This window comes from Limnobacter sp. (assembly GCF_036405155.1).
Lineage (GTDB): Bacteria > Pseudomonadota > Gammaproteobacteria > Burkholderiales > Burkholderiaceae_B > Limnobacter.
The window spans coordinates 172879-229561 of record NZ_DASWYD010000004.1; the positions used below are offsets into that span (position 1 = coordinate 172879).

Annotated in this window: 54 protein-coding genes (2 of these 54 running past the window's edge); 23 read left to right on the top strand and 31 right to left on the bottom strand. The window is 57.1% G+C overall.

All coding sequences use genetic code 11. The features are described 5' to 3' along the window. Nucleotides 1–859 carry the 5' end (the start) of a peptidase M19 gene (locus VGE55_RS04670; protein ID WP_331130541.1) on the bottom strand. The gene continues 1376 nt to the left of window position 1, outside the view, so 859 of the gene's 2235 nt are visible here — the first part of the coding sequence; it begins with the start codon at nt 857–859; its stop codon lies off the left edge, out of view. Nucleotides 860–1039: 180 nt separating this feature from the next. Between VGE55_RS04670 and VGE55_RS04675 the strand changes: the two genes are divergently transcribed. Beyond that, entirely contained in the window at nt 1040–1879 is an 840-nt protein-coding gene (locus VGE55_RS04675) for an HDOD domain-containing protein (RefSeq protein WP_331130542.1), read from the top strand. Between the two features lie 10 nt (nt 1880–1889). Here the strand turns inward: VGE55_RS04675 and VGE55_RS04680 are convergent, their stop codons facing one another. From VGE55_RS04680 to VGE55_RS04710, 7 genes are all read right to left on the bottom strand, one after another. Then, complete coding sequence (locus VGE55_RS04680; protein ID WP_331130543.1) at nt 1890–2873, bottom strand: quinone oxidoreductase; 984 nt, start codon at nt 2871–2873, stop codon at nt 1890–1892. Continuing rightward, a complete protein-coding gene (locus tag VGE55_RS04685; protein WP_331130544.1) occupies nt 2870–3802 on the bottom strand; it encodes a DMT family transporter in 933 nt (310 codons plus the stop codon). Before VGE55_RS04685 ends, VGE55_RS04680 begins: the two co-directional genes overlap by 4 nt. Nucleotides 3803–3816: 14 nt before the next feature. After that, on the bottom strand, nt 3817–4680 hold the full coding sequence (locus VGE55_RS04690) for an NAD(P)-dependent oxidoreductase (protein WP_331130545.1): 864 nt from the start codon (nt 4678–4680) through the stop codon (nt 3817–3819). 115 nt (nt 4681–4795) lie between these two features. Next, nucleotides 4796–5704 carry a dienelactone hydrolase family protein gene (locus VGE55_RS04695; RefSeq protein ID WP_331130546.1) on the bottom strand — a complete coding sequence of 303 codons (909 nt, stop codon included), beginning with the start codon at nt 5702–5704 and terminating at the stop codon, nt 4796–4798. Between the two features lie 107 nt (nt 5705–5811). Then, nucleotides 5812–6792 carry a lipase family protein gene (locus tag VGE55_RS04700; RefSeq protein WP_331130547.1) on the bottom strand — a complete coding sequence of 327 codons (981 nt, stop codon included), beginning with the start codon at nt 6790–6792 and terminating at the stop codon, nt 5812–5814. Between the two features lie 230 nt (nt 6793–7022). Then, a complete protein-coding gene (locus VGE55_RS04705) occupies nt 7023–7505 on the bottom strand; it encodes a DUF6795 domain-containing protein (RefSeq protein ID WP_331130548.1) in 483 nt (160 codons plus the stop codon). Between the two features lie 120 nt (nt 7506–7625). Beyond that, complete coding sequence (locus VGE55_RS04710) at nt 7626–7958, bottom strand: EthD family reductase (protein WP_331130549.1); 333 nt, start codon at nt 7956–7958, stop codon at nt 7626–7628. A 73-nt stretch (nt 7959–8031) separates the two neighbouring features. Between VGE55_RS04710 and VGE55_RS04715 the strand changes: the two genes are divergently transcribed. The 6 genes from VGE55_RS04715 to VGE55_RS04740 all read left to right on the top strand — a co-directional run bounded on the left by VGE55_RS04715 (nt 8032) and on the right by VGE55_RS04740 (nt 13464). Further along, nucleotides 8032–8760 (top strand): glycerophosphodiester phosphodiesterase, encoded by a 729-nt coding sequence (locus VGE55_RS04715; RefSeq protein WP_331130550.1) that lies wholly within the window; start codon nt 8032–8034, stop codon nt 8758–8760. A gap of 54 nt (nt 8761–8814) precedes the next feature. After that, entirely contained in the window at nt 8815–11454 is a 2640-nt protein-coding gene (gene alaS, locus VGE55_RS04720; protein ID WP_331130551.1) for an alanine--tRNA ligase, read from the top strand. A gap of 25 nt (nt 11455–11479) precedes the next feature. Beyond that, nucleotides 11480–11995: an NUDIX domain-containing protein gene (locus tag VGE55_RS04725; RefSeq protein WP_331130552.1), complete on the top strand. Its 516-nt coding sequence runs from the start codon at nt 11480–11482 to the stop codon at nt 11993–11995. Nucleotides 11996–12023: 28 nt separating this feature from the next. Further along, entirely contained in the window at nt 12024–12251 is a 228-nt protein-coding gene (locus VGE55_RS04730; RefSeq protein ID WP_256764723.1) for a sulfurtransferase TusA family protein, read from the top strand. A gap of 15 nt (nt 12252–12266) precedes the next feature. Next, nucleotides 12267–12920: a hypothetical protein gene (locus tag VGE55_RS04735; protein ID WP_331130553.1), complete on the top strand. Its 654-nt coding sequence runs from the start codon at nt 12267–12269 to the stop codon at nt 12918–12920. Between the two features lie 64 nt (nt 12921–12984). After that, the gene (locus tag VGE55_RS04740; protein ID WP_331130554.1) at nt 12985–13464 is read left to right on the top strand and encodes a BLUF domain-containing protein; all 480 of its coding nucleotides are present in this window, start codon (nt 12985–12987) and stop codon (nt 13462–13464) included. A 28-nt stretch (nt 13465–13492) separates the two neighbouring features. Here VGE55_RS04740 and VGE55_RS04745 read toward each other — a convergent pair whose 3' ends face one another. Further along, nucleotides 13493–16345, bottom strand: coding sequence for a valine--tRNA ligase (locus VGE55_RS04745; RefSeq protein ID WP_331130555.1), 2853 nt, complete (start codon nt 16343–16345; stop codon nt 13493–13495). 226 nt (nt 16346–16571) lie between these two features. Between VGE55_RS04745 and VGE55_RS04750 the strand changes: the two genes are divergently transcribed. Beyond that, complete coding sequence (locus tag VGE55_RS04750) at nt 16572–18197, top strand: methyl-accepting chemotaxis protein (RefSeq protein WP_331130556.1); 1626 nt, start codon at nt 16572–16574, stop codon at nt 18195–18197. On the opposite strand, the gene VGE55_RS04755 is transcribed toward VGE55_RS04750, so the two are convergent. Genes VGE55_RS04755 through VGE55_RS04765 form a run of 3 tightly spaced genes read right to left on the bottom strand, consistent with a single transcriptional unit; the run spans nt 18198 to nt 20496 of the window. Beyond that, a complete protein-coding gene (locus VGE55_RS04755) occupies nt 18198–18425 on the bottom strand; it encodes a hypothetical protein (RefSeq protein WP_331130557.1) in 228 nt (75 codons plus the stop codon). 3 nt (nt 18426–18428) lie between these two features. Next, a complete protein-coding gene (locus VGE55_RS04760) occupies nt 18429–18851 on the bottom strand; it encodes a DNA polymerase III subunit chi (RefSeq protein WP_331130558.1) in 423 nt (140 codons plus the stop codon). A 16-nt stretch (nt 18852–18867) separates the two neighbouring features. Then, on the bottom strand, nt 18868–20496 hold the full coding sequence (locus VGE55_RS04765; RefSeq protein ID WP_331130559.1) for a leucyl aminopeptidase: 1629 nt from the start codon (nt 20494–20496) through the stop codon (nt 18868–18870). A gap of 151 nt (nt 20497–20647) precedes the next feature. Between VGE55_RS04765 and lptF the strand changes: the two genes are divergently transcribed. From lptF to VGE55_RS04780, 3 genes are read left to right on the top strand one after another with little or no spacing between them, the layout of a single operon-like run. Beyond that, nucleotides 20648–21808, top strand: coding sequence for an LPS export ABC transporter permease LptF (gene lptF, locus VGE55_RS04770; protein WP_331130560.1), 1161 nt, complete (start codon nt 20648–20650; stop codon nt 21806–21808). Next, nucleotides 21805–23052 carry an LPS export ABC transporter permease LptG gene (gene lptG / locus VGE55_RS04775; RefSeq protein WP_331130561.1) on the top strand — a complete coding sequence of 416 codons (1248 nt, stop codon included), beginning with the start codon at nt 21805–21807 and terminating at the stop codon, nt 23050–23052. The genes lptF and lptG overlap by 4 nt, the downstream gene beginning before the upstream one ends. 6 nt (nt 23053–23058) lie before the next feature. After that, entirely contained in the window at nt 23059–23448 is a 390-nt protein-coding gene (locus VGE55_RS04780) for a CbiX/SirB N-terminal domain-containing protein (RefSeq protein WP_331130562.1), read from the top strand. Here VGE55_RS04780 and VGE55_RS04785 read toward each other — a convergent pair. The 8 genes from VGE55_RS04785 to VGE55_RS04820 are packed head-to-tail and all read right to left on the bottom strand — an operon-like array spanning nt 23417 to nt 34109. Beyond that, nucleotides 23417–27145 carry a hypothetical protein gene (locus VGE55_RS04785; protein ID WP_331130563.1) on the bottom strand — a complete coding sequence of 1243 codons (3729 nt, stop codon included), beginning with the start codon at nt 27143–27145 and terminating at the stop codon, nt 23417–23419. The genes VGE55_RS04780 and VGE55_RS04785 overlap by 32 nt on opposite strands. Before the next feature lie 47 nt (nt 27146–27192). Continuing rightward, entirely contained in the window at nt 27193–27951 is a 759-nt protein-coding gene (cobA, locus tag VGE55_RS04790; RefSeq protein WP_331130564.1) for a uroporphyrinogen-III C-methyltransferase, read from the bottom strand. Between the two features lie 56 nt (nt 27952–28007). After that, a complete protein-coding gene (locus VGE55_RS04795; RefSeq protein ID WP_331130565.1) occupies nt 28008–29366 on the bottom strand; it encodes a sulfate adenylyltransferase subunit 1 in 1359 nt (452 codons plus the stop codon). A 57-nt stretch (nt 29367–29423) separates the two neighbouring features. Further along, the gene (gene cysD / locus VGE55_RS04800) at nt 29424–30335 is read right to left on the bottom strand and encodes a sulfate adenylyltransferase subunit CysD (protein WP_331130566.1); all 912 of its coding nucleotides are present in this window, start codon (nt 30333–30335) and stop codon (nt 29424–29426) included. Between the two features lie 26 nt (nt 30336–30361). Beyond that, nucleotides 30362–31123: a phosphoadenylyl-sulfate reductase gene (locus VGE55_RS04805; protein ID WP_331130567.1), complete on the bottom strand. Its 762-nt coding sequence runs from the start codon at nt 31121–31123 to the stop codon at nt 30362–30364. Then, on the bottom strand, nt 31120–31632 hold the full coding sequence (locus tag VGE55_RS04810) for a DUF934 domain-containing protein (RefSeq protein WP_331130568.1): 513 nt from the start codon (nt 31630–31632) through the stop codon (nt 31120–31122). Before VGE55_RS04810 ends, VGE55_RS04805 begins: the two co-directional genes overlap by 4 nt. After that, nucleotides 31632–33311 carry a nitrite/sulfite reductase gene (locus VGE55_RS04815; protein WP_331130569.1) on the bottom strand — a complete coding sequence of 560 codons (1680 nt, stop codon included), beginning with the start codon at nt 33309–33311 and terminating at the stop codon, nt 31632–31634. Before VGE55_RS04815 ends, VGE55_RS04810 begins: the two co-directional genes overlap by 1 nt. After that, complete coding sequence (locus VGE55_RS04820) at nt 33312–34109, bottom strand: sulfite exporter TauE/SafE family protein (RefSeq protein ID WP_331130570.1); 798 nt, start codon at nt 34107–34109, stop codon at nt 33312–33314. It lies immediately after the preceding gene. A gap of 143 nt (nt 34110–34252) precedes the next feature. On the opposite strand from VGE55_RS04820, the gene VGE55_RS04825 reads away from it, so the two are divergent. Next, nucleotides 34253–35209, top strand: a complete 957-nt coding sequence (locus tag VGE55_RS04825) for a CysB family HTH-type transcriptional regulator (RefSeq protein WP_331130571.1) — start codon at nt 34253–34255, stop codon at nt 35207–35209. A 291-nt stretch (nt 35210–35500) separates the two neighbouring features. Here the strand turns inward: VGE55_RS04825 and VGE55_RS04830 are convergent, their stop codons facing one another. The 4 genes from VGE55_RS04830 to VGE55_RS04845 all read right to left on the bottom strand — a co-directional run bounded on the left by VGE55_RS04830 (nt 35501) and on the right by VGE55_RS04845 (nt 39213). Further along, nucleotides 35501–36394 carry an NAD(P)-dependent oxidoreductase gene (locus tag VGE55_RS04830; protein WP_331130572.1) on the bottom strand — a complete coding sequence of 298 codons (894 nt, stop codon included), beginning with the start codon at nt 36392–36394 and terminating at the stop codon, nt 35501–35503. Nucleotides 36395–36448: 54 nt separating this feature from the next. Continuing rightward, nucleotides 36449–36724: a hypothetical protein gene (locus tag VGE55_RS04835; RefSeq protein ID WP_331130573.1), complete on the bottom strand. Its 276-nt coding sequence runs from the start codon at nt 36722–36724 to the stop codon at nt 36449–36451. Nucleotides 36725–36878: 154 nt separating this feature from the next. Further along, nucleotides 36879–37772 (bottom strand): alpha/beta hydrolase, encoded by an 894-nt coding sequence (locus VGE55_RS04840; RefSeq protein WP_331130574.1) that lies wholly within the window; start codon nt 37770–37772, stop codon nt 36879–36881. A 169-nt stretch (nt 37773–37941) separates the two neighbouring features. Further along, nucleotides 37942–39213: a multidrug effflux MFS transporter gene (locus VGE55_RS04845; RefSeq protein ID WP_331130575.1), complete on the bottom strand. Its 1272-nt coding sequence runs from the start codon at nt 39211–39213 to the stop codon at nt 37942–37944. Nucleotides 39214–39240: 27 nt separating this feature from the next. Here VGE55_RS04845 and VGE55_RS04850 point away from each other — a divergent pair, with 27 nt between their 5' ends. From VGE55_RS04850 to VGE55_RS04860, 3 genes are read left to right on the top strand one after another with little or no spacing between them, the layout of a single operon-like run. Further along, nucleotides 39241–40635: a cytochrome ubiquinol oxidase subunit I gene (locus VGE55_RS04850; RefSeq protein WP_331130576.1), complete on the top strand. Its 1395-nt coding sequence runs from the start codon at nt 39241–39243 to the stop codon at nt 40633–40635. A gap of 21 nt (nt 40636–40656) precedes the next feature. Further along, entirely contained in the window at nt 40657–41655 is a 999-nt protein-coding gene (locus VGE55_RS04855; RefSeq protein WP_331130577.1) for a cytochrome d ubiquinol oxidase subunit II, read from the top strand. A gap of 30 nt (nt 41656–41685) precedes the next feature. Further along, a complete protein-coding gene (locus tag VGE55_RS04860; protein WP_331130578.1) occupies nt 41686–42024 on the top strand; it encodes a TIGR01244 family sulfur transferase in 339 nt (112 codons plus the stop codon). 26 nt (nt 42025–42050) lie between these two features. Here the strand turns inward: VGE55_RS04860 and VGE55_RS04865 are convergent, their stop codons facing one another. After that, complete coding sequence (locus tag VGE55_RS04865; RefSeq protein WP_331130579.1) at nt 42051–42569, bottom strand: SRPBCC family protein; 519 nt, start codon at nt 42567–42569, stop codon at nt 42051–42053. Between the two features lie 11 nt (nt 42570–42580). Here VGE55_RS04865 and VGE55_RS04870 point away from each other — a divergent pair, with 11 nt between their 5' ends. Beyond that, a complete protein-coding gene (locus VGE55_RS04870; protein ID WP_331130580.1) occupies nt 42581–42934 on the top strand; it encodes a RidA family protein in 354 nt (117 codons plus the stop codon). 3 nt (nt 42935–42937) lie between these two features. Then, on the top strand, nt 42938–43777 hold the full coding sequence (gene murI, locus VGE55_RS04875; protein WP_331130581.1) for a glutamate racemase: 840 nt from the start codon (nt 42938–42940) through the stop codon (nt 43775–43777). Here the strand turns inward: murI and rsmA are convergent. Genes rsmA through VGE55_RS04895 form a run of 4 tightly spaced genes read right to left on the bottom strand, consistent with a single transcriptional unit; the run spans nt 43774 to nt 49218 of the window. After that, on the bottom strand, nt 43774–44547 hold the full coding sequence (rsmA, locus tag VGE55_RS04880; RefSeq protein ID WP_331130582.1) for a 16S rRNA (adenine(1518)-N(6)/adenine(1519)-N(6))-dimethyltransferase RsmA: 774 nt from the start codon (nt 44545–44547) through the stop codon (nt 43774–43776). The two genes, murI and rsmA, sit on opposite strands and share 4 nt — an antisense overlap. After that, nucleotides 44544–45560, bottom strand: coding sequence for a 4-hydroxythreonine-4-phosphate dehydrogenase PdxA (pdxA, locus tag VGE55_RS04885; protein WP_331130583.1), 1017 nt, complete (start codon nt 45558–45560; stop codon nt 44544–44546). Before pdxA ends, rsmA begins: the two co-directional genes overlap by 4 nt. Further along, on the bottom strand, nt 45557–47011 hold the full coding sequence (locus tag VGE55_RS04890) for a peptidylprolyl isomerase (protein WP_331130584.1): 1455 nt from the start codon (nt 47009–47011) through the stop codon (nt 45557–45559). The genes pdxA and VGE55_RS04890 overlap by 4 nt, the downstream gene beginning before the upstream one ends. 2 nt (nt 47012–47013) lie before the next feature. Continuing rightward, entirely contained in the window at nt 47014–49218 is a 2205-nt protein-coding gene (locus tag VGE55_RS04895; protein ID WP_331130585.1) for an LPS-assembly protein LptD, read from the bottom strand. A gap of 191 nt (nt 49219–49409) precedes the next feature. Between VGE55_RS04895 and VGE55_RS04900 the strand changes: the two genes are divergently transcribed. The 6 genes from VGE55_RS04900 to VGE55_RS04925 are packed head-to-tail and all read left to right on the top strand — an operon-like array spanning nt 49410 to nt 55383. Continuing rightward, entirely contained in the window at nt 49410–50441 is a 1032-nt protein-coding gene (locus VGE55_RS04900; protein WP_331130586.1) for an aminoglycoside phosphotransferase family protein, read from the top strand. Between the two features lie 2 nt (nt 50442–50443). Then, complete coding sequence (murU, locus tag VGE55_RS04905; RefSeq protein ID WP_331130587.1) at nt 50444–51154, top strand: N-acetylmuramate alpha-1-phosphate uridylyltransferase MurU; 711 nt, start codon at nt 50444–50446, stop codon at nt 51152–51154. Further along, nucleotides 51151–52545, top strand: a complete 1395-nt coding sequence (locus VGE55_RS04910) for an aminopeptidase P N-terminal domain-containing protein (RefSeq protein WP_331130588.1) — start codon at nt 51151–51153, stop codon at nt 52543–52545. The genes murU and VGE55_RS04910 overlap by 4 nt, the downstream gene beginning before the upstream one ends. Then, the gene (locus tag VGE55_RS04915; protein ID WP_331130589.1) at nt 52542–53741 is read left to right on the top strand and encodes an FAD-dependent monooxygenase; all 1200 of its coding nucleotides are present in this window, start codon (nt 52542–52544) and stop codon (nt 53739–53741) included. The genes VGE55_RS04910 and VGE55_RS04915 overlap by 4 nt, the downstream gene beginning before the upstream one ends. Before the next feature lie 2 nt (nt 53742–53743). After that, on the top strand, nt 53744–54373 hold the full coding sequence (locus tag VGE55_RS04920; RefSeq protein WP_331130590.1) for a CoA pyrophosphatase: 630 nt from the start codon (nt 53744–53746) through the stop codon (nt 54371–54373). Between the two features lie 26 nt (nt 54374–54399). Continuing rightward, complete coding sequence (locus VGE55_RS04925) at nt 54400–55383, top strand: hypothetical protein (RefSeq protein WP_331130591.1); 984 nt, start codon at nt 54400–54402, stop codon at nt 55381–55383. On the opposite strand, the gene rsgA is transcribed toward VGE55_RS04925, so the two are convergent. Continuing rightward, entirely contained in the window at nt 55374–56342 is a 969-nt protein-coding gene (gene rsgA / locus VGE55_RS04930) for a ribosome small subunit-dependent GTPase A (RefSeq protein WP_331130592.1), read from the bottom strand. The two genes, VGE55_RS04925 and rsgA, sit on opposite strands and share 10 nt — an antisense overlap. A gap of 17 nt (nt 56343–56359) precedes the next feature. After that, nucleotides 56360–56683 carry the 3' portion of a 4a-hydroxytetrahydrobiopterin dehydratase gene (locus VGE55_RS04935; RefSeq protein ID WP_331130593.1) on the bottom strand. It continues 60 nt past the right edge of the window, so only the last 324 of its 384 coding nucleotides appear in the window; its start codon lies off the right edge, out of view; it ends in the stop codon at nt 56360–56362.

Below are 56683 nucleotides of genomic sequence, written 5' to 3' on the forward strand. Positions count from 1 at the left end.
GCCAGCCCACGGTGTCATGCGTGGCTTGGGGTTGGCCCTTGAACAGGTTTTCCACCAGGTCCAGCCGTCCGTCGGGGCCATGGTCGGTTTGGCAACTGTCCAGTGCTTGGGTTACGCCAAAGCGGTGAAACGGCCGCCCGTGGTGTGCGCCACCCAAAAATGTGGTCGCCGTGATGTGGTTGTGCACATCCGCAAAACCGCGCAGGGCCTGGTTTTCGCCAGCGCCGGTGAAGCTGTCGCCGGTTGTGTTGGTGGAAATTTCCGGGAATTCGGCGCAGCCCTGGGTGGGTACAAAGCGGAACAGGGTGTTGCTGCCCGTGGCGGCTTTTTCCACAGAGCCCAGGGTGCTGCTGCTGTCCAGCAGGGCCAGTTTCATCTGGTTGCCGGTGTTGGTGAGTGAAAACCCGTCCCGACCGCGCTCATCGTCCAGCACCGACCATTCAATGCTGTCGGAATAAGCCGTGGTACTCGCCACCGGTGTTCCGGCGGTGTTGCCCGCGCCCTGCATGAGTTGCTTGTTGGTGTTGAACACCATGTATTTGCCCAAGGCTGTGGGTTTTAAATAAAACGGTGCCGCTTTGGACAGCAGGGTTTGGTCCACCGCGTACGTTCCCCCCGTGGTCACTGACACGTACTTGCCACTGGCGACCGACTGCAGCGCATGGCACTGGTTGGCAATGTTGAAGGCGGTGGGTTTGATCACCACTTCGCTGGGCGAGGTTGGGGTGCCCGTTGAGCCGCCTGCGGCCAGGGAGCCTGAATCGCTGTTGCAGGCCGCCAGCATGGCCGTGAAGACCAGCAGGCTGAGGGTGCTCAGGCATTGGCCTGCGCGATAAGGTCGGTGCGTTCCAGTGCTCATGTCTCGTCCCACGGCGGTGATGGCTTTGAATGTGTAAATACTGTTACTGGACAACACAGCGGACAGATTCGCTGGTTTGTCAGCAAAACCCCGGCTTTGTCAGAACTTTGACAGAAGCACACCAACTTCCGCTTCATAAAGGCAGATTTGTGTCGATACAACTGTTTTGGAGGTGACGCCATGACTTATTTGTGTGAACAGTCCCGCTTGCCAATTCTGCTGGGTCAGTCCAGCCATTTGTTGGCCAAGGTGATGGATGACCAGATCGGGATGGCCGAACTTGCCCAATCCATTCAATTGGACCCTGTGTTGAGCGCCAAATTGCTGCGGGTCGCCAATTCTCCGTTTTACGGGGTCAGTGGCCAAATCAGCAGTATTGAGGAGTCCCTGGTGGTGATTGGCCTGTCCAGTGTGCGGGGGTACATTCAGACTGAAATGTTGCGAGGCATCACCCAATACCCGCCGTGGAACGAGGTGAATCTGGACCGATTCTGGAGCCAGGCCCTGTGGATGGGCTGCGCTGCCTACACCCTGGCCAACCGCTGTGAACTCAGCTCGGTGTTGGCCATGTCCACTGGGTTGTTCCACAACATTGGCATGCTCGTGTTGCTGGGTCAGGAGGGCGATGCCTACCAGGTGCTGTTCAACTGGGAAGAAGACGAGGACAAGCTTGCGCGCGTGGAGCGTGAACTGTTTGGCGTGGACCACGGGCAGATGGGCGGAGAAATGCTGGCGGTGTGGAAGTTGCCCCCTGTCATGGTACATGCTGTTGCCCAGCAATATGTGGACGAGCCATTTCAGCCGACTGCGTGGATGACCGAAATCTTGAAATGTGCCCATGTGCTGCACCGCCACCGCGAGGACCCACCCGAGGTGACGTTGCAGGCGCTGGCACCCGAACACTGCACCTTGTTTGAACTCAAAAGCACCAACTTCCCGCGTTTTGAGCGGGATGTGCAGTTGCGGTACAACAACCTGATGCTGATGGTGGGCTACGGCAATGGTGACACGGGTGCCTAATCGCCGGTTTTCAGGGCATGAGCACCGTACAGCCGGTGGTTTGTCGGCTGGTCAGCAGTTCATGGGCGCGGCCCACATCGGCCAAGGGCATGCGTTGGTTGATGTGAACCTTCACCATGCCCTGCATCACCACATCAAACAATTCGTTGGCGCTTTCCTGCAGTTCGGCTGAATCGGCTGTAAAGCTGGCCAATGTGGGGCGGGTTAAAACCAATGAACCCCGTTGGGCCAACCAACCCAGCGGCACTGGGTCCACTGCACCGCTGGCATTGCCGAAACTCACCATCATGCCCCGCGGTTTCAGGCAGTCCAGCGAGGTCACAAACGTGTCTTTGCCCACGCTGTCGTACACCACCGGCACCCCTTTGCCACCCGTCAGTGCTTTCACGCGCTCCACGGTGTTTTCTTCCGAGGTCACAATCACGTCATCACAGCCGTTGGCCATGGCCAGTTCAGCTTTGGCACGGGTGGACACGGTCCCAATCACCCGGGCACCCAACGCCTTGGCCCACTGGCAAGCCAATAAGCCGACACCACCTGCAGCCGCATGGAAGAGGATGGTGTCGCCCGCCTTCACCGGGTAGACACGGCGCAGCAGGTACTGTGCAGTCAACCCTTTCAACATGATAGCGGCTGCCGTGTCAAAGCCAATACCATCTGGCAGTTTCACCAAGGGCTGTGCGGGCATGTTGCGCCGTGTGCTGTAGGCACCCACTGGGCCAGAGGCATAGGCCACGCGGTCCCCTACTTGGAAACCTGTTACACCAGGCCCCACGGCTGTGATCACACCCGCTGCCTCCGTGCCCAAGCCACTCGGCAAGGGCAGGGGGTACAGGCCGGTGCGCCAATACACTTCAATAAAATTCAGGCCAATCGCTTTGTGCTCCACCTGCACTTCGCCCGCTTGCGGCGGGCCCAGTTCCAGGGTGTCCATCTGCAATACTTCAGGGCCGCCGATGCGGTGGATTCGAATGGTTTGAACGGTGGTATTCATGCTGACTCCTTGTGCTTCCTGAGTGTTAACAGGGCCACGCCTGCCAGCACCAGTGCGGTGCCCGCGGCGTGCCAAATCGTGAAGGGTTCGTTGAGAATGAAGGTGCCCAAAAAAATGGTGGCAATGGGCCCCACCATGCCCAGTTGAGAGACGCGTGGTGCGCCGATCAAACTGATGGCTGTCATGACGGCAAACACGGGCACAAAGGTGCAGAACACCGCATTCACCACAGACCAGCCCCACACCGCGGCGGGTTGATGCCAAATGACCGACATGGGTTGTTGAATGTTGATTTGCACCAGAATGGCCGCTGCAGACACCAACGTGGCCAGTGCTGTGACGCGGATGGTGCCCAGTCGCTTGAGCAAACGCTCGCCCAAAATCAGGTAGGAAGCGTAGCTGATGGAGGACAAAAACACCAGGATAGAACCCAGCGCGGTGTTTGCTCCAGTCAACACGGTTTCATGGCCGTACACCACCATCAAACCCACATAGGCCAGGCCCATGCAACCCAGTTGCCAGCGTTGCGGCCATTGCTGGCGTATGGCACACCCCATGAGCAACACCAGCGATGGGTAGGTGAACAAAATCAGCCGCTCAAGGCCAGCCGTGATGTACTGCAAGCCCATGAAGTCGAACAGGCTGGCCAGGTAATAGCCCAACAAACCGGTGACGCCAATCAGGCCATAGTCCCGCAGTGTCAGGCGCTCGCTGCTGTGGCCTTTCACGCTGGTGTACACCAGCGCGCCTAAAAACAGGGGCAGCGACAATAACATGCGCATGGCCAGCAAGGTGGAGGCGTCCACCCCGTGCGCATACGCCAGCTTGACCACAATGGCCTTGGCTGAAAAACAGATGGCGCCTGCCAACGCCAGGCCAATGCCCCACGCGGTTGGCGAGCGCTCCAGCAGCGCTCGGGTGGTACTCAAGGTGGTGGTTGTGGTCAGAGTCGTTTGATCAGGCTGGAGGTGTCCCAGCGCCCGCCACCCATGGCCTGCACTTCGGCATAAAACTGGTCAACCAGGGCGGTAACCGGCAGTTGCGAGCCATTGCGCCGGGCTTCTTCCAGCACCAGCGAGAAGTCTTTGCGCATCCAGTCCACAGCAAAGCCGAAATTGAATTCGTCTTTCACCATGGTGCGGCCCCGGTTTTCCATTTGCCAGCTTTGGGCTGCCCCTTTGCTGATCACATCCAGCGCCTTGTTCACATCCAGGCCAGCATTCATGCCAAATTTCAAGGCTTCAGACAGCGCCTGCACCAGCCCGCCAATGCAGATCTGGTTCATCATTTTGGTGAGTTGCCCGCTGCCAGACTCGCCCATCAAGGTCACGGCCTTGGCAAAGTGTGCGATCACCGGTTTGGCCTTTTCAAAGTCCACCTCATTGCCGCCGCACATGACGGTCAGTTGGCCGTTTTGCGCGCCAGCCTGCCCGCCCGACACGGGGGCATCCAGAAAACCAAACCCGGAGCTTTCGGCCTGCTCATGCAGTTCACGGGCAATTTTGGCGCTGGCGGTGGTGTGGTCTACAAACACGGCACCGGGCTGCATGGCGTGGAAGGCGCCATCAATGCCGGTGCACACTTGGCGCAGGTTATCGTCATTGCCTACGCAGGCAAACACCAGGTCTTGCCCTTCGGCGGCTTTGATGGGTGTGTGGGCCAGCTTGCCACCATGTTCGGCAACCCATTGCTGCGCCTTGGCCAGGGTGCGGTTGTACACCGTCACTGTGTGGCCCGCTTTGGCCAAATGCCCCGCCATGGGGTAGCCCATGACACCCAAACCCAAAAATGCAACTTTCAATCCCATGTTCTTTCAGCCTTGTAAGGGGGTTGAACCAAATGCCGACAATCGATTGGTTACTGTAGCCCAAGGCCGGCAAAAGTTCGCCCCCTGAAATCCCTAATCCCGAGTGCCCTCGCGCTCAAGCTTTGAGGTGTTGACTGAAAAACGCCAAGGTTCGGTTCCACGAAAGCTCTGCGGCGTCTTTGTCGTATCGGGCGGTGGAGTCGTTGTGAAAACCATGGTTGGTGTTGGGGTACACATGGGCAGTGTAGGGCACTTGCCCAGCCTTCAACGTGGCTTCGTAGGCGGGCCAGGTGTCATTCACCCGCTTGTCCAGTTCGCCAAAATGCAGCAGCAGCGGGCCCTTCACCTGCTTGGGCAAATCGCCTTTGGCCGGTGTGCCGTAATACGGTACGGTTGCGGACAGCAGTTCCGGATGGGTTGCCGCCAGGAAGTTGCAGATGTAACCGCCAAAACAAAACCCCACCACGCCCAGCTTGCCGCTGCTGTTGGCGTGGGCTTTGAGAAACCGTGCTGCGGCCACAAAGTCCTGCTCGATTTTTTCAGGCACCAGGCTGGATTGCAGTTCCCGGCCTTTGTCGTCGTTGCCAGGGTAGCCACCCACGGGAAACAGCGCATCGGGCGCAAAGGCGAGATAACCAGCTTTGGCCAAGCGGCGGGCCACGTCTTCAATGTAGGGGTTGAGCCCCCGGTTTTCGTGCACCACCAACACGGCGGGCGCTTTGCCGTTGCCCAGCGTGGCAGGGGCCACCAGGTAACCCCGGCCTTTGCCGTGGCCTTGCGGCGAGTCAAATTCCACATACCTGGCTTTGATGGCGGGGTCGTTGAAATTGACCTGCTCGGCCTGTGCGTAGTCCGGCAACAAGGCCGCAGTGAGTGTGTTCAAGGCAAAGCCGGCGGCAGCCAGTGTGGCCAGCCGAGTCATGAAGGTTCGCCGGTCGATTTGCCCATGGGCGTACTCGTCGTACCAATCAAACGCTTCTTGCGGAATGGTTGGGATGTTGTTCAGTGTGGGGGTTTGCTGCATGACAGCCTCCGATGCTTCCAGCTGTGGGTAAGAGGCCACAGTCTAGGGTGAAGCTGTGGTGGCTGTAAAGACAGAAGGCGCAGCGCACCCGCCACGCCATTCTTTTTTTAACGATACCGCCGCGTGATAGCCAGTGTCGCCTTGGCTTGAAGCTCCGTGGTCAATTGAGACAAGGCCCACCGCAAAACCATGACTGTGATTTGGTCGCCCACGCCATTGACGGTACGCCCCAGAAATCGCATGATGGCTCTCACAATCGCCTTGGTCTCCTCCTTCATGATGTAAGACTGTGTAGAGCAGATCATCAGTAACTCCGCCAGGCGGTCGGTGGCCTCTGCACAGCCTTCGAAAAACCGCTGTGTGGTCAACAAGGCGGCTTGAGAAATTTTGCTGCACAAGGCATGGATGGCTTGGCCGATCAAGACCAACAATTGACCACTGAACAGCAGGCCAGTACCCAAAATTTTGATGGAATCGTCCAGCGTTTCATCCAATGCGCCAAGGCGTACCATGGGTTGTTTCAGGTCTGCCCACGACTTGCCCGGATGGTTCATGGGCACGGCATAACCCGGTTTGCTGGGGTCGGTTGAGTGCGCGTCAACGTTGATCAAGCTGCCACCAGCGTGCGTGACGTAGGTGTCGTCCTGCACGCCCGCATGGCAAAAGGGAAACACCGGAACCATGGCAACCGGGTCAAAGCGGTTGGCCACCCGGTAAATTCGTCCCCGTAATTTGGTCTCAAGGTCGGCTGCAAACGGGTAATGGCCCACACGGGGCGCGCCCAAGGTGTACAACGCCACCGTGTAACCCTTTTCATGCAGCAAGGCCGCATTGAGGTTGGCCAAGGCGCCCCCCAAGCTGTGCCCCACGCAATGAATGATGGCGGGCGGTGGCCCGACCTGGCGCAACAACACGTCGAGTTGCGTGAGGTAGGATTTGAACGTGTCGTGAAAGCCCTTGTGGACTACTTTGTGGTTGGGGCCGATGGCGATGCCCACATCGGCGTCGGTCAACCAGTCCGGCACAATATCGGTTCCGCGTGTTACCAATACGTATTCGTTGGCTGCTCCAGCGGTTTGTTTTGCCAAAAAACCAAAGCCAGAGGAGGAGGACAGAAATTGGAGCGATTTCGCAACAAAGCGCACCCCCGATCGGCCTGTGAACGCATTGAGCGTGGTTGGGTCGAAGGGGGCTTCTAGACCACGAAAATGTTTGGTGTTACGGCTTTTGTATAAACTTTTTAATACATCGCTTGATTGCTGCCTAACCTCATAAACGGAGGCTGCCAAAAAGTAAGCCTCAAATGGCGTCAAGACCTTCATTGATCGACCCTCCTGCATTCAACCAAGTAAGAACCTTCAAACAGCTCGGATTTCTGCAAATCACATTCCAGCCGCTCCGGGGGTTCTGTTGCGACAAAATGGCTTAGGGATGATGAAACGTACACTCTGTATGGCTTTGAATCATGTACAGATTTGATGTCTACGACCATGCTTGGCTGATAAAACAACCGCGTCATCAACCCCGTGCTGATTTCCCCCGTGATTTTCGGGAAAACAAACCGCCCATCGGCATTGGTCTTCAAAGTGACCACACGCGGTGGGGCTTTGGACTCTTCGTAGTTCCAGTACAGGGTTTGGGTCAGTTCAAGCCCGGCAACGGGTTTGCCAGCATTCAAGATTTGGCCTTGAATTTCAGGCCACAAAAGGACTTTCTCGGTTGCCATGGCGCAGGAAAATAAAAAAGGGTTGAGGGCCAACAACAAGCCGACGCAGCGGCGGCGCAACAAGAGCATGGGCATTTATGGCCTGTGAGTGTTTGTTCAGCCACCGAATGTCGTCCAAACCCGTCTGCATGGCAATTGTCCACTCTGCGGAGTGATGGCAGAGGGGACAAATACCCCCTCTGGTTCCCCAATTGCTTAGGGTTTTCCCACCACCACTTCGCTGATCTGCAACACCGGTTGCAAGTCGGTGTAGTTGGGAATGTCCGCCAATATGGTTTGTGCGTGGGGGCCAAATGCCGCCTGGAAGCTTGCGACGGAATCGCAGAACAAATGGCACATGGCCACGTAGGTGGGCGCTTCGCCGGGTGTGCCGCCGGCCAGCCCACGGTCCACCGTGTAGTACTTCAGGGCGTCGCCCATTTTGCTTTTCACCAGGGGCATGTGGCTGTTTTTGTAATATTCATGGTCAAACCGCGCACCAGCCTTGTTGGGGTACATCACGCTGACCTTAATGCCTGTTGTCGTCATCCTCGTTCTCCTTCGGGTTAAATTGCTGCCGCAGAATTTGTACACTGCTGTTTTGGCCATCTCAGGATATCGCATGAAATTGTGGGCACACCGCGGCAGTGGAAAAGGTGCACTCGAAAACACCTTGAAAGGGTTTCAAACCGCCCTGAACAGCGGTTTTAACGCGGTGGAGTTTGACGTCATGCTCACCGCCGATGGCCAGGCTTTTGTGCACCATGACTGGGTCATGGGCCGTTGCGCGCAGTCCATCGACCCGGCTTTGGCCGGTACCGACTCGGTGACCCGCTTTGACAGACTGCGCGCCAGTGACCTGCGGCACTACAGCGTGGCGGGTGAGCCGATTCCCCGCCTGCAAGAGGTGCTGGACTGGTGTTTACAACACAACATCTCGGCCAATGTGGAGTTGAAAGCCACTGACCCTGCCAACGCACGGACATTGGGCCAAGTGGTGCGGCAGCATGTGGAGGCTTGCACTGCTGACCAACAGGCTCGCATCCGTCAGCATTGGCTGTTTTCCAGTTTTTACCACGCCAGCTTATTGCCTTTGCAGGGCTTGCCATTGGCAATACTCTATGAAGCCTTTCCGGAGGACTGGGTGCTGCACGCCGATGCGCTGGGTGCCAAGGCAGTGCACCTGCATTGGTCGGCGGTGGACGCCACCGTGGTGCGCCGCATTCACACCTCGGGGCGACAAGTGCGGGTTTACACCGTCAACGACGAAGAAACCTTAAGAGCCCTGGCTGCGCTGGGTGTGGATGGTGCCTTCACCGACGTAATGGCGTTTGGCCAGCACTCTTTTTGACCAGCGCCCCGTATAATCACAGCCTATTCAATCATCTACCCAGGTTTGTACCCGATGAAAGTCGCCGACATTCGCGAAAAGTTTCTGAACTACTTTGCCTCGCAAGGGCACACCGTTGTGCCCTCCAGTTCGCTGGTGCCCGGCAACGACCCAACCCTGCTGTTCACCAACAGCGGCATGGTGCAGTTCAAGGATGTGTTCACCGGCAAGGACAAACGCCCCTACACCCGCGCAACATCCAGCCAGCGTTCGGTGCGCGCCGGTGGCAAGCACAACGACCTGGAAAACGTGGGCTACACCGCCCGGCACCACACTTTCTTTGAAATGCTGGGCAACTTCAGCTTTGGCGATTACTTCAAGGAAAACGCCATTCAGTACGCCTGGAATTTGCTGACCACCGTTTACAAGCTGCCTGCCGATCGCCTGTATGTCACCGTCTACCACGAGGATGACGAGGCCTACAATATTTGGAATAAGCAGGTGGGCGTGCCCGCCGAGCGCATCATTCGCATTGGCGACAACAAGGGTGCCCGCTATGCGTCGGACAACTTCTGGCAGATGGCCGACACCGGTCCCTGCGGTCCTTGTACTGAAATTTTTTATGACCATGGCCCAGACGTTTGGGGTGGCCCACCCGGAAGCCCCGAAGAAGATGGCGACCGTTATATTGAAATCTGGAACCTGGTGTTCATGCAGTTTGAGCGCACCGCCGATGGCGTGCTGCACCCCCTGCCCAAGCCTTGCGTGGACACCGGCATGGGCCTGGAGCGCATTGCGGCTGTGCTGCAGCATGTGCACAGCAACTACGAAATCGACCTGTTCCAGGCCTTGATTGCCGGTGCGGCCCGCGAAGTGAATGCGCAGGGCAATGCTGTTGAACTGAGCAACAACAGCTTGAAGGTGATTGCCGACCACATCCGCGCCTGTTCTTTTCTGGTGGTGGATGGTGTGATTCCTGGCAACGAAGGCCGGGGCTATGTGCTGCGCCGCATTGTTCGCCGCGCCATACGCCATGGCTACAAGCTGGGTTGCCGCAAGCCATTCTTCAACGCGCTGGTGCCCGACCTGGTGGCGCAAATGGGCGAGGCCTATCCCGAGCTGGCCAAGGCTGCTGCCCAAGTGCAAAACATTTTGAAAGCCGAAGAAGAGCGCTTCTTTGAAACCATCGAAAACGGCATGAGCATTCTGGATGCTGCGCTGGGCGCTCTGCCCCAAGGCGGCGTGCTGGACGGTGAAACCGCTTTCAAGTTGCACGACACCTATGGCTTCCCGCTGGACCTGACGGCCGACGTGTGCCGCGAGCGCGAGATGAGCGTGGACGAGGCCGCCTTTGATGCCGCCATGGACAAGCAAAAGCAGCAGGCCCGCGCCGCTGGCAAGTTCAAGATGGACGCCGACCTAGCCTATAGTGGCGCGCCCACCGAGTTCAAGGGTTACGAGCAACTGGAAGTGGCCAATGCCCGCATCACCGCCATCTACGTGAACGGCAGTGCGGTGAACAGCATTTCTGCAGGCCAACAGGGCGTGATTGTGCTGGACCAAACGCCTTTCTATGCCGAAAGCGGTGGCCAAGTGGGCGACCAAGGCGAAATTTCCAGCGGCGCAGCCTGCCTCAACCTGTTCCGTGTTGAGGACACCCAAAAAATTCAGGCCAACGTGTTTGGCCACCACGGTGAACTCATCACTGGCGAGCTCAAGGTGGGCGATGCCGTGGGTGCACAAGTGGACCAGTACAAGCGCGGCCGCACCATTCGCAACCACAGTGCCACCCACCTCATGCACAAAGCCCTGCGCGAAGTGCTGGGCGAGCATGTCAGCCAAAAAGGTTCGCTGGTGGATGCCGATAAAACTCGTTTCGACTTTGCGCACCACAGCCCCATGACCGCCGAGCAAATTGCCGCGGTTGAACGCAAAGTGAACGATGAAATTTTGGCGAACGTGGAAGCCAGTGCCCGTGTGATGGACATTGAAAGCGCCAAAGCGGCTGGTGCAATGATGCTGTTTGGTGAAAAGTATGGCGACACGGTGCGTGTTCTCGACATTGGCTCATCCCGTGAGCTTTGCGGCGGAACGCACGTGCAGCGCACGGGTGATATTGGGCTATTTAAGATTGTGAGTGAAAGCGGTGTGGCTGCCGGCATTCGCCGGGTGGAGGCCACCACTGGCTTGGGTGCCATGGAATTTGCGCAAGCCACACAGGCCCAGGTAGAGGCCATCGCCCAAACTCTGCGTGTGCCTGCTTCGGAAGCCACTGCCAAAATTGGGCAGATGCTGGACCAGGTGAAAAGCCTGGAAAAGGAACTGGACCGATTGAAAAGCAAGTTGGCAGCCAGCCAGGGCGACGACCTCGCCAGCCAGGCGGTGGACGTAGCGGGTATCCAGGTGCTGGCTGCAGCACTGGATGGTGCGGACGTGAAGCAACTGCGTGAGACCGCCGACAAACTGCGCGACAAGCTGGGCAATGCCGCTTTGGTTCTGGCCACCGTGGCCGACGGTAAAGTCAGCCTGATTGCCTCCGTCAGCAAAGACGCTACCACAAAAGTAAAAGCAGGCGACCTGGTGAACTTTGTGGCCCAGCAGGTGGGTGGCAAGGGCGGTGGTCGCCCCGACATGGCCCAGGCCGGTGGCACGCAGCCCGAGAACCTACCCGCTGCTTTGGCGGGCGTGGTGGATTGGGTGAAGTCCAAGATTTAAAACGGGTTCACAGGCAGCACGCACCATGAGCACACTTCAATATCGGTATTGCCCCCAGTGCGCGCAGCCGCTGGCCCAGCGCGACCACGGCGGCGCCCAGCGCATGGTGTGCACGGCCGAGCCCTGCGGCTTCGTGCAGTGGGGCAACCCGGTGCCGGTGGTGGCTGCCTTGGTGGAGTACCAAGGGAAAATCCTGCTGGCGCGCAATGCCGCCTGGCCTGCAGAATTCTATGCCCTCATCACAGGCTTTTTGGAACGCAACGAGTCGCCCGAAGAGGGCGTGGCCCGTGAGTTGAAAGAAGAAACAAACCTGGATGCTGTAGAAACAAGCCTGATCGGCGTTTACCCCTTTCAGCGTAAAAATGAAGTCATCATGGCTTACCACGTGAAAGCCGAGGGCGAGGTAAGCCTGTCGGAAGAGCTGGTGGCTTACAAGCTGATTGAACCCGCCAAACTGCGCCCCTGGCGCATGGGCACAGGCTTGGCCATGGCGCACTGGATGCAGGCCCGTGGCCTGGATGTACAGTGGCTTGAATTTTGAACATCGAACTGAATCGCAGGAGTACCCCATGAATGCAGACCGTGAAATTGATGCCAGTGGACTGAATTGCCCACTGCCTATTCTGCGGACCAAAAAAGCACTGGCCGATATGCAAAGTGGCCAGGTGTTGAAGGTGCTGGCGACCGATCCGGGTGCTGTACGGGACTTCGCCATGTTTGCCAAACAAACCGGCAATGAACTGCTGGACCAGCAAGAGCAAGCGGGCACTTTTGTGTTTTTCATGAAGCGGCGCTAAGTCCCAAGGCCTGCTTTGAGCGTTCTGCTGGCCAAACCTGCGTTGCCCAAACATTGGTTGCTGGATGCCAACATTCTGTTTTCAGACTGGTGCCGCGCTTTGATGCTGGAGTTGGCCGACCAGCATGGGGCCACCTTGCATTGGACCCCCATCATTGAAAACGAGTGCTTTCGTAATCTGGTGCGCTTGCAACGCCTCTCCGAGGCCGATGCCGAGGCCCACCGTGCCGCGTTGCCCGGTGCGATGTCAGCCCGGGTACTCACCGACGATTACTCAGCCTGCCTGCCGGACGTCAAAAGCGTGGATGAAAAGGACCGACATGTGGCGGCCGCCGCGCTTCACCTCAAACATCGCCTTGGCGAGCCGGTGGCCCTGGTCACCTGGAACATTCGCGACTTCCCCAGAAAAAACCTGTTGAAACTAGGCGTGGTGCGTTATTCCCCGGACGACCTGCTGCTCGAGCTGTTCATGCCTTCCGCGGGCTTGCTTGAGCGTCTGCAAGGCAGTTTGAAGCGGCTGGATAGCTTGCTGGGTCAACTGCCAGTTCGTGACCCAAACCCCCATCGTGAACAAGCGCGCCCACCCCCCTCAACGGTTGATGAATGGTTAAACTTCCTCAATAGAAACCGTTTACACCGCACGGCCCGCGCACTTCAGCGGTTTGTTTAGGGGGGTTCACCAAAATGGGTGGGCTCTTTTGAGGGTCGCAAGAAGTAGAATATCTGTAAACCTTTTGATCATTGGCCAAAAATTTATGCACAGGTTGGTATACACGTCAACGCAGGCGGTACCCCTGAAATCCAAGGATTTCGAGAACCTGTGCGCGCAGGCTTCGTCAAAAAACTGTGCTTTGGGCTTGACCGGCATTTTGCTATTTAACGGACAGGAGTTCCTCCAATGTCTGGAGGGTGAGCAAACACAAATCTCGACCCTGTTTACATCCATTCGTGCGGACAGCCGTCACCGGGACATTCAAGTTCATGCCTTCGGCCCTGCATCCGAAAGGCTATTTGAAGGCTGGGCCATGCAGGGCGTTCATTTGGGTCCAGATCGCATTTCACCGGTGGTGAAAACCCCATTCGATTACCTGGATTCTCGGCTTCACCGTTCTTGGCAGTCGCTCGGAAAAGGGGTAATCAACCTGATCATGGAATATGGTAGGGTCAAATCTGAAATGGAAAAAGCCCCACAGACCGGGGCCTTTCCGTTTTAGCAGGTGGGCTGTGGCGCGTTGGTAGCGCTTAGTTCAAGGTGGCCAACTGCATCTCCAGTTTGCCTTTGAGTTCTGAAAACTCGCGCAGCCGCGCATTCTCCTGATCAACCACAGCCTGGGGTGCTTTGGCGACAAAGGCTTCATTGCCCAGCTTGCCCTGGCATTTTGCAATTTCAATCGACAGCTTCTCGATTTCCTTGCTCAGACGTTTCCGTTCAGCCTCCACGTCGATTTCCACATGCAGCATGAGTTTCACGCCACCGACAATCTGAACCGGTGCGGGCGAGCCTTCAGGCAGTGTGGGCACCACATTCACGGCGCTGATTTTGGCCAGGGCCATGAGGGCGCCTGCAATTTTTTTCAGGAAGGCTTCCTGTGTCGCATCGCCTTCAAAGCTGGCAAACAAGGGTACTTTTTCAGCCGGGCTTAGGCCCATTTCGCCGCGCAGTGCGCGAACGGCATCCACAGCGGCCTTCAAGGCAGCCATGTGGGCTTCGGCCTGTCCATCGATGCGGTTGGGCTGGCTCACGGGGTAAGCCTGGTTCATGAGGCTAGCCTTCTGACCCTCCTCGCGGCGGCCGGCCACCACGCTGACTGTTTGCCACAGTTCTTCCGTGATGAACGGAATAATCGGGTGTGCCAGGCGAAGGATGGTTTCCAGCACACGCACCAAGGTGCGGCGGGTGGCGCGCTGCTGGGCTGGGGTGCCGTTGGCAATTTGTACCTTCGCAATTTCCAGGTACCAGTCGCAATACTCGTCCCACACAAATTGGTAAATGTGCTGAGCAATCAGGTCGAAGCGGAAGGTCTCAAAGGCTGTCGCCACATCGGCTTCTACCCGTTGCAATTGGCTGGTAATCCAGCGGTCCACCTGGGAAAAATCCAAGTAACCGCCCGGCGTGCAGGCATCTGCATCGTGATCACTCAGTCCGCAGTCCTGGCCTTTGGTGTTCATCAGTACAAAGCGGGTGGCATTCCACAGTTTGTTGCAAAAATTGCGGTAACCGTCGCAGCGCTTTTGGTCGAAGTTGATGTTGCGGCCCAGGGTGGCCAGGCTGGCAAAGGTGAAGCGCAAGGCATCGGCCCCGTAGGCAGGAATGCCGTCCGGAAACTCTTTGCGGGTGCGTTTTTCAATCTTGGGGGCATCCTGTGGCTTGCTCAAGCCCGTGGTGCGTTTTTCCAGCAGGGTTTCAATGCTGCAGCCATCGATCAGGTCCACCGGGTCCAGTGTGTTGCCCACCGACTTGCTCATTTTTTTGCCTTCGGCATCCCGCACCAAGCCATGCACATACACCGTCTTGAACGGCACCTGGCCGGTGAAGTGGGTGGTCATCATGATCATCCGGGCAACCCAGAAGAAAATAATGTCAAAGCCGGTGACCAACACGGAGGATGGCATGAAGTGCTTCAACTCCGGTGTTTGCTCAGGCCAGCCCAGGGTTGAGAAGGGCACCAATGCAGAGCTAAACCAGGTGTCCAATACATCTTCATCTCGCTTCAAGGCGCCGGTGTAGCCTGCTTTGGCAGCCTCTGCCTTGGCTTCGTCTGCCGTGCGGCCCACAAAAATTTGACCATTGTCGCCATACCAGGCGGGAATTTGGTGGCCCCACCACAATTGGCGGGAAATACACCAGTCCTGAATGTTGTTCAGCCACTGGTTGTAGGTGTTCACCCATTGCTCGGGCACAAACTTCACTTTGCCGCTGGCCACGGCGTCGATGGCTTTTTGCGTGATGCTTTTGCCGGTGGGATCGTTCTCGCCCACCTTGCTCATGGCCACAAACCACTGATCGGTCAGCATGGGCTCAATCACCGCCTTGGTGCGGTCGCCTTTGGGCACCATGAGCGTGTGTTTTTTGATATTGCCCAGCAAGCCCTGCGCCTGCAGGTCGTCCACAATCTTGGCGCGGGCGACAAACCGGTCCAGGCCTTGGTAGGCTACAGGCCCGTTGTTGTTCACTTTCGCATCCAGCGTCAGGATGTTGATCATGGGCAGGCCATGGCGTTGGCCCACAGCATAGTCATTGAAATCGTGCGCGGGGGTCACTTTTACCACGCCCGTGCCAAATTCCTTGTCCACATAGGCGTCGGCAATGATCGGCAGCTCGCGGTTGCACAGGGGCAAGCGCACCTTCTTGCCGATCAGGTGTTGGTAACGCTCATCCTCGGGGTGCACCATCACGGCCGTGTCGCCCAGCATGGTCTCGGGGCGGGTGGTGGCAACGGTCAGGTGGGTCAGGCCTTTCAGGGTGTCTGCTTCCACCAAGGGGTAGTGGATTTCCCACAGGCTGCCTTCGGTTTCCACACTTTCCACTTCCAGGTCCGACACGGCAGTGTGCAGCACAGGGTCCCAATTGACCAATCGTTTGCCGCGGTAAATCAGGCCTTGTTGATACAAGCGGACAAACACCTCAGTCACTGCTTTGGAGCAGCTCTCGTCCATGGTGAAGTATTCACGGCTCCAATCCACACTGGCACCCATGCGCCGCATTTGTTGCGCAATGGTCCCTCCGGATTTTTCTTTCCATTCCCACACTTTTTCAACGAATTTCTCGCGGCCCAAGTCGTGTCGGGTGATGTTGTGGGCGGCCAGTTGGCGTTCCACCACAATCTGCGTCGCAATACCGGCATGGTCCGTGCCGGGCTGCCACAGTGTGTTGTAGCCCTTCATGCGGTGGTAGCGGGTCAGGCCGTCCATGATGGTCTGGTTGAAGGCATGGCCCATGTGCAGCGTGCCGGTCACATTGGGCGGCGGCAATTGGATGCAGAAGTCTGGCTTGCCATCCTCGGTGGTGGACTTGGCCAATCCACGGGCTTCCCACTCGGGGCCCCAGCAGGCTTCGATCGTGGCGGGGTCAAAACTTTTGGCGAGTTCAGTCATGGTGCGTACTGCGTTTTGCAGACAAATCAATTGGATGGGGCCTGATTATACCGGGCTGGCGGGGCCAGTCGCGCCCGACAATGCCAGCGGCGCTTTCAGCCCCTGGCTGAATGTTTAAGTCAGCGATCTGGGCTATGAAACATTGTCTTTTCCTCAAATTGGAGCCCCCTCCAAAGGGCCACAATCCGATCATTGTCATTCCATGTCCAATGTTTGCGGGGTTACCATGCTCAAAACCATCAGCGCCAAATTCAGCGCCAGTCTCGTCACCGTCATCATGCTGGGCACCCTCATGGGCGTGCTGGGCATTTATAACAGCCGCTCCATCATGGAGGCCAACGCGCAGAATGAATTCACCCATGTCGTCATCGAAGCCATTGGTGACGTTCGTGAAAATCTGTTCAACATTGAAACCGGCGAGCGTGGCTTTCTGCTGCGGGGCGATGAGAGCTACTTGCAGCCCTATCAGGAAGGCAAGGCCTTGGTGCAATCGTCCCTGGAAAAAAGCGAAAAACTGACCACTCACAATGCGTATGTGCTAGGCAAGCTGAAAGAGTTTTCGGCTGAGTATGCTCGCTGGATGAACGAGGTGATTGAACCCATGATTTCGGTCAAACGCCAATTGGTTGCCGGCACCATCACCCAGGCCCAGTTTGATGCAGAGCTGAAGTCCCGCCCCAGCAAACCCAAGATGGACGCCATGCGCGCCGTGTTGGCCGACATTGAAAAAGAGGAAGTGCGACTGCTGGGTGTGAGAAAGGAGGCCGCACAGGCCACCTATGAGCAGTCCATCTGGATTGCCGCCGGCATCACCATATTCGCCTTGCTGGTTGGTTTGGGCTTGAACTTCGTGATTGCCCGTTTCTTCAAACACAAGGTGGGTGTGGCCTCGGGTGTACTGCAAGCTTTGGCCGAGGGCAAGCTGAACTCACGCTTCCAGATTCAGGGTGACGATGAAATTGACCGCCTGTTGGTGGACTTGAACAAGGCGCAAACCAATCTGCAAAACCTTATCAGTGAAATTCGCAGTTCAGCGGTGGACATTACCGGAAGTTCGAACGAAGTGTTGGGTGCATCGGATGAAATGGCTCGCGCTGCCACGGAACAAGCCGATGCAACCGCATCCATGGCTGCAGCTGTGGAAGAGCTGACTGTCAGCATCGGGCAAATCACTGAGAATTCTGGCGAAGCGTCACAGACCGCCTTGCAGGCCAAGCGCTCCGCCGATGGTGGCATGCAGACCTTGGGTCAGGTGGTGAACAACATCCGTCAAATCGCCAGTTCGGTGCAAACCAGTGCACAGGCTGTACGCTCCATGGAGCAGCAGTCCAGCGAAATTTCGGAAATTGTGTCCACCATCACCGAAATTGCTGAAAAAACCAACTTGCTGGCGCTGAATGCCGCGATTGAAGCAGCACGGGCTGGTGAAAGTGGCCGCGGGTTTGCTGTGGTGGCTGATGAAGTCCGCAAACTGGCTGAGCAAACCAAAGGCTCGACCGATCGAATCTCTGGCATGGTTAACCAGATTCAAAACATCACCCGTGAGGCGTCCAATTCCATGGAATCCTCGGTTGAACTGGTGGAACAGGGCATTGCTCAAGCAGACACTGTGTCCAGTGCCATTGCACAAATCAAGTCGGATGCAGACCGCGTGAGTGATGCGATTGCCGCCATCTCTGTGTCCATGAAAGAGCAGAGCAATGTGAGCGTGGAAATCAGTCGGAACGTGGAGCGCGTGGCGCAGATGACAGAAGAAAATACGGCGGCCATTTCGTTGAACAAAGACCGTTCAGACCGAATTTCTCAATTGGCTGGCGAACTGCAGCGCTCAGTGGGTCAGTTCACGGTTTGATTATTTGCCCAGGGCGTTCAGCACGATTTTTTCAAACTCCGCCATCAGCTGGGGTTTGATTCGCAGCAGCGCCCGTTCAAAGAGTTCTGGCAATTGGGCCCGCAATATTTCAATTTGCGGGTCAGACAGAGCACCGAGACGTACCCCGGTGCTCTGTTCTATTTCCTGCAATCCGCTTTCAATCACCTCGGTGAGCAGTGGCGGCCCACCGTCAAACTGTTCTGCCATGGATCAGGCTCCTGCGCGATCAAAGGTGTTGAGCGGATATCCCCGGTCTTTGTAGAACTTGTAGCGCTGGCGAGCAAGCGCCTTGTGTTCTTCGTCCAGTCCCACAATTTCAACCAGCCGTTCAAAGCGCGAAAAGAACGGGGGCCACTGTTCGTCCAGGTTGATCAACAAGTCGTGGTGCACCACATCGTCGGCTTTGTCGGTGAGTACAATCGGTGTGTCAGTAACACCCGGATGCCCGGTCATCACATGTGGCAAAAAATCCTCTTCCGAGAATGTCCACATCAGCTTGTCCAAATGCTCCAGCACCTCGGGCCGTGTGCTGAAGCACACCACCTTCAAGCCACTGCCATAGGCTTTGCGCACCAATCGGCAGGTGTACAGCAGGCGCTCCGCCACGTTCAGATGAAAATCAATCCGGGTCACCGCGGTATTCCTTCAGTCAAGCTTTTGCCCGGGCCATGACAAATTCGGCCAGCATGGGCACTGGGCGTCCGCTGGCACCTTTGGCTTTGCCGGAATGCCAGGCGGTGCCTGCAATGTCGAGGTGGGCCCAGTTGTAGGCTTTGGTGTATTTTTGCAGGAAGCAGGCCGCTGTCACGCTGCCGGCGGGTGGTCCACCAATGTTGGCCATGTCCGCAAAATTGCTTTTGAGCTGTTCGTGGTATTCCTCGTCCAGCGGCATGCGCCAAGCGGTGTCCAGTGCGCGTTTGCCGGCTTCCAGCAACTCATTGGCCAGGTCGTCCTGTGGGCTGTACAGGCCGCTGTTGATGTGGCCCAAGGCCACAATGCATGCACCGGTCAGGGTGGCCACATCCACCACTGCGGCCGGGTTGAAGCGCTCCACATAGGTCAGCGCGTCGCACAGAATGAGACGGCCCTCTGCATCGGTGTTCAAAATCTCAATGGTTTGGCCACTCATAGACACCACAATGTCACCGGGCTTGCTGGCGTTGCCAGCCGGCATGTTTTCAGCCGTGGGCACCACCACAATCAGGTTGATGGGCAGTTTCAGTTCAGCCACCGCTTTCATGGTGCCCAGCACACTGGCTGCACCACACATGTCGTACTTCATTTCGTCCATGTTGGCACCGGGCTTGAGCGAAATACCCCCGGTGTCAAAGGTAATGCCCTTGCCCACCAGCACCACCGGTGCCTCTTTGGCATTTTTTGCGCCGTTGTATTTCAGCACGATCAACTTGGGTGGTTCGCTGGAAGCCTTGCCGACCGACAGCAGGCTGAACATGCCCAGGCTTTCCATTTTTTTGTGGTCCAGCACATCCACATCCAGCTTGTACTGCTTGGCCATGGCTTTGGCGGTTTCAGCCAGGTAATTGGGCGTGCAAATGTTGCCCGGCAGGTTGCCCAAGTCTTTGGTCAATTGCATGCCAATGCCCACGGCCACCCCGGTGCGCACCCCTTTGTCCACGGCTTTTTCAGTGGATTTGGTCGCTGCCAATTCAAAAGTGGGCAGTACGGCAGGTTCCTCCTCCTGCTTGCGGCAGGCGCTGAAGGTATAAAAGTGCTCGACGATGGTACGAGCACACAGGCTGGCGGCATCCTCATCGTCGCAATCGGCTGGCAATTCCTGGTTGAGGGCAAAAAACACCTTCGACGGTTTCAAACTTTTCACTGCAGCGCAGGCTGCGTCTGTGGCTTTGCGCAAGGCCTTTGCAGTCAGTTTTTCTGCATCGTCCAGGCCCACCAGCACATAGGCCGACACACCCGCGTTGTTGCCCGTGTTCAACACGGTTCGCAGGGTGCCGGTTTTGCCCAGTTGGGCATCCAGTTTACAGGCCGCAGAAATGAGGCCCTCGGTGTCCACGTCGGCGCGCTTGGCCGCTGCGCTCAACACGCCATCTTTCAACACCGCCACCACAGCCACGGTGGTCCCTTTGGAGGGCACCGGGCTACCCATGCTGACCTTCACCGCTGCACCACTGCCGGCTTTGAAGCCGAACATGGGGGGCGGTGCCGTCTTGCTGTTCGACGAATTGCTTTTGGCCGCGGCCGTCTTGGCCGTGCTGGTTTTCACTGTCTTGGCGCGAGTGGTGGGCGTGCTGGCTGTCATGGTCAAACTGTTCCTCCAAATGGGCTGGTCGCTGTCTCAACCGGATCGGTGAGCATTTTAAGCGGGTCTGCAGCCTTCAAAAACGATTGCATGAGACAATCTACCATTATTCAAACCCCGGAAAGGCGCGCCTTGGCGTTGCCTGCCACGCATGCTGTTTCGATCGTCCTTTCGAAAAGATTTCGCGCAAACTGCGGGCGCCACATTTGTGGCCCTGTTCACCATCATCGTCACCACGGTGTTGGTCCGAACATTGGGTCAAGCGGCGGGTGGCACTGTGGATAACGCCGAAGTATTCATGCTCATCCTGCTCGGCGGCCTGCAATACTTGCCCGCTGCACTGGTCATCACTGTCTTCATCGCCGTGATGGGTGTTGTCTCCCGTGCCTTCAAGGAACAGGAGATGACCGCCTGGTTTGCTGCCGGGGTTTCGCTGCACGCCCTGATTCGGCCGGTTGTTCGTTTTGCCTTGCCATTGACGGCACTGGCCTTGGTCTGTTCTGTGTGGCTGACCCCCTGGGCCAAAGCCGAACTGGATGCCGCCAAAGACCGCTTTGCCAAGCGCAGCGATGTCAGCAAGGTTAGCGCGGGTCAGTTTCGCGAATCGGGTGATGCAAACCGCGTATTTTTCGTTGAGCGGCAATCGGAACTCACCAAGCAGGTTGAAAACGTTTTTGTGGTCGATTCCAAGGGCGAAAACCGCACCATTGTCTCTGCCGCGCGGGGCAAGGTGGAGGTGGATGCCGATGGGCAGCCTTACCTCGTGCTGAGCGAGGGGCGCCGCTTTGCGCTGGACGGCACCGGGAAGCGCTTCACCAGCACCGAGTTTGAAACCTATGGCGTGGCCATCGACAACACCCTGGGTGCTGCGCCCAGTTATCAGCTTCAGCACCGCCGTGTCGACCATCTGATTGCGGACACCTCTTTGCCAGCCCGAGCTGAACTGCTGTGGCGTGTCAGCTTGCCCTTGTCGGCGCTGGTGTTGGGTTTGTTGGCCATACCCCTGGCCTTCGTCAACCCTCGTGGCGGGCAATCACTCAACCAGATTTTTGCTTTGCTGATTTACCTCACCTACAGCAACGTGATTTCGGTCACGCAAAGCATGGTGAGCAAAGGCAAGCTGGATTTCTGGCTGGCTTTGTTCTTGCCGCATTTGGCCGTGCTGCTGCTGTTTTGGTTTTTGCTGGTGCGGCGCAATCGCCCTGCCGGTGCCAGCTGGTTCAAACGGACCTCGCCAGCCAAACTTCAACTGGACGACGTGGTGGGTGATCAGGACATCAAGCAGGACATTGAGCAGGAGGTCAAGCCATGAACCTGAACCAGATGGCCGATCAATCCTTCAAGGTGCCCAAGTCGATTCTTCGCTACTTTCGTCGCGAGCTGTACAAGTCCATCAGCTTTGTGATGGTGGCGTTTGTCGGTCTGTTCGCATTTTTTGACCTGATCGGCGAGGTGGATCGCTTGAGTCAACCGGGCACGAACTGGTTTTACTACGTGGTTGCCATCACGCTGGGTTTGCCCGCCCGTGTGTATGAAATCGCGCCCATCGCGGCACTCATTGGTTCCATTTATGCCTTGGTGCAATTGGCGGCCAGCAGCGAGCTCACCGCCATGCGGGCCGCTGGCATGAGCACCACGATGATGCTCAAGCTCATCATCCGGATTGCATCGGGCGTGGTATTGCTGACCGTGCTGTTTGGTGAAGGCGTGGCCCCTGCGGCCGAGCGTGCGGCCGTTCCAATGCGGGCCAAGGCCCTGGGCTTTGAGGTGGACCGGGATTTTCGCAGTGGCTATTGGTTGCGCGACACCTATCAGTCCCCAGAAACCGGAACCCGTGTGCGTTTTGTGAATTTCGGCGGCTTTGACCGGGATGGTGACCTCAAGCAAGTCGAGTACTACGAGATGGACGCAGAAAACCGAGTCCGTCAGTGGGTGCGAGCGGGTTCTGCCAGTTATAACAATGACACCCGGGACTGGACACTCTCGGATGTTCGTGTGCAAAACTACTTTGATGCACCGGTGTCCAACGAACGTGCCGCCAAGGCAGGGTTGACCATCCAGGCGTCGCCAGTGCGAACGCTGGACACCCTTCAGTGGAAATCCAACCTGGCTCCCGAGTTGTTAACAGGCCTTTTCGTTCGTCCCGACCGGATGAGCGCCTGGCAGCTTTACAACTATTCACGCTTTCTGAAAAGCAATCAGCAAGCCACTGACAATATTGACCTCGCTTTCGCCAAAAAGGTGATGTACCCGTTTGCCATTCTCATCATGATGATGATCTCGCTGCCGTTTGCTTACCTGCATTTTCGATCGGGGGGGGTTAGCGTCAAGGTGTTTGTGGGCATCATGATTGGTGTGGGTTTTCACCTCATCAACAACCTCTTTTCACACCTCAGCATGGTAGCCAGTCTGCCACCGTTTCTCAGCGCCAGTATGCCCACGGTGATTGGCTTTGTATTGGGTATGGGGTCGCTGTGGTGGGTGTCTCAGCCAGCGCCATGGCGCCTGGTTGAACGGCTGTTCAACAAACGCCCCATCGGGGCTTCAACCCGGTAAGCCACCATGAACTCGAAAAAAACTGCACTTGTTTTGTTTGGCCATGGTGCCCGTGACCCCCAATGGGCCGAGCCCATGAAGCGTTTGCAGCAGATGTTGCGTGACCGATTGCCAGGCTCACCAGTTGAGCTTGCTTTTCTGGAGTTGATGGCCCCTTCATTGCCAGACTGTGTTGGTCAGTTGACCGCCGATGGGGTCACTCACATCCAAATCATTCCAATTTTTTTTGGCAAAGGTGGTCATCTCAAGAATGATTTTCCGGTGTTGATGGATCAGCTTCGGCAAGCGCATCCCAGTGTGCATGTGGAAGCCACCAGTGCGGTGGGCCAATGGGATGCTGTTTGGTTGGCCATTGCCGATGAAATCACTCGCCAAACACTTCTGCCCTTGGCTTGAGAACTTCAAGGTCCCGCATTCGGAGGTGGGGTTCACAGTCTGTTTTCCAATGCAGGTTTCCATTGCTCATCAGCAGGATCAATTGAGGTAGTGTGTTGACCAATCCCTGGGGCAGGCGTTTTGTCGAAAGCCATGCCTTGGAGTGATCATCTCGCCCTGAAAAGGTCATTAGCGTGCCATCTTCGGTCAGCGAAATGCTGATATCCAGGCCGTTGAATTGAATGTTACCCTTGCCGGCCGGTCGAAGTTTCTGGCCCTCACTGCGCAAGCCACAACGCATCTCCAGCCCACCAGGAAATTGAAGATGGCCATGCTGTGGTGTATGGTCCTTCAGCAGCAGAGTCATGCCAAACCCGGCTGTATCACTCAGGTGAAGGTTATATGCACGTATGGTTTCGGCGTGGGCTGGCAGGGTCATCACAAAGTCTGGACCACCGTCCGGCGCCTGCATCACCAAGTGGCTCATCATCGGGTTGTTGCGTGCATCCCGGTATTGGCCGACAAAATAGCCGGGTTCGTCCGGGGAATCAAATATTAACTGGGGCTTGCGAGTGATCCGTGTAGTGCTTCGACCATGCCCGCCGAAGTACACCTTGCGGTCATGGATGATGCGGGTGCTTGCATCGCCGGATAACAAATGTTCTTCACAGTATCCATGGGGCATGAGTATGCCTTCCACGGATTGACTTTGCCGGCCGACAACCGCCAGCTGAAGTGGGCTGGCAGTGAATACACTGTGTTTTAAACCGACCCAATCCGCATTTTCATGAGGGCGTTTTAACAGAAATGAGCCAATCCAGGCGCGTTTGATGAGCCCATGCGCTTCATTCAACTCGGCCTGCATGCATCCGATCATCCGCCCGTTGGGCCACAGGTAGCCACTGATGCTGAGGGTGTCGTTGCCCAGCCCGTGAACAAAGCCTTCGTAGCCAACTGGTGGTATGCCCAACCGCCCATTGTGCAGGCGTGGCAATAGCGGCAGGATGCCCCGTCGACGTTCCCCCATCAATTCCGCCATCAAGGCAAGGGTTTGAATGGGTATGCCATCGGGGGCAGAGTGATCGTCAAATTCCAGGCGCATGGGCGTGGGTTCAAGAATCTCCAGTGCCCCGGCAGATGCCATGCGCTGCAGATCCAACTGTATGCCATAAAACCGATAGGCGGGAGGCTCCCGATGTTCAATGCATATCGCGTTGGAGAGACTGGGGGTAGCCGCCAAGTTCAACTGTCGACGCATTCGAAGCACCGACGTGCACAGTGGTTCGAAACCCACTTCGTAGTAGCTCCAAATGTCATCATGCACAGGTTGCACTTGCCAACCCTGGCCCGTTGATTCAAAACGAGCGCTGATGCTGGGCAGTCCACGATGACCGTTCATGGCGACATGACATTCCTTGGGTTGATGGTTGTCCACGTCCACCACAATACGGAAAATATCTTGCGGTCCGTGCCAAACCAGAATTCCCTTTTGCAAAGATTGAAGGGCTGCGCTTGCGGTTGCCGACTGTAGCAACATGCGTTCGTTGCATCGACCGTATGCGCGAATGTTGCCCAGCAGATCAAAGCGCTGACCGCAGTGCGCTTCGAGCAATGTCAGCAAGCACTCAAACACAGGTCTTTCGCTAGGGCCCAGTGTGTCGGCCCGCAAAAAAAGATGGTCTTTCGGTGTGTCGGCAACTTCTCCGCCCGTGCACACAACCTTCCCGTGATCAGCCCATAGTATCCGGTGTTGGGTTTTGTTACGCCGTGCGGCGTTGGATTGTATCCATGCAGGACCCTGCTTGAGTGTAGTGGACACTGGGCCTGTGTCTCCCCTCAGCTGACCCTCACTCCAAAATACGGGTTGTATATGATCGCTCAAATGAAGTTTGTAACCATTGCTTTCTCGCCGTATCGCATTTCGCAGTATGCCTTGCACTGCTGTGTTGTCCAGCGACTTGCGGGATTGCTCGGCGAGTGAGCTCAAGGCGTGAGCCTGCTGGATCAGTTCATTGCTCCAGGTGTCCTCTGTTTGTAGATGTCTGCCAAGCTGTGACGCAAGATCCTGAAATTTTTCCTGCAAAACCAAACTCACCAGCCACGAAGGCCAGTTCAGTTGTCCCCATGAAGTAGAAGGCTGTTTATCCAGCTCAGCCAACGCTGACTCTGCCAGGTTTTGTAATTGAAGACGCGACAGAACCAGATGTTCGATACCCGCTGGCCAGTTGTTTTCGCGAGTTTCTTGACTCAGCATCTCCATCAGGCATTTCAGTACAGGTTCTGATTGCTGGGGCGATGGGTTTTTGAGATTCTGTGCGGGTATGCGATGCAGCCAGAATACCAGTTTGCCTCGAGGCTCTTGGTCAAGCCAACCCAATACGATTTGTGCTTTTGCGCGACAAGGTTCTTTGAGTTGGTTGGCCCAGGTGTTGAGTAGCGGTTCGAACACCATTTTCAACTCAACCTCAGGTACCAGGCCTATCCAGTTCGCTTGGTCCAGCAGATCAAAAAACTGCTGCGGTTCAATCAGCGAGTAGCCCAGACAGGCGCTGCCATGTTGATTCATCCAAACTCGCGCATCCGTCCATGTGTCCAGCAGTTGCCGCAAGTCTTTTCTAAAATCCATGGCCGTACGGCATGCTGTTCTCAAGTTGTCGAGTACTTTGGGTTGATGTTCAACAGATGTCAGGCATTCAAGCAAACCGGACAGGCTATTCGAACCCGCCCAGTCCAGAAGACTTTTGGAAAAATGGTCATAGACTGTGGGCGACCACAGGTTGCGGACAGCCTCAGTGGCCTGTGGGTAAGCCTCACCAAGTTGCCCACACAGTGACCTCCAAAAAGCCGACATGCCGTTTTTCTGTTCAGCTTGGTCAAGTGGCACCGTTCGAAGCAGATGCCACATCACGGTTTTGATGTCGGAGTCACTCGCATCTTCAATGAAACGGTCAATCAGATCCGGTTGCAGGCATTGCAAGCTCGGGTTTTGGGCCAGTCGATAACTGACGCGTTGAAGCCCGCTGTTCATTTCAGGGTTAAACCAGACCAAACTGTTGTCCCGCATCCAGTCGGCCAGCTCCGGGCTAATCACTTCGGCTTGCAACGCAGCCTGACGATGCCGGTTGACCAGCAGGATACTCGAGGCACTCAGGGTGTCATAGCCCAGCTTTTCTCCTTGGGTGTAGTTAATATCAATCGTGCTGCAGTTGGGCTGTGCCACACCCAAGCGGATTACTGTACGTAGCCAGGCGCCGTCCGCATGGCGCGCTATTTGGCTGATGCGGGCGCAGTACTGGAGATTCCTGTGGTTTGGGGGTTGTGCGCCTTTTGCGGTTGTTTTGCTGGTGATGAAATCCACGCAGGTTTGCTGCAAAATTTGGCTTTGGGTCTCAGCATCGTGTGGGCCATCGCTTGTTGACTGGGGTATTTGAAGGTCTATGTCGTGCAGCGGCCCCATGGTTGTCCATTGCCTCACCGATGAGCCCTTGAGTGCAAACACGGGGGCTTTCAAGGCCTCAATCAGGTCGACAAGCTTGAAACGAATGGGCAACGCCCCCAACGTTGGTGCAAGTAGCACTGATCGCTTGAGCAGCTTGTCCTGCACGGCGCTGTACACCAGCGGTTTCCGATGGGGGTGATCATCCAGACTAAACTGTGCAAAGTCGAGGTGGTCGACGCGCTTTGATCCAATCGCAGAGTTGTTGTTTGAAGATGGCATGTCCGCACAGACTCAAACTGTTTGAGTAACTGGCGGTTTGTCGGAGTTCAGGCCACCTGGGCTTTTTTGAGGAGAGTGGTTACAAGGGATTGATTGGCTTTTCTCAAGGCTTCACCAATCAAAATCAGGCAGGGCCCGTCAGTGAGTTGTTCTGCTGAAAAGTTGGGCAGTGTGCCCAGTGTGAGCGGTGTAAAACGCTCATTGGGCAGCGACACACTTTCGCACAACACCACGGGTGTGTGTGCGTTGCGACCCTTGTCCAGCAATGCTTGGGCCCATGGGCCTGCTTGCCGCAAACCCATGTAAACAGCCACCGTGTCTTTTTCGGTACCGGTGAACAATTCTGTGCTGGGGGTTTCGCTCACGCCGACTGCTGGGGTTGTTAAGGTTAGGCTGCGGGCCACACCGCGCAGCGTCAGGGAGGTTTTCAGGCTGCTGGCTGCAGCCAGTGCGGCCGTTACACCGGGCACCACGTCCACCTCAAAACCTGCCTCGTGAAGCGCTGTGATTTCCTCATCGGCGCGGCCGAACACCATGGGGTCGCCACCTTTCAGGCGGACCACCAGATTAAATTCTTGGGCTGCATCCACCAACTGCTTGTTGATGAAGTGTTGGGCGGTGGACAGCTTTCCGCAGCGTTTGCCCACCGCAATCAGTTTTGCATCAGGCCGTGCATTTGAAAGAAGAGAGGGACTGACCAGTGCGTCGTACAACACACAGTCTGCCTGCATCAGCAAACGCAATCCCCGCACGGTGATCAAGTCCTCCGCGCCTGGCCCTGCGCCAATCAATGCAATGCGTCCCATCTCAAAAGTCCCTATTTAGAACCAAGCAACCAACAACCGGGTGAAGGGTCGTCTGCTCAGTTCTTTGCAACGATCATGCCAGCCGCCACCGTCTGGTTGGTGGCGCTGTCAATCAGGATAAAGCTGCCTGTGCCCCGGCATTCCGCGTATAAATCAGCCACCAGGGGCTGGGCCAGCACCAAGTCAATGCGGGCCAGGTCGTTCATTTGCACTGTTTTGGTGCTTTCGCCGTGCAGCAGGGTGTGGATGTCCAACACCTGGTTAACCGCACTGATTTTGGCCTGGGTTTGCCGGGTGGTCTGCTTGATCCAGTATTTGCGTGCCAGGTTCAGCGGTTCATTGTCCAGCCAGCAAATGTCGGCGGTCAATGCCTTCACAGGCGCATGGCTGGCCGTGTCACTGCTGCTCACAATCTGGTCACCGCGTGACACATCCACATCCCGGTCCAGCACCAATGTGACGCACTGGCCCAGGTGGGCAGTGCCCAATTCTTGGGTGTGGAACAAAATCTTGGAGACCACAGCCGTTTGTCCAGACGGATGAATGACGACCGTTTCACCCACACTCACCGCCCCGGCTTCAATGCGGCCCATGTAACCGCGGAAGTCGTCGGCTTTGTGGCCATCGTGGCGGGCCACCAATTGAACCGGGAAGCGCAGGCCAACCTTGTGTTGGGCTTCAGCACGGTCTGCACGGCTGGGAATGTTCTCCAGAATGGGCAGCAAGGGTTGGCCGGTGTACCAGGGTGTTTTGCTGCTGGCTGTTACCACGTTGTCACCGGTCAGGGCCGAAATGGGCAGCACATAGGCCTCTGCCACACCCACAGTGCGAGCCAGTTCACGCACGGCTTTTTCGGTGGCCACAAACTTGGCATGGTCAAAGTCGACCAGGTCCATTTTGTTGACCGCAAAAATAATGGCGGGCAAACCCAACTTCCCGGCAATCGCGCTGTGGCGCTTGGTTTGGGCCAGCAGGGTGGCTTTCAGGCCGTCTGCGCTGTCTTCAAAGGCAACACGCGTGATGTCGACCAGCACGATGGCCACATCGGCTGTGGAGGCCCCCGTCACCATGTTTCGGGTGTATTGCTCATGGCCTGGTGTGTCGGCCACAATGAATTTGCGGGCGGGTGTTGCAAAGTAGCGGTAGGCCACGTCAATCGTAATGCCCTGTTCGCGTTCGGCTTCCAGGCCGTCGGTCAGCAGCGAGAAGTCGATGGCGTCACCAGCCACGCGCTTGTGTTTGGCTTTGGAAATGGCAGCCAGTTGATCGGCAAAAATGCCCTTGCTGTCAAACAACAGGCGACCAATCAGGGTGGACTTTCCGTCGTCCACCGAGCCAGCGGTGATAAAGCGCAGCACGCCGTGGTCTTGCGTGGTCAGCTGCAGTGTTTCGTTGATTGCGTTCATGGTGTTCATCTCACATTCATCTCATGGGGCGGGCTCAAGCAGTGAGCCTGGTTGCAGCCTAGCGGATCAGAAATAACCTTCTTTTTTGCGACGCTCCATCGAGGCCTCGGAAGTCTGATCGTCCATGCGGGTTGCCCCACGTTCGGTGATGTCAGTCACCGCTGTTTCAGCAATGATTTCTGCCGGGTTGGCAGCGGTACTGGCCACGGGGCAGGTGCAGGTGATGTCGCCCACCGTGCGGAAGCGCACGGTGCGGGTGGTCACGGTTTCACCGGCCTTGGGTTGGGTCATCTCGGTAATGGGCACCAGCAAACCATTGCGTTCAATCACTTCGCGTTCGTGTGCGTAGTAAATGTTGGGCAGTTCCAGTTTCTCGCGCTCAATGTATTGCCACACATCCAGCTCGGTCCAGTTGGAAATGGGGAACACGCGCATGTGCTCACCCTTGTGCACACGGGTGTTGTAAAGGTCCCAAAGTTCAGGGCGCTGGCTTTTCGGGTCCCACTGGCCGAAGCTGTCGCGGAAACTGAAAATACGCTCTTTGGCACGGGCCTTTTCTTCATCCCGGCGGGCACCGCCCATCAGGGCATCAAATTCAAACTCTTCCACGGTTTCCAGCAAGGTCACGCTTTGGAAGGCGTTGCGGGAGGCCTCTGGGTGTGGCAAACGGATGGTGCCGCGCTTCATCGAGTCTTCCAGCGAGCGAACAATCAGCTCCTCGCCCAGTTGTTTCGCTTTCCAGTCCCGAAACTCAATCACTTCCGGAAAGTTGTGTTCGGTGTCGATGTGCACCAACGGAAACGGAAACTTGCCTGGGCGGAATGCTTTTTCGGCAATGCGCAGCATGACGATGGAGTCTTTACCACCCGAGAACAGCAGGGCAGGACGGGCGCATTCGGCGGCCACTTCGCGCATGATGTAAATGGCCTCGGCTTCCAGCCAGTCCAGGTGCGACATCGTGTGAATTTGGGTACTCATGGTGGTTCTCGTGATGAGGGTAACTTTTAGCGTTTCAGGTTGGCGTTGTGCAGTCCGCATTCCTTGCTGGTGGGGTCTTCCCACCACCAGCGTCCAGCGCGGATTTCTTCGCCCACCGTGATGGCACGGGTGCAAGGCTCGCAGCCAATGGAGGGGAAGCCCTCAAAATGCAGTGCATTCACCGGTACATTGAACTGGCGCACATAGGTCCACACATCGGCTTCTGACCAATCCGCCAGCGGGTTGAATTTTTCAATGCCTCGGTCGGCGTCGAATTCTCGCACAGGCAAGGCTGCACGGGTGGCGGCCTGTGCCTGGCGCTGGCCAGTAATCCAGGCTTGTGCACCTTGCAGCGCACGGGCCAGAGGCTCTACCTTGCGAATGCCGCAGCATTCCTTGCGCAGCGCAATGCTGTCGTAAAATGCATCGGCACCGTTCTGGCTCACGTAGGCTTCCACCGCATCGGCCTTGGGCTCGTACCATTCCACCGTGCGACCGTACTTGGCCTGCAGCGCGGGGGCCACGTCCAGGGTTTGCTGGTGAAGGCGACCTGTGTTCAAGCTGAACACGCGAATGTTCAGGTTCAGGCGTGCAATCACGTCAAACACCACATTGTCTTCAGCAGCCAGGCTGCTGGCCAGGGCGATGTGCTTGAATTCCTGCGCTGCCTGGGTCAACAGTGTTTCCAGCTGTTGCACTTTGGTGGCAATGTCGGTATCCGGCTGGTGAGGGCCGCGAAACACGGCAATCACCTGCTCATTGATGTGAGCACTGAGTGGTGCACTCATGCAGCCCTCCGCGTGAAAATCGGCAGGGCACCATCGGCACTGGTTTGGTAAGGCACCGTAAAGTCTTTGAAGCCCAGCAGTGCGTCTTCCAGCGACTTGCCATCCTTGATGTCAAACTGGGTAAAGCCACAGCGGGCCAGGTAAAACAACTGGTCGCGCCAAATATCGCCATAGGCACGAATGTCGCCCTGGAAACCATACCGGCTGCGCAGCAACACAGCCCCGGAATAACCTTGACCAAACTTGAACACCGGGAAATGGAAGGCAACCACCGGCAACAGGCTCACGTCTTGAGCCAGCAGTTCCGGGTTGTCGTCCGGGTTCAGCCACACGCCGAGTTCACCCGCTTGCGCACGGGCTTTCAAGGCATCTTTTTCGGCCTGCCACACAGCGATGTTCACCAATACTTTGCCGGTGGGTGGAATGGTTTGGTCCAGTTCCACCACGGTGAAGTCATCGGTAGCAATGCGGGCTTCGCCATTCAGGGGTTTAACGATGATGGATGTCATTACGCGGCCTCCTGGTTGGCATACACCTGGTCTTTGAATGGATCCAGGCCGATTCGGTCCAGCGTGTCGATGAACAATTCGTCTTCATGGCGGTTGGCCACATACACATCCAGAATTTTTTGAACCACGCCGGGCACGTCTTCGGCGTAGAAAGACTTGCCGATCACCTTGCCGATGCTGGCGTGGTTGCCCTGGCGACCGCCCAGGGTCACCTGGTACCACTCCTCGCCGTTTTTATCCACGCCCAAAATACCGATGTTGCCAATGTGGTGGTGACCGCAACTGTTGATACAGCCGGAAATATTGAGGCTGATTTCGCCCAGGTCAAACTGGTAATCCAGGTTGTCCACAGCATCTTGAATGGCCAGTGCAATCGGGATGGATTTGGCATTGGCCAGCGCGCAGAAATCGCCGCCGGGGCAGGCAATGATGTCGGATACCAAGCCAATGTTGGGCATGGCCAGGTTGTGTTCTTTCAGCGCGCTCCACAGGTCGAACAGGTCTTGTTCGGCCACGTCGGACAGCACAAAGTTTTGCTCGTGCGTGACGCGCAGTTCACCAAAGGAATACTGGTCGGCCAAGTCGGCCACCAGGCGCATTTCGTTGGATGTGGCATCTCCGGGCGCAACACCCGGGCGCTTCAGTGAAATGCTGACTGCGACATAACCGGGCACACGGTGCTCGCGGGCATTGCGCACCAGCCAGCGGTCAAAGCCTTTGTGCGTGGCGCGCAAGCCAGCAATTTGTTCGTGCACGGTGGCCACTTGTTCAGCATTGAATGTGTGGTAAGCCGGTGCTTGAAAGTGTGCAGCAATGCGATCCAGTTCGGCTTGTGGAATCACGCTCACGCCACCCTTGATGTGCTGCCATTCTTGTTCCACTTGCTTGGCAAATTCTTCGGGGCCAATGGCACGAACCAGAATCTTGATGCGCGCTTTGTACAGGTTGTCGCGGCGACCATAGCGGTTGTACACGCGCATGATGGCCTCGATGTAAGTCAGCAACTCGTTCCAGGGCAGGTCGTTTTTCAGCACTGAACCAATCACCGGCGTGCGGCCCAGGCCGCCACCCGCCAACACTTGCGCCACAACCTCACCCTGCGCATTGCGGGACAGGTTGACGCCGATGTCGTGCACTTGAACCGCAGCGCGGTCTTCAACTGCACCATTCACCGCAATTTTGAACTTGCGTGGCAAGTGCAAAAACTCGGGGTGGAAGGTGCTCCACTGGCGAATGATTTCGCAAAACGGCCGTGGGTCGACGAGTTCGTCTTTGGCGATGCCAGCGAATGGGTCGCTGGTGGTGTTGCGGATGCAGTTTCCACTGGTTTGAATGGCGTGCATTTCAACACTGGCCAGTTCTTCCAGAATGGTGGGCACATTTTCCAGCGCAGGCCAGTTGTACTGAATGTTTTGGCGCGTGGTGAAGTGGCCATAGCCGCGGTCGTAGCGGTCGGCAATGTCGGCCAGTTTGCGAAGTTGGTGTGCGCCCAGCAAACCATAGGGCACCGCCACACGTAACATGGGCGCATGGCGCTGTATGTACAAACCGTTTTGCAAACGCAGCGGACGGAACTCGTCGTCGCTCAGTTCGCCTTTCAGGTAGCGCTCAGTCTGGTTGCGGAATTGGGCCGCGCGTTCACGAACGAGGGCACGGTCATAATCGTCGTACTTGTACATTTACATCACCAGTTTGGCGGCCACAGCAGTGAGGGTGGTGGCCAATACCCCGCGCAGAAACTTTTCAGGCACCGCACGACTTAAATAACTGCCCACGGTAATACCGGGGATGGAGCCGAGCAGCAGTGCGCCCAGCAAGCTGAAATCCAGCGTACCCAAACCGTAGTGGCCAAATGCGGCCACCGCGGTGAGGGGCACAGCATACGCGATATCGGTGCCCGCAATTTCCGCCGACTTCATGGTTGGGTACAGCATGACGAGCACCATGGCACCAATGGCGCCGGCGCCAATCGATGACACGGTGACCAGCATGCCGATGATGGCAAAGGCCACCACGGTGGCGACTTTGCGTGTCCCGTCCTTCAACTGGGCTTTGGGGTTGGTTTCAATCCACTTCAGGATGCGGGGCTTGAACAGCAGGGCGCACACGGTCAGCATCACGCAGATGGAAATGGACCAGCGAATGAACAGGTCCATGGGGCTGCCTTTGCCCGCTGTGTGAATGTCCATGCTGTGCAGGATGAAAATCGTCACGAGGGAGGCCGGCAAGCTGCCCGAGGCCATCAGGGCCACGACACGCCAGTTCACGGTGTTGCGCAAGCGGTGCACCACGGTGCCCGCGCCTTTGGTGATGGCCGCAAAGGCAAGGTCGGTGCCCACAGCCGTGGTGGCCGGTACGCCAAACAGCACAGTCAACAGGGGGGTCATGAGTGAACCGCCGCCCACGCCGGTCAAACCGACCAGCAGACCCACGGCCAAACCCGATGCCACATAGACCAAGTCGAAATGAAAAGGCACAAGCCACTCACAATCCAGTTTCAGGGACTTGCAGTGTAGTGGCATGGCCTTATAATTCAAACGATAGTATTTCCATTTATTTATTCCCCTGTGGAATAAAGCTTGTTGGTGTGCCCCAATGCCACCCGGAGTGTTCCAAGTCCATGAATTTGCACCAACTTCGCTTTGTTCGTGAGGCGGTTCGCCACAATTTCAGCTTGACCGACGCGGCCAAAGCCCTGTTCACCAGCCAGCCCGGTGTGTCCAAGGCCATCATCGAACTGGAAGAGGAACTGGGCTTCGAGATTTTCAAGCGCCACGGCAAACGGATTAAGGGCCTGACGCCGCCCGGTGAACTGGTGGTGCAGGCCTGTGAGCGGGTGTTGGCCGAGTTGGAGAACATCAAGCGCGTGGGCGAGGAATTCGCGGCTCGTGAAAGCGGGCAATTGACGGTGGCTGTGACCCACACACAGGCGCGGTATGTGTTGCCGCAGGCGGTGGCCGCTTTCCGTAAAAAATTTCCGAAAGTGAAGCTGATTTTGCTGCAAGGCACGCCCGAGCAGCTGGCCGACTGGGTGCGCAAAGACCAGGCTGATTTGGCGGTGGCCACCGAAGCCTTGGCCGATGAGCCGGATTTGGTCACCTTGCCGTGCTACGACTGGGGCCATGTGGCGATTGCGCCGGCCGAGGGTGAGTGGCTTCAGGATTTTCAGGGCGCTGGTGCCCGGAAAATGGCGCTGGCAGATTTTCAACAACTGCCCGTGATTACTTATGAAACCCACTTTGCCGGCCGAAAAAAGATTGATGCGGCTTTCAAGAAAGCGGGTGTTGACCTGGAAGTGGTGCTGGAAGCGATTGATGCCGATGTGATCAAGACCTATGTGGGTTTGGGCCTGGGCGTGGGCATTATTGCCGAAGTGGCTTTTGACGCCGCCAAAGACCAACACCTGGTGGCGGTGCCGGTGGACCACTTGTTTGGACGCAACACCACCCGCATTGCCTTGCGGCAGGGGGTGTTTATGCGAACGCTGATGGTGGAGTTCATTGGCACGTTTGCGCCGATGCTGACGCCCAAGTTGATTGAACGCGTGATGGGGGGCGGGCACGCGTACGATATTTGATTACGTCGCTGCTGGGGAGGCGAACCGCGCAGGCCGCTGGCCGCGAGCACCCAGCAATACCGGTGTGCCCGGCGCCAAACAGTCAGCCCACCGATCGGTTTGGCCCGCACAGCATTCGAACACACGGACCGAGATGTTTGAGCGCCATCGGCGCGAGTTCTCGGGACGGTTCGAAGGCGCGGGGCAACCTTTGCCTTCGGGGGGCGTTTGGCACGGGCAATCGGTGTTGCTGGGGGTAGTAAGAAACCACGAGCTACCGGTGTTGCTGGGGGCTGTCAACAGGCACGGGCTTCACACATCCCGCAAATGCCGACGCACCAGTTCAAACACCCGTGCCGTGTCCTGGCTTGCGGGGCCTGTTGCAATCAGTTCATTCAACAGGTCGGCTGTTTTGAACAGCAGCGGCAAATGCAGGCCCTGAGCCCGTGCAGCACGGGCCACCATGTCGACATCCTTGGCATGCAGGTGTGCTTCAATCGTGGGCTGCCGTGTAAAACCTTCCACCATGTGGGGTCCAGCCCAATCCAGCACGCGGCTGGCGGGCAGCCCTGCTTGCAGCAACTCCAGCACCATGGCCAGCTCAGCACCCTGTTCCAAGGCGTAGTTCATGGCTTCGGCAATGCCCACCAATTGAATGCACAGTGCCATCTGGTTGGCGGCTTTAATGGCTTGACCGGCGCCACTGTCGCCCACATGGCGAATGGTTTTGCCCAGGTGTTTCAGCATCGGGACCAATGCATCGAATGCCGCGCGTGAGCCGCCCGCCATCATGGACAGTGTGCCTGCTTTGGCGCCCATCACGCCACCCGACACCGGGCAGTCGATGTATTCCAGTCCTCGCGCACGCAGCTTCGGTGCAAAAGCTTTAACAGCCGCAGCGTCAATCGTGCTGAAGTCGATCAGGGTTGAACCAGGTTGAGCCTGTTCAGCGATTCCCCCTTTGCGGAACAGCAAATCTTCAACATCGTCGGTGCGGGTCACATTCAGTGCGATCACCGTTGCCTGCTGGCACAACTCGGCGATGGTGTCGTGGAAACGAACAGGTGTGTCGTGAAGGCTGGTGCGGGTGTGGGCACTGCGCGCCCAGCCATGCACCGGGTAGCCCGCTGCGCACAGGCGGCGCACCATGGCCGAGCCCATGTTGCCCAGGCCAATATATCCAATTGGAAAAGTGTGTGTGCTCATGCGCCGATTATAGTCGGCGCTGCGCGGTTGGCGTCAATGATCAAACAGCGAAGATCAAACAGCGAAGGCCAGGTCATTTAAGCGGCAATACACCACGTCGCCATTGTCCAGCTTGGCCATCACCGGGTGGCTGGTTGATATCCAGCGCCCAAACTCCGCAATGTTGTAAGCAATGATGGTGGCGGGCGCTCGGTCCACCAGCACCTTGCAACCCACCTTGAAGAGTTTGGCTGTTTGGCGCAAGGTTTTCTTGCGCATCAGGGTGTGGCCATCTGGGTAGTTGAACTGGTGGTCCGACCGGGTGTTGTGGTATGCCAGAGTAAGTGCCATGTTCGCCTCCCATGCTGCGTTGCCTGCACAACTCTTTTATACGGCAGCATTTCTTCCGGCGTTGTCCCGAACATGGGGGGATTCCCCGTTCAGTTTCACCCATTCCGAGGGGAAGGGGTGCAACCGGTGGGGGGTAAATCCATGTGGAAGGGGCTTAATGCGAGGGCAGCAGCAACTGGTTTTGAATCAGCATGAACAACTCACTGTGCGGGTCAGCAACCTGGTCCACGATGTTCAGGTGGTTGGCGTGTACCTGCAACGGCGGGTTCAGGCCCCAGTGGGCAGCCAGGTAAGCGCTCTGTTCCTTGAAGGCATCGGTTTCTTCGGTGCCGAAGGCCAAATGCACGGGAATCGTGGGCTTGGGCATGAGCGCAGGGCTCACCATGCGGGTGCGTTTCTGGTTCAGTTTCAGGTCTTTCTGAATGAAAGGCGTGTGCACCAGTGGGCTTAGGTCGTAGATGCCGGAAATGGCAATCACGGACTTCACCACGTCCTGCGGCAAGTCGGACGCCCACAACGGCCAGAAGGCCAAGGCGCTCATGACACCGAGGTGTCCGCCCGCTGAATGGCCGCAAACCACGATCTGGTTGGCATCGTAGCCAAACCGTTCGGCCTGGCGGTACAACCATTCGATGCCGCGCAAGGTTTGGCGAACACAGTCTTCAATCGTGACTTTCGGGATGAGCCCGTAATTGAGCAAGGCCACCGAATAGCCCCGCGCCACGTAAGGCTTGGCCAGGAAGGTGAAATCGTATTTGTCGAGCGAGCGCCAGTAACCGCCATGGATATATATCAACAGGGGTTTGCCGGGTTTGCCTGGAATAACGTCCACGGTTTCGGCTTCTGATTCGCCGAAATACAGGTTCCAGTGGCCATCCAGGTCAAAGCGGGCATAACGCGACAGTTCAGCCCAGCGGGCGAAAATCTTCGGGTGCTCGGTGAGGTAGGCGCGAACGTTGTACTGGCTTTCGAGCCAGGCCACGTCCGGCTGGTTGTCGCCGCGGGTTTCACTGCGGTTGTCCGCATTCAAGGCTTTGGAGTCGGCCATGGGGCACTTCAGACAGGGCTGGTTGGACGGAAGGGGCGTGCATTTTGCAGTGCACTGCACCAAAACAAGGGGTACAACATACCTGAAAGGACCCAAAAAGTCCAATTTTTAGGCTAAAACCGCCACTGGAGCTGAACAACTCTTCTGGAAATGTGCCTACAATTGAAGGTTAAGCAAGTGGGTGACCCTGTTCAGGTGCGGGTTGTCCGTTTTGCGCCCACGACGCCCAGGCTGCCAGCAACAAAAAGGCGGCCACCAATGCCGCCATGGGCTTGGCCGTGCCATCGTGCAGCCAGGAAACCCCCACGCTGGCCAAACCCCCCAGTCCAAACTGTGCAAAGCCATACAAGGCCGACGCGGCACCGGCATTTTTCGGGTGGGCGGCCAGCAATTGCGCCATGGTGTTGGGCGATACCCAGCCGATTGACCCCACCGCCATCAAAAAGCCCAATGCCAAGCCAGCCAGGTTCCATTGGCCAGTTTGACCAGGCAATGCGGCCAACAGCACCAAAGCACCGCCCGCCAATGCCCAGCGTGAGCCCCACAGCGCCAGTTTGGCTGGCCCCAGTCGAGCCACCCAGCGGCTGGACAGGTAACCAAAGGCCACCAGGCTGATGATGTTTGAACCAAACAGCACGGCATACAGTGTTTCAGACAGGCCAAACCATTGAATGTATACGTAGGGTGTGCCGGTGATGTAGGCAAACATGGCTGCAAAGTGCGCACCGCCTGCCACAATCAAACGACGGGCAGAAGGCTGGGCCAGCACCGTGCCGTAACCGCGAAATGCCGCCATCAGGGAGGCTTGTGCATGGCCTTGTTGAAGCGTTTCAGGCAACAAGCGGTGGCTGCCCACCATGCAGGCCAGCCCGAACAGGGCCAGCGCCACGAATTCATACCGCCAACTGCCCAGTTGCAAAATGAAGGCACCCGCCATGGGGGCGATCATGGGCGCAAACGAGGTGACCATGCCGACCATCGCCATAACCCGAGCGGCCTCCCGTTCTTCAAACAGGTCACGGACAATGGCGCGTGACACCACCGCTGCTGCACCGCCGCCAAACGCCTGAAGGATGCGAAAGGTCAAAAGTTGTTCTATGCTAGAGGCGAGGGCGCAGGCCACGCTGGCGAGCACAAACACCACCGTCCCGATGAGGATGATCCGCCGGCGACCCAATCGGTCTGACAACGGCCCATACAACAACATACCGACCGCAAAGCCGGCCAGGAACACGCTCACTGTTTGCTGAGCACGCGCAGGCGTGGTTCGCAAGCTGTCTGCGATGTGGGCCAGGCTGGGCAAGTACAGGTCGATGGCCAAGGGGGCAAATGCCGCCAGGGCCGCCAGAAGAAAAAACACGCGTCGTTGGATCATGGGGCTGCTGTGGGTTGGACTGGGGTATGAAGCCTGAAGTTCGGCCTGGCTGCCAGCTTGTGGCATGAGTGTACGCTCATCGAAGGAGGCGGTATGGAGTTGTCATCCCTGGAGTTGGCGCGAATGCAGTTTGCAGCCAACATCACCTTCCACATCTTGTTTCCAACCATCAGCATCGGCCTGGGTTGGGTGATGTTTTACCTGCGTTTGCAGCATGTGCGAACCGGCAAAACCGAATGGGAGCAGGCCCATTACTTCTGGACCAAAATATTTGCCCTCACCTTCGCCTTGGGTGTGGTGTCGGGCATCACCATGAGTTTCCAGTTTGGGACCAACTGGCCCGGTTTTATGGAAAAGGCCGGCAACATCGCCGGGCCTTTGCTGGGCTACGAAGTGCTCACAGCCTTCTTTTTGGAGGCCACGTTTTTGGGCGTGATGCTGTTTGGCAAACAGCGGGTGTCGCCCAAGGTTCACTTGCTGGCCACCTTTCTGGTCGCCTTTGGCACCACGCTGTCGGCTTTCTGGATTTTGGTGCTCAACAGCTGGATGCAGACCCCCCAAGGCTTTGAGGTGATCAACGGGGAATTGCACCCGACCGATTGGTTGGCCATCGTTTTCAATCCATCCTTTCCATACCGATTGGCCCACATGCTCATGGCCAGCGCACTGACCGTGTTTTTTCTGATTGCCGGTGGCAGTGCCCTGCAAATATTGAAGCAGAAGGAAAAGCCTTTTACCCGCAGCATGTTGAAGCTGGCTGTGACGGGGGCTGCGGTGGTGATTCCGGTTCAAATTGTGGTGGGTGACATGCACGGCTTGAACACCTTGCACCACCAGCCCGCCAAAATTGCGGCGATTGAAGCCGTTTGGCACACCGAGCGGGGTGCGCCCTTGGTGTTGTTTGCCATTCCGGACAAAGACAAACAGGAAAACCGGTTTGCGATTGAAATTCCCAAATTGGCCAGCCTGATTTTGACGCACGACCCGAATGGCGAAATCAAAGGGTTGAATGAATTTGTGGGCGAGCACCCACCCGTGGCCGTGGTGTTTTATTCCTTCCGCGTCATGGTCGGCATGGGCAGCCTGATGTTGCTCATGTCGTGGCTGGCAGTGTGGCTGTTCCGCAAGGGTGGGCCCAAGCTGGACAACACCCTGCACCGTCTCATGCTCAAGGGCCTGTTGCTCATGATGTTTTCAGGTTGGTTGGCCACGGTGGCAGGGTGGTGGGTAACCGAAATTGGTCGGCAGCCCTATGTGGTGTATGGCGTGCTGAGCACAGCCGATGTGGTGGCCCAACACCCGCCGCAATTGCTGGCGTTCACGGTGGCCTTGTACCTGGCTTTGTATGCGGGGCTTATTGTTGCCTATGTCTGGGTGCTTCGCTACATGCTGCTGGGTGGCACTGGCTCGGCAAAACCGGTGGCGTGGGGCGGCGGTGGGGCACCTGCTTCGGTGCCTGCAGACCGCATTCGTCGCGCTCAACCTTAATACTTGCCAACGGAGAGCCGCATGACATTCGATGAGTTTTTACCCCTGCTATTCATGGCCGTGATGGGTTTGGCCATGTTGATTTATGTGGTACTGGACGGCTACGACCTGGGTGTGGGCATGTTGTTGCCATTTGCCAGCGACGCCGAGAAAGACACCATGATCAACTCGATTGGTCCGTTTTGGGATGCCAACGAAACCTGGTTGGTGCTGGGCGTGGGGGTGCTGCTGGTGGCGTTTCCCAAAGCCCATGGTGTGGTGCTCACTGCGCTCTATTTACCGGCCACCCTGATGCTGGTGGGCCTGGTGCTGCGTGGCGTTGCGTTTGACTTTCGCGTCAAGGTGGACACAGCCTACAAGCCCCTGTGGAACCGTATTTTTACATCGGGTTCCTTGTTGACCTCGGTGTGCCAGGGCTGGATGCTGGGCTCTTACATCACCGGCTTTTCGCACCACTGGTCACAGATTGTGTTCAACCTCGGTGTTGCATTCACCCTGCCATTTGCTTATGCATTGCTGGCCAGTGGCTGGCTCATCATGAAAACCGATGGAGAGCTGATGGACAAGGCTTGCCGGTGGGGGCGCATCAGCTTTTGGCCCATGTTGGCGGCCATTGCATTTATTTCGGCCATTACACCCTTGGTGGTGCCCCAAATTTTCCAGAAGTGGTTCACCTTTCCCACCCTGTTCGCTTTGGCCCCCATCCCTCTGGCCACCATGCTGTGTTTGTGGGGTATTCACCATGTGTTGTCCAGGCCCAGGGTTATTCAGGCGGGGTACGGCTGGCTGGTGTTTGGGCTCACCGCAGGGGTCATGACCTTGTCTTTCCTCGGGCTGGCCTACAGCCAGTTTCCCTATGTGGTGTTGAATCAACTCACGGTGTGGGAAGCCGCCGCAGCGCCCGGTTCGCTGAAGATCATTCTGGTTGGCGTGGTGCTCACCTTGCCAGCCATCCTCGGGTACACTGCGTTCTCCTACAAGGTGTTCTGGGGCAAAGCCAAAGAACTCTCCTACCAGTAGGTCTGTGCAATTGGCCAAAAGGAAATATCAATGAGTGTTCGTCAACTGAGCGAAGAGTTGTCCGTGTGTGGGCAAATTCGCCCTGAAGACCTGGAAACCGTGCGCGACATGGGTTTCAAAACCGTGATCAACAACCGCCCGGACTTCGAAGAGCCCGGTCAGCCATTACACGCTGAAATCGAAGCAAAAGCGAAAGCCTTGGGGCTTGCCGTGCATTACCTGCCCTTGGGCATGGGGCAGCCACCCAGCGCCGAGTTGTTGGAGCAGTTCAAGGCTGTGCTGGATGCGGCTGAAAAACCCGTGTTTGCATTTTGCCGCAGCGGCAACCGCTCGGGGCAAATCTACATGGGTGCAAAAGCGTTGGGTTAAGCGCCACCGCTTTCACGTCGGGATGGTCAGTGGTCTTTGCGGGGTGGAATACCGTGGTCAGCCGGCAGCGTGCTGGCCAGTTCGCGGATCATTTTAACCGTGTCGATGTCGGCCGCCCGGTATGCTTGTTTTCGTGCTTCTTCGTATTCGGATTGTGCGTCATCCTGCGCATTCAGGCCGTCAGCATCCTGCACATGGTATTGAAAACGAAGCCACAGCATGCCCTGCTCAGGTTCTTCAATCGTAATGGTCAATGTGCTGGGGCCGCAGTGCTGGCTCGGTGTCACCCGGGTTTCGGTGCGCTGTTCATCGTGCAGTTCAATGGTGTCTTCCACCTGGAATGCGCCATAATCGAGCCGTCGGTGCAAGGTGGTCACAGTGCCGCTGTGTGCAATCTCGGTCACCTCGGCTTGTTCAAGACCCAAAATGAAACGGGTTGGTTTCCAGGCCCGTGCCACCAAGCCCATCCAGAGCTGTTCGCGGGTCAACCAGTCCACCACAGGCAGCTTGGGGTCATTGATTTGCACCAGATGTTCAAATTTCATGAGAGGGTCCTGTGATACACAGACACGGTACTACAAAACGCTACTCCGATTCCACACGATTCAACGGCATGGTCCATTTGGTTGAAGTACCCTCCATTGAGCATGGCGACATTGTTGAACAAACCCACAATCTGCTGCAGTTGGTGGAAAAGCGCCTGCATGAGGCTGACAGTGACCGTCGTCACCTGTTGATGGTGCAGGTGTACCTGACTGACATCGCCGACATCGACGGATTTAACTCGGTATGGGACACCTGGGTGCCCGAAGGGTGTGCGCCCGCCCGCGCCTGTGTGCAAGTGTCGGCGCTGGCCCGGCCAGGCTGGAAAGTGGAGGTGGTGGTGACTGCGGCTCAACTTGAGATTTAAGGCATGAACATTGTGCATTCCTCGGTTGCGCATTCACCCGTGGCGGTATTTGATTCCGGTGTTGGGGGCTTGTCGGTGCTTCAGGCTTTGCTGCTGGAATTGCCGCATGAGCGCTTTGTGTTTTTGGCCGATGAGGCCTACTTGCCCTATGGCGACAAACCGCAGTCCTTGATTGCCAGCCGTGTGATGGACGTTGCAAGTGCACTGCACCAGCACGGCAACAAGGCGTTGGTAATGGCCTGCAACACGGCCACTGCTGCGGCGGCCAGCCAGGCCCGGCTGCGTTGGCCCCATTGGCCGATCGTTGGCATTGAACCTGCCGTGAAACCCGCCACGTTGCTGACCAAAACAGGGGTGGTGGGTATTCTCGCCACCAGCAACACCGTGGCCAGTGCACGCTTTCAAGCGCTGGTTGAGCGGTTTGATCCACTGGCCCGTGTGGTGGCCAAACCGTGCCCTGGCCTTGTGGAGTTGATTGAACAGGTGCCCATCAACGAAACTGCGGTGCGTGAGCACCTTCGCCCGGTGATGGACGCATTTCAAGCGGATGGGGTGGATGTGATTGTGCTGGGCTGTACCCACTACCCCTTTGTGGCGCCTGTTATTCGCCAGATGGCCGGTGAACACGTGACGGTCATTGAAACAGGCCGCCCTGTGGCGCGTCAGCTTCGTCACCGTTTGGAAGAGGTGGGCTCACACCATGAGCCTGAATTGAGTGTCGTTCCAGATGCCCAGCGCGTGCAGTTTTACACCACAGGCAGCGCGGAAGGATTCAGAAAGAAATTGTTGTCGTTGATGGGCAGTGGTTGGCGCGATGCACTGGTTGAACATCGGGTGATTTAACCGTTCTTCAGCATCCATTGGGCAACCTGCACATACTGTGCTGCCGAAATTTCTTCAGCCCGGGCGGTTAATTCGATGCCTGCTGCCGCCGCGGCTTCAAAAGGGACCACGTCTGCCCAGGTGTTGCGCAGCATTTTTCGCCGCTGTGAAAATGCAGCACTCACAATGCGTGAAAAAATATCACCAGGAATGGCGTCCCGATTGACTTTCGCTTTGGGCACCATGCGCACAATCGCGGACATCACCCGAGGTGGTGGGTCAAAGCACTCGGGTGGAACATCAAACAGGTGGGTCATGTCGTAATAAGCCTGCAGCATGACGGACAGGCGCCCATAGTCACTGTCACGGGGCTTCGCCACCATCCGGTCAATCACCTCTTTTTGCAGCATGAATTGCTGGTCGACAATGCGATCGGCATGCTCGAGCAATGCAAACAAAATGGGGGATGAAATGTTGTATGGCAAATTGCCCACCACGCGAAACGGTGCCTGAATGTCATGGAAATTGAATTTCAGGACATCCACTTCATGGATGGTCAGCCTGTCTTTCCAGGGGCCTGTGCGAAGCCGTTGTGCCAAGTCACGGTCAATTTCAATCACATGCAGCGTGGGCAATACTTTGAGCAGCCACACCGTGAGTGCACCCAAGCCAGGACCAATCTCGACGATGGTGTCTGCAGGGGAAGGGCGCAGGTCGCCCAGAAAATTGGCCAGCACCGTTTGATCGGTCAAAAAGTGTTGTCCAAATCGTTTGCGGGCTTGGTGTTTCATGAATGTACTTGCTGTGCTTTCAGGCTCATGGTGTGAGCCAGGGTAATGGCCTCGACCATGCTGCCACTGTTGATGTGACGGGTGCCAGCCAGGTCAAGTGCTGTGCCGTGGTCTACCGAGGTCCGGATGATGGGCAGGCCCAGCGAAATGTTGACACCTTCGCCAAAGCTCGCAAATTTCAACACGGGCAACCCTTGGTCGTGGTACATGGCCAACACGGCATCGGCTTCTTGAAGGTATTTGGGTTGAAATAGTGTGTCTGCCGGGTAAGGCCCGCGCACATCGTGCCCCTGGGCCACCAAGGCGTCAATCACCGGGCGTATCACCTCGATTTCTTCCCGACCCAGGTCGCCCGACTCGCCAGCATGGGGGTTTAGTCCTGTAACCAGCACCGTGGGTTTGGTGCAGCCCCAGTGGCGCTGCAGTGCTGTCAACACGATTTCAAGTGTGGTGCGTAAGCCATCCACCGTGATGGCAGCCGGCACTGCGTGCAAGGGTAGATGCGTGGTGGCCAGGGCCACTTTCAGGCCGCCACCGGCGAGCATCATCACCACCTCGTTTTGTCCGCAGCGCGCTGCAAGGTATTCCGTGTGGCCCATGAAACCGGGCCAGTGCGGGCTGATGGCCGACTTTTGAATGGGGGCTGTCACCATGGCTGCAGCGCTGCCACTCAGGCAGGCATCGCAGGCGCTGTCGAGCAAACCCAGTACATAGGGGGCGTTGGCCGGTGTGGGACGCCCGGTGGTGCACGGCACGCACAATGGGTGGTGCCAGACATACAGGCCCGGTTGCGGGAAACGAGCCAACTCTTCCAGGCTGTCAATGCGTTGCCAGTTGGCCGACACGCCAATGGCGTGGCTGCGTTGGTCGAGCAACTCTGCGTCGCCCAGTATCACCAGTGTTCGGTTCAGTTGCGTGTGCAGGGCTTGTGCCGAGACCAGACCACACAGTTCTGGCCCAATGCCAGCGGGTTCACCGCTGGTAATCAACAAAGGGGCCGGCGTGGTGTTCACAAGCGAATGTCTACATACGTGCGATCACGCAGTTGCCGCAGCCATTCGTTGTAGGCTTCTTCGGCCTTGTTGGCTCGAATGGCCTGGCGGGCGGCCTGACGTTGGCGTTCTTCCGACGCGGCCTGCTGTCGACGTTCGGTGACCTGAACAATGTGGAACCCGAAACGGCTCTGGAAAACCGGGCTGATGCCACCCACGGGCAGTTGATTCATTTCGCGTTCAAATTCCGGCACGGTGTCGCCTGGGTAAAGCCAGCCCAAATCGCCGCCTTTGGATGCAGAACCGTCCTGGCTGTAGCGCTTGGCCAGGTCTTCAAAGGTGGCTTGGCCGTTTTTGAGTTGTTCCAAGGCAAAGTTCAGGCGCCGTTTGGCCTCGGTGTCGCTGATGTCCGGCCCGGTTTTGATCAGGATGTGGCGGGCATGGGTTTGGGTGACGGGGGTGGCATCCAGCGATGTTGCGCCATCCCGACGCTCCAATACTTTCAGCACGTGAAAGCCATTCGGACTGCGGACGGTGGACACTCCATTGGTGTCCGCTTTGGATAAAAACTCGGTGAACAAGCTCGGCACCGCATCATAGCCTTGCCAACCCATGGCGCCGGTTCCGGCAATGGCCAGCTCTGGGTAAGCCTTGAGGACATCGGCCGTGCTGGCACCTGCTTTGAGCATTTTTTCGACTGCAGCCGCTTTGGTTTGTGCCTGGTTCAGCACATTGCCCGATGCATCTTGCGGCGCCTTGATCAAAAACTGCACCCAATTCACTTCGGGTTTGTTGGCTGGTCCGTTGGGTGTTTTGCTGGCCAGAAAGGCCTGAATTTCAGCATCACTGACCTGAATGCGAGACTCGACGTCCCTTTCGCGCAGGCGTGCCACGGTCATTTCATTTTTAACTTCTTCACGGAAGCGGGTCGGTGAAACACCGTCGTCGCGCAAACGTTCCATGAACGATTCCATCGACATGTTGTTTTGCTCGGCAATCCGCGCCATCGTGGCATCCACTTGTGCATCGTCCACCCGGATGCCGGTGTCATTGGCCAGTTGCAACTGCGCGCGGTCGTTGATCATTCTGTCCAGCACCTGCTTGCGCAGCAACAGGCGATCAGGCAATTGAACGCCGCGGCGCGTCATTTGCCGCTCAATTTGCGCCACCTGACGGTTCAATTCACTGCGTGTGATGATGTCGGAATTCACAATCGCGACAATGCCGTCGATTTCCGGGGCACTTTGTGTACTTTCCCCCAGGGTTCCACTGAGCTTGCCTGTGATCCCCGAGGGGGTGGTACTGGCTTTGGCCGGTGAGGTGTTGTTGGCTGGCGCACCGATGACGGTGGCAGGTTTTCCAGCTTGGGGCATTTTCAGGCTTTGGGCGACGGCATGAAGGGGTAGCCCCAGCGCTGCGCCCAGCAAAATGCCCATCAGGGGGGTACCGAATCGAGAATGCATAGTGCTCATGGTTATTGCGTGGTCAGCGACGAAGCGAATGGGGTGTAACCAGGCACTCGCCGCGAAAGTAGTTCGATCGGATTGGATCCGATCCGGCCCAGGCCGGAAAGTTCCAGTTGCAGGAATAAAGAGGTGGTCTGCAGTTGTGGGGCAGTGGCAAAGCGTTGTGCCACCACACGCACCGCCCAGCAGCCTTCACCATATTCAAGGCCCGCAACGCCTTCAATCAGGCGCTTGTCCAGCATGGAATAATTGACGCGGCCGACACCACTCCATTTTTTGGAAATGGGCCACTGTCCGGACACATCAAACTGGTCGATGAGGTTTCGCGTGTAGCGATAGCCCAGGTTCAACTGTTTGCCGGGTGTGGGGGAATAGCCAAGGCTGATGTTGCCCCGCTCGTGTCGGCCGCTTTCGGCGCTGAACTGGCTGGTGGCATCCACCACATAATTTTTGCTGATCCGGCCCCGCGCATTCAGGAAAAAATCAGAGTCGCTGGTGACTGGCGCCTCAAGCCCGGTGAGCACCAGGCGAGGCGTTTTCAAGTTGATGCGCTGCCCTGCGGTCATGCTGAACAATTCTTCGCTGGTGGTGACATCGCTAAACCGACTGGTGACTGCAAATGTGAGCTGGTTGGCGTCGGCCACGCGGTCATAACCGGCATACCGGTTTTCCGAGAAAATACGGCTCAGGCTTTGATCGGTGACCGTGGTGTCAAACAGGGGTTGGTCGGACTGGTCTTTGAATGGCGTGTACAGGTAAAAAATACGGGGTTCAAGTGATTGATTGACTGCGCGGCCAAACAGGGTGGTTTTGCGGTCGAAATAGACCGTGCCATCCAGAGAGGCTGTGGGCACCACACTGCTCGCACTGGGCCCGAAGCCGGTCGCTTGGTTGCGCAGGTCATAGCTGTTGGCCTGGACTGAAAGGGCCGGGGTGAATGAGAATTGAGCGCGGTTGACCGGCATGAAGACCCGCGCACGCGTGACGCCCCGGGAGCCCTCAACCCGGTTGGGCGTGCCGGTGGGGTTGGCAAAGTCGGTGTACAAGCCCGACACGGACACAAACGCGGCACCCACTTTGGTTGGGTTCAACTCCACGGCCACTTCGGGCAAACGGTCGTAAGGTTCAACAATGATGTCATTGAACAGTTGCAAGGTTTGGTGCGTGACGGCACGAACCGAGGCCGACCAGTTGTCTTCCCGGTAGGCGAAGTAACCTTCACGCAGCAATACCCGCTGCGATGCCACGGCCTGTGTCCGCGAAAAGTCCACGAAGTATTGATCGTCGGACACGCCGTTGAGGTTCAAGCCAGCGTAGTAGTTGCCTTGGTTGTAATTCTGAAGCACAGACACCGCATAGCGGTCCTGCCCTGTTTTTTGATCGCCTGGCAGGTAATCGAACTTCAGGTTGCCATCCTGATGCGGTGTCAAGTACCGGGCCTCGGCACCCAGCTGTGCGCCCCGTCCGGAAATCAGCGTTGGGTAAAGGGTTAGGTCTTTGTCCGGTGCAATGTTCCAGTAATACGGTGTGGTGACTTCCAGTCCGCTGTTGGACACGGTGCCAATGGAGGGCGGCAGGAAACCACTTTTGCGTCGGTTGGTGGTGGGAAATGACAGGTAAGGCGATGCCAGAATGGGTACATCCTTGAACACCACCTTCGCGCCTTTTGCACGCCCCACTTCCTCAGTCTGGTCCAGTTCAAGGCTTTCAGCGGTCACATACCAGTCGCCTTTGTCGGCTTGCGCCGGGTCGGGTACCTGGCACACCGTGTAGTTTGGGTTTTCCAGCGTGAGGGTGGAAATGCCATCGTATTGCAACCGGTCTGCACGGCCTTTGCCCTTGATGTCCATCAGCTCAAAAGTGGGTTTGGTCAGGCGGCTTTCGCCGGTGCCCACTTTCACATCGCCATCCGGGGCTTTCAGGCGCATGTTTTCTTTTTCGATCACCAGGTTGCCCTTGGCGGTGGCCCGGTCGGTGATGGGCGAGTAGGTGACGCGGTCGCTTTGCAGGCGCAAGCCTTGGCGGCGCAGCTCCACCCGACCCTCCAGCGTGGTTTCCTCAGCGCCATTGCTGGTCATTGAGTCGGCTGAAATATAGGTCGCCTCGTCCTCTGGAATTTTGGTTTTGACGCCCAGCAGGCTACTGTCCATTTTCAACCGGGTGGGAGCGCGGTCATCGGCTTGTGCGGCAGTGGCCAGGGCCAGAAGGATCATCGCGGACAACGGCGTGCGCAAATGCCACGGCCTGCCGCAAGCCAGCATCGGAACATCCCAACAGGTGTTTCTGGTTTTTTTGATCTTGTTCAAGCTGGGACAGGTCTCAAATGGCGTCGTTGGCGTCAACAGGTAGGCAGTTCCCACTATTATAGGCAACTGTACCGAAGATTAAGGGAATGGTTGGTTTCATGAGCGCCTTGCGTCAAGAATTGTTGGAAAAATGGCTGGAAAACCTGCCCGCTCACGAGTTTGATCTCCAGACCCTGGCCCCGGCCTCCAGCGATGCCAGTTTTCGCCGTTATTTCAGGGTCCTGGACCGTCGTTCGGGCCATACCCGGGTGGTGATGGATGCACCACCTGACAAAGAAGACGTGCGGCCATTTTTGATGGTGGGCAAATTGTTGCGTGATGGGGGCGTTCGGGCTCCCCAGGTGCTGGCCGAACAAGTCGAGCAGGGTTTTTTGCTGCTGGAAGACTTTGGCAACACCACCATGCTGGCTGCGTTGCGCACCGCCGATGCAGCCGCCGACCCACTGTACCGTGCAGCCTTGCAGGACCTGGTTACCATGCAAGCCAATGTCCGTGTGGATGGTTTGCCCGCCTATTCTGCTGAAAAGCTGCAGACCGAGATGGACCTGTTTGACACCTGGTACGTGGGCAAGCACTTTCAGAGCGAACTCACCGATCAGGAAAAAAACTGGCTCATCACCATCAAGCGCACCCTGGTTGACAGTGCTTTGTCCGAAGCGCAGGTGTTTGTTCACCGCGACTACCACAGCCGAAACCTCATGGTGACGGGTGTTGAAGGCGGCAAGCCCCAATTGGGCATGCTGGATTTTCAGGACGCAGTGCAGGGTCCGTTGAGTTACGACCTGGTCAGTATTCTGCGGGATGCCTATGTGGAGTGGCCGGAAGACATGACCGTGGATTGGGCCATTCGTTATTGGGAGCAAGCCAAAAAAGCCGGTTTGTCCATTCCACACGATGCCAGCGAGTTTTATCGCCAGTTTGATTTCATGGGTTTGCAGCGCCACCTGAAAATTCTGGGTATTTTTGCACGCCTGTACCACCGGGATGGCAAGTCTCAATACCTGAACGACCTGCCTTTGGTGTTGGCGTACGTGCGCTCGGTTGCATCCCGGTACATCGCGTTCAAGCCGCTGTTGCTGGTGCTGGACCGCCTTGAAAACAAGGCTGTGAAAGTGGGCTACACCTTTTGACCATGCGGGCGATGATTCTGGCCGCTGGGCGCGGCGAACGCATGCGGCCTTTGACAGACACCTGTCCCAAACCCCTGCTGAAAGCCGGTGGAAAGCCCCTGTTGCAGTGGCATGTCGAAGCGCTGGTGCAGGCGGGCATCACCGAGTTGGTGGTCAACCATGCCCACTTGGGCGAGCAAATTGAAGCGTATTTTGGCGATGGCAGGGCTTTGGGTGCACACATCGCGTATTCACCGGAACTGGTGGCGTTGGAGACGGCAGGCGGCATTGCAAAGGCTCTGCCGTTGCTCAATCCTGAAGGCCTTAACTCACCGTTCTTGGTGATCAACGGCGATGTGTATTGCGATTGGTCGGTGAACAAGGCTTTGGACATTGCACGGTCCTGGATGCCCGGGCAGCAGGCTCACCTGGTGTTGGTGCCCAACCCTGACCACAACCCGGCCGGTGATTTTGAATTGCAGGGCAACACCGTGCGCGATCGCAGTGGGCAGTCGCCCGCTTGCACATTCTCGGGCATCGGCGTGTATGCACCCAGTTTGTTTCAGAACGTTGCACGAGGCTCGGTGGCCAAACTGGCACCCCTGTTGCGCACCGCCATGCAACAAGGCACAGTAAACGGTGAGTTGCATTCAGGCTGCTGGATGGACATTGGTACCCCGGCCCGTCTGGACGAATTGAACCAACTTCTTCAACACAAGGCAGGTCGTGTATGAGCAGTCGTTACCCCACCCAATCCCCCAGTGTGTATGCCAAGCGGCGAGCCCGTCTGGCCCAGGCCTTGAAAAAGCAGGGTGGCGGTGTTGCGTTGGTGCAGTCCGGTCATGAAGTGATGCGCAATCGGGATGCCGATTATGCGTTCCGGTCCGACAGCTACTTCTACTTCTTGACTGGTTTTCCCGAGCCCGAGGCTTGCATGGCTTTGGCGGTGTCGCCTTCGGGTAAAAGCAAGTCCTTCTTGTTTTGCCGCCCCAAGCACGAAGAGCGGGAAATCTGGGACGGCTTTCGCTTTGGCCCCCAAGCTGCGCAGGCGCAATTTGGTTTTGATGCGGCCTTCAGCATGGACGATTTCGAAGAGGGCCTGACCGAGATGTTGGCCAACCAGCCCAGCGTGTTTTTGCGCCTGGGTGAGGATGAACGCTTGGAGGCCGCGGTGGCCGAAGTGTTGAAGACTTTGCGTGGCAAGGCGCGCATGGGTGTGGTGGCACCCCATGCGGTGCTCGACATCAGCCATGCGCTGGATGAACTTCGCCTGATAAAGGACAAAACCGAGTTGTCCACCATGAAAAAAGCGGCCACCATTTCAGCCATGGCGCACCAACGGGCCATGCTCACCTCGGCCCCGGGCAAGTTTGAATATGAAGTGGAAGCCGAGTTGTTGTACACCTTCCGCAAGCATGGGTCTGAGGCGCCTGCCTATGGATCCATTGTGGCCGGAGGTGCCAACGCCTGTGTGCTGCATTACCGGGCAAATGACCAGCGTTTGAAGGATGGTGACTTGTTGCTGATCGACGCTGGTTGCGAATTGGACTGCTACGCCTCGGACATTACACGGACCTTCCCGGTCAACGGACAATTCAGCGCTGCGCAACAGGCTGTTTACGAGGTCGTGTTGGAGGCGCAATATGCGGCCATTGCAGCCACCCGGCCTGGTGCCCGGTTTAACGACCCGCACGACGCAGCCGTGAAAGTACTGACCCAAGGCTTGATTGACCTCAAGCTGCTGAAAATGGGCTTGGCAGAAGCGATTGAGCAGAAGGCCTACACGCGCTTTTACATGCACCGCACCAGCCACTGGTTGGGCATGGATGTGCACGACTGTGGCAGCTACCGTGACCCGGCAGCAAAGCCGCAGGATGGGGTTGCACCCCACACCTCCAGAAAACTGGAGCCCGGTATGGTGTTGACGATTGAGCCAGGCCTGTACATTCGCCCTGGCCGGGGCGTGCCGAAAAAATTCGAAAACATCGGAATTCGCATCGAAGACGATGCAATTGTGACGGCCAAAGGGTGCGACATCTACACCCACGAAGCGCCCAAAACCGTGAGCGACATTCACGCCTTGATGCAATCGAGAAACCGCGTGCAGCAAAAAAGGGCCGCATGACCGTGGGTGACGCGCAGACCGATTTCGATGTGGCCGTTGTGGGTGCCGGGCCTGTTGGCTTGGCATTTGCGGGTTGGCTGGCCGCGCAGTGGGGCGACCGCGCACATCGGATTGCCATTTTTGATGCCAAACCACTGGACGCCACTTTGGGCGATCCTCGCGTGTTGGCACTCAGCGACGCCACGCGCCTGCGCCTGTCCAGCCTGGGTTTCCCCGCCGATGCCACGCCCATCCATCACATCCATGTGTCCGAGCAATCCCGCTTTGGCCAAGTGCGCATGAAGGCTGAAGACATGGGTTTGCGGGCCTTGGGGTGGACCGTGCGGTATGGTCAGCTGGTGGCTTGCTTGTCGGAAGCACTACAACGGCGTGGCGTGCAAGTGTTTCGCCCAGCCAATGTGCGTTTTGCCCATCGAAGCCGTCACCAGTCACTGGAAATTCTGGAACTGGACAATGGCACGGAGTACACCGTGGGCCTTCGCGTGGATGCTGAAGGCGGGCTGTATGGCGAGGCGGGTGAACGTGACCATGTGGTGGACTATGGGCAATGGGCGCTGGTCAGCGAATTGACAGCCACTGTAGAGCCAGGCCTGCTGGACCAACACCAAACCCTGGCATTTGAACGATTCACCCGCGAAGGGCCGCTCGCGCTGTTGCCCATTTCAAGCGATCAACGGCGTTATTCGCTGGTGTGGTGTGCCGCCAAAGCCGATGTCGACCGCCGGCTGGGCCTGCCCGATGGCGCTTTTTTTGATGAATTGAAAGCGCAGTTTGGTCGCCGGGTGGTGGTGCATGAAGCCGGGCCCCGCAAGGCTTTTCCCCTGGGCATGAATTGGCGCGAGAAATTGGTGCAGGGGCGGCGCGTGGCTATTGGCAATGCCGCGCAAATTTTGCATCCAGTCGCCGGGCAGGGGCTCAACCTGGGCCTTCGGGATGCAGCGCAGTTGGTGCGCAGCGTGTCACCCGCCATTGTGGCTGATGAAACCCTGCTGATTGGTGCACTGGCTGAGTTTGAAAAAGCCCGCATGACCGATCGAAATGCGGTGGTTCGTTTAACCGATCTCATGGTGAAAGGTTTTTCAAACCAAAACCCGCTGCTCGGTGCTGGTCGGCAAGTGGCCTTGAATCTCATGGAGTTCACCCCCCCGTTGCGCAAACAATTTGCCGAATTGATGTTGTTCGGACTGGCGGCCTGACCATGTTGACAAATGGATTGTGGACAGCCGACATGTTGCGCGACTGTTTTCAGCGGATGGGCAGTGTCCAATGGACGCCAGAGCCCCTTGAGGAGCGCTTTTTCAAGGACCGCGACCCTGCCGATGCGGCGGTGCTGGTGCCCATTGTTCTGCGTGAGCATGGTCTGCAAGTGTTGTTGACCCAGCGCACCGCGCACCTCAATGACCATGCCGGGCAGATCAGTTTTCCGGGTGGGCGCAGCGAGCCCGAGGATGGTCATCCGGTTGAAACAGCCTTGCGTGAAACCGAGGAAGAGGTGGGCTTGCACCGCCAGCACATCGAGGTGCTGGGCACCATGCCGGTGTACCAAACAGCCACCAATTTTTTGGTCACGCCGGTGGTGGCGCTGGTGCAACCCGAGTTTGATTTGACGCTGGACAGTTTCGAAGTGGCCGAGGTGTTTGAGGTGCCGCTGGATTTTTTAATGAACCCGGCCAATCACCAAACCCGCAGTTTGCAAACGCCAATGGGGCCCCGCACCTTTTACGCCATGCCATACCCGGCACCCGAAGGTGGGCGTGAATACTTCATTTGGGGTGCCACGGCTGCCATGATTCGCAATCTCTACAATTTCTTGAGTTCAGGCCGTTAAAACTTTTTAATCCCAACGCCACGGTCATGTCCTATCTCGCCCTCATCATCGCTGTGATTCTGGAAACCCTCCTGCCGGATCGACTGTTTGATCGAGCACGGATTGGTGTAGACCACCTGAGCCGTGAGTTTGAAATTGACCTGGTCAAATTGGGCGCAGCCTCGGCGGTTCATTTGCAATGGTTGGCCCCCGTGTTGGTGTGGACGGTGGGGGTTTACTTCCTCAACAAGGTGTTGCTGGGCACTTGGCCCTTGCTGGCCGGTGTGGTGAGCGTCACCATCATTCTGTATGGTTTGCGATTCAAGCATTTTGCCGAGGTGTACACCACGGCCCAGTTGTTTCTGAATCAGGGCGATTTCTTTCGTGCGCGCGAATTGTTCTTGAATTGGATGAAGGAATACGACGGCTCGGAGGTGCATGTGCAGCGGCCAGATGAGTTGGTGGTCTCTGCCGTTTATCACGGTTCAGAGCGTGCCCTGCGCCAATACTTTGCAGTCATTTTCTGGTACCTGGCTGTGCCCGGCCCAACCGGACTGGTGTTGTACATGGCTGTCCATTGGAGTGTGGTGCGCGAGCGCCAGTTGTGGGTGTCGCAGGCGCACCTGCAAGAATTGCCCAGCCTGGGTGATTTGTGGGACACACACGGCAAACGCGCGCTGATCAGTCCGCGTTTTGTGCTCTTCTTGATGGAGTGGATTCCTTCACGTTTGTTGGGCTTAACGGTTGCCCTGGTGTCACAATTTGATGAGGTCATGCTGGCCTGGCGTTCCGCTCAAACCCAATCGCGTTTTTCAAACTGGGCACCCCTGACGGCCGCTTGTCTGGCTGCAGTGGGATTGTCTTCCGGTTTGCCTCACGGCAGTGACGCCGGGTTGTCAGGCTCAGATGATGCGCCTGTTCAAGCCCTGCAACAGTTTCGACAACTCATTTTGAAATGCGTGGTCGCCTGGTTGTCGCTGGGGCTCTTGCTGGCCTTGTTGGGGTGGATGCCCAACCCGTTTCATTCGTAGCCCCGTCCGCTGCGCAATTCTTCCCGCAACAGCATAAACAGCTCAAATCGGGCTTCAGACAAGTCGCCGCCTTCCAACGCCAGTTTGACCGCGCAATCGGGCTCACGAAGGTGCTGGCAGTTGGCAAACCGGCAGCGCATGCCTGGTTTTGAAATGTCAGGGAAGGCGTCCAGCAATTCGTCTTCAGTCAGGTGGAACAGTCCAAACGCTTGAAATCCCGGTGAATCGATCAACTCCAAACCAGACTCGCCAAAGTGCATTTGGGTGTGAGTGGTGGTGTGCTTGCCTGCATTCAATGCCATGGAAATTTCATTGGTGCTGGCCCTGGCCTCGGGAATCAACAAATTGATCAGCGTTGACTTTCCCATCCCCGACTGCCCAAGGATCAATGTTCGCTTGTGTTCCAGCAGGCTCAACATGTGAGCCTGCGCATCCTTCGGGGCTTCGGTCAGGCTGACGAAGTGAATGGGGCATTCTCCCCGGGTCCATTCGTTCAATTCATGGGTGAATTCGACCATGGCTTCTTGCACATCGTCAAACAAGTCAACCTTGTTGAACACCACATGCAATGGCACACCCGCGTGTTGGCAGGCCACCAGGGTGCGGCCCAACAGCTCGGTGGAATAGGGTGGGCTTACGGCCAACACCAGCACCACTTGGTCCAGGTTGGCTGCAAACAGTTTGCTTTTGAGCGCGTCCGAGCGATACACCAGGTTTCGTCGTGGCAGAATTTCTTCCACCCAGGCTTGTTCGTCGCCGCTGGGTCGAATGCTAACTTCGTCGCCCACCGCCACTTCACGCCGTTTGCCCTTGCCAAACAGTTGCCACAATTTGCCGTCTTCGTCCCGCGCCACAAAATGACGACCGTGGCTGGCCACCACCAATCCGTGGCTCAGCACGTCTTGATGGGCTGCATTGGAGGTCGGTTTTCCTTTGGCCGAGAATTTGATTTTTCCCAAAATATGGTGTCCCGGGTTCAGCCGATGTGACGCAAGGCGTCATCCAGTTTTGCGGCACAGGCCCAATCATTGTCTGAAACACAGCCCGCACTGTGTGTGCTCCATTTCACGGTCAGTCGGTTATAGCCGAAGGACGCATCCGGATGGTGGTCTTCGTCGTCGGCCAAATGCATCAGGGCGTGCACAGCCATTTTCACCCCTTCAAAACTGGCAAATGCATAGGTTCGCCACAGGCAGGTGGGTTGTGCTGAATGGGCTGAAAACTCGACCGCCCAGTGGGGAAATTCCTTCAGTTGTTGCGCCACCTGCTCACTGGTCCATGCTGTGTCTTGGTGTGTGCA

Coding starts and splice junctions, on each gene's coding strand:
- VGE55_RS04690 (WP_331130545.1), bottom strand. CDS start 4,680: ATGGGATTGAAAGTTGCATTTTTGGGTTTGGGTGTCATGGGCTACCCC.
- VGE55_RS04825 (WP_331130571.1), top strand. CDS start 34,253: ATGAATTTGCACCAACTTCGCTTTGTTCGTGAGGCGGTTCGCCACAAT.
- VGE55_RS04865 (WP_331130579.1), bottom strand. CDS start 42,569: ATGAAATTTGAACATCTGGTGCAAATCAATGACCCCAAGCTGCCTGTG.
- lptG (WP_331130561.1), top strand. CDS start 21,805: ATGAACCTGAACCAGATGGCCGATCAATCCTTCAAGGTGCCCAAGTCG.
- VGE55_RS04860 (WP_331130578.1), top strand. CDS start 41,686: ATGAGTGTTCGTCAACTGAGCGAAGAGTTGTCCGTGTGTGGGCAAATT.
- VGE55_RS04730 (WP_256764723.1), top strand. CDS start 12,024: ATGAATGCAGACCGTGAAATTGATGCCAGTGGACTGAATTGCCCACTG.
- VGE55_RS04830 (WP_331130572.1), bottom strand. CDS start 36,394: ATGAGCACACACACTTTTCCAATTGGATATATTGGCCTGGGCAACATG.
- VGE55_RS04835 (WP_331130573.1), bottom strand. CDS start 36,724: ATGGCACTTACTCTGGCATACCACAACACCCGGTCGGACCACCAGTTC.
- VGE55_RS04810 (WP_331130568.1), bottom strand. CDS start 31,632: ATGACATCCATCATCGTTAAACCCCTGAATGGCGAAGCCCGCATTGCT.
- VGE55_RS04845 (WP_331130575.1), bottom strand. CDS start 39,213: ATGCCACAAGCTGGCAGCCAGGCCGAACTTCAGGCTTCATACCCCAGT.
- VGE55_RS04725 (WP_331130552.1), top strand. CDS start 11,480: ATGAGCACACTTCAATATCGGTATTGCCCCCAGTGCGCGCAGCCGCTG.
- VGE55_RS04715 (WP_331130550.1), top strand. CDS start 8,032: ATGAAATTGTGGGCACACCGCGGCAGTGGAAAAGGTGCACTCGAAAAC.
- VGE55_RS04840 (WP_331130574.1), bottom strand. CDS start 37,772: ATGGCCGACTCCAAAGCCTTGAATGCGGACAACCGCAGTGAAACCCGC.
- VGE55_RS04780 (WP_331130562.1), top strand. CDS start 23,059: ATGAACTCGAAAAAAACTGCACTTGTTTTGTTTGGCCATGGTGCCCGT.
- VGE55_RS04705 (WP_331130548.1), bottom strand. CDS start 7,505: ATGCCCATGCTCTTGTTGCGCCGCCGCTGCGTCGGCTTGTTGTTGGCC.
- lptF (WP_331130560.1), top strand. CDS start 20,648: ATGCTGTTTCGATCGTCCTTTCGAAAAGATTTCGCGCAAACTGCGGGC.
- VGE55_RS04695 (WP_331130546.1), bottom strand. CDS start 5,704: ATGCAGCAAACCCCCACACTGAACAACATCCCAACCATTCCGCAAGAA.
- VGE55_RS04815 (WP_331130569.1), bottom strand. CDS start 33,311: ATGTACAAGTACGACGATTATGACCGTGCCCTCGTTCGTGAACGCGCG.
- cysD (WP_331130566.1), bottom strand. CDS start 30,335: ATGAGTACCCAAATTCACACGATGTCGCACCTGGACTGGCTGGAAGCC.
- VGE55_RS04850 (WP_331130576.1), top strand. CDS start 39,241: ATGGAGTTGTCATCCCTGGAGTTGGCGCGAATGCAGTTTGCAGCCAAC.
- VGE55_RS04745 (WP_331130555.1), bottom strand. CDS start 16,345: ATGACTGAACTCGCCAAAAGTTTTGACCCCGCCACGATCGAAGCCTGC.
- alaS (WP_331130551.1), top strand. CDS start 8,815: ATGAAAGTCGCCGACATTCGCGAAAAGTTTCTGAACTACTTTGCCTCG.
- VGE55_RS04915 (WP_331130589.1), top strand. CDS start 52,542: ATGACCGTGGGTGACGCGCAGACCGATTTCGATGTGGCCGTTGTGGGT.
- VGE55_RS04750 (WP_331130556.1), top strand. CDS start 16,572: ATGCTCAAAACCATCAGCGCCAAATTCAGCGCCAGTCTCGTCACCGTC.
- murU (WP_331130587.1), top strand. CDS start 50,444: ATGCGGGCGATGATTCTGGCCGCTGGGCGCGGCGAACGCATGCGGCCT.
- VGE55_RS04805 (WP_331130567.1), bottom strand. CDS start 31,123: ATGAGTGCACCACTCAGTGCTCACATCAATGAGCAGGTGATTGCCGTG.
- VGE55_RS04910 (WP_331130588.1), top strand. CDS start 51,151: ATGAGCAGTCGTTACCCCACCCAATCCCCCAGTGTGTATGCCAAGCGG.
- cobA (WP_331130564.1), bottom strand. CDS start 27,951: ATGGGACGCATTGCATTGATTGGCGCAGGGCCAGGCGCGGAGGACTTG.
- VGE55_RS04925 (WP_331130591.1), top strand. CDS start 54,400: ATGTCCTATCTCGCCCTCATCATCGCTGTGATTCTGGAAACCCTCCTG.
- VGE55_RS04895 (WP_331130585.1), bottom strand. CDS start 49,218: ATGATCCTTCTGGCCCTGGCCACTGCCGCACAAGCCGATGACCGCGCT.
- VGE55_RS04785 (WP_331130563.1), bottom strand. CDS start 27,145: ATGCCATCTTCAAACAACAACTCTGCGATTGGATCAAAGCGCGTCGAC.
- murI (WP_331130581.1), top strand. CDS start 42,938: ATGAACATTGTGCATTCCTCGGTTGCGCATTCACCCGTGGCGGTATTT.
- VGE55_RS04855 (WP_331130577.1), top strand. CDS start 40,657: ATGACATTCGATGAGTTTTTACCCCTGCTATTCATGGCCGTGATGGGT.
- VGE55_RS04900 (WP_331130586.1), top strand. CDS start 49,410: ATGAGCGCCTTGCGTCAAGAATTGTTGGAAAAATGGCTGGAAAACCTG.
- VGE55_RS04710 (WP_331130549.1), bottom strand. CDS start 7,958: ATGACGACAACAGGCATTAAGGTCAGCGTGATGTACCCCAACAAGGCT.
- VGE55_RS04680 (WP_331130543.1), bottom strand. CDS start 2,873: ATGAATACCACCGTTCAAACCATTCGAATCCACCGCATCGGCGGCCCT.
- VGE55_RS04675 (WP_331130542.1), top strand. CDS start 1,040: ATGACTTATTTGTGTGAACAGTCCCGCTTGCCAATTCTGCTGGGTCAG.
- VGE55_RS04765 (WP_331130559.1), bottom strand. CDS start 20,496: ATGACAGCCAGCACGCCCACCACTCGCGCCAAGACAGTGAAAACCAGC.
- VGE55_RS04920 (WP_331130590.1), top strand. CDS start 53,744: ATGTTGACAAATGGATTGTGGACAGCCGACATGTTGCGCGACTGTTTT.
- VGE55_RS04755 (WP_331130557.1), bottom strand. CDS start 18,425: ATGGCAGAACAGTTTGACGGTGGGCCGCCACTGCTCACCGAGGTGATT.
- VGE55_RS04795 (WP_331130565.1), bottom strand. CDS start 29,366: ATGAACACCATGAACGCAATCAACGAAACACTGCAGCTGACCACGCAA.
- rsmA (WP_331130582.1), bottom strand. CDS start 44,547: ATGAAACACCAAGCCCGCAAACGATTTGGACAACACTTTTTGACCGAT.
- VGE55_RS04890 (WP_331130584.1), bottom strand. CDS start 47,011: ATGAGCACTATGCATTCTCGATTCGGTACCCCCCTGATGGGCATTTTG.